Source organism: Amycolatopsis sp. NPDC051758 (assembly GCF_044453095.1).
Taxonomy (GTDB): domain Bacteria; phylum Actinomycetota; class Actinomycetes; order Mycobacteriales; family Pseudonocardiaceae; genus Amycolatopsis.
This window is the reverse complement of record NZ_JBITCJ010000009.1, coordinates 160,937-215,894: the sequence shown is the minus strand read 5'-3', so window position 1 is coordinate 215,894 and position 54,958 is coordinate 160,937. Positions and strand designations below refer to the sequence as shown.

Genomic DNA, 54,958 nt, shown 5'->3' with positions numbered 1-54,958 from the left:
CGGTCGAGCTTGGCCCGCACGTGGTGCGCCGCCGGATCGGCCGGGCCCGCCACGACGGGGAGCTCCGGCAGGCCCAGCTCGACCGGCAGGCGGGGCAACGATTCGGTGGTCATCTCATGAATGGTAGGTGAACACCGGGGCCCCGCCCACCGCTCAGTTGGCGTGCAGCATCGCGTTCAGCTCGACGCCGGAGCCGGTCCGCGCGACGACCTCGACCGCGCCGGTCGCGGAGTTGCGCCGGAAGACCGCGCCCGAGATGCCGTTGAGCTCGCGGGCCTTGACGACCTTGCCTTCGACGACGACCTTCGTGCCGGCCGTGACGTAGAGCCCGGCCTCGACGACCGTGTCGTCACCCAGGGAGATCCCGACCCCGCCGTTCGCGCCGATCAGGCAACGCTCGCCCAGCGAGATCGTCTCCTTGCCGCCGCCCGAGAGCGTGCCCATGATCGACGCGCCGCCGCCGACGTCCGAGCCGTCGCCGACGACCACACCGGCCGAGATCCGGCCCTCGACCATCGACGCGCCGAGCGTGCCGGCGTTGAAGTTCACGAAGCCCTCGTGCATCACGGTGGTGCCGCCGGCCAGGTGCGCGCCGAGCCGGACGCGGTCCGCGTCGCCGATCCGGACGCCGGCGGGCAGGACGTAGTCGACCATCCGCGGGAACTTGTCGACGCTGTAGACGGTCACCGGGCCGCGCGCCCGCAGCCGCAGCCGCGTCGCCTCGAAACCCTCGGCCGGGCACGGGCCGTGGTTGGTCCACACGACGTTCGCCAGCAGGCCGAACATGCCGTCGAGGCTCTGGCCGTGCGGGCGGACCAGCCGGTGGGAGAGCAGGTGCAGCCGCAGGTACATGTCGTGGGTGTCCGCGGGCGCGTCGGCGAGCTTGCCGATCGTGGTGCGGACGGCGATGACCTCGACCCCGCGGTCGGTGTCCGGGCCGAGCAGGCCGGCGGCGGCCTCACCGAGGAGCTCGGTGGCCTCCGCCGCGCTGAGGCGCTCGGTGCCGGCGGTGCCGCCGTCGGTCAGCTTGGGCTGCGGGTACCAGGTGTCGAGGACCGTCCCGTCGGTCGTGACGGTGGCCAGCCCGACGCCGCTGGCGCCGGTCGTTTCGGGGTTCGGGCTCTGCTCGCTCACGGCCCTCACCGTAGTGGAACGACGCCGGTCAGCCCGTCGTGGGCCGGGCGTCGACCTGCTTCTTCAGCCCCGAAAGGGCGGCGGCGACGTCGACCAGCGCCTGCGTGCAGGGCCCGCCTGCCTCCGGCACGGTGGTGCAGCCCGCGTTGCGGAAGGACTTCACCGCCCGCTCGAGCGCGTCGGCCTCGGTGACCAGCTGCGGGTCGTTGTCGCCGGCGCGCTTGCGGGCCGTGCCCGGCAGGTTGCCGATCTCCGTGACGTACTTCTCACAGCCCTTCGGCAGCTGGGTGCGCGGGCTCGCGTAGCACTGGTCGACGGTCAGCGCGGCCAGCTTGGTGGGCAGCGCGTCCGGGCCGGGCTCGCCGCCCTGCTTGGGCGTCGGTCCGGCCTCGTTCCCGCAGCCGGACAGGACGAGGACCAGCAACGCGCCGCCGACGGCGACCGGGAACCTAGACACAGGCCCACGGTAGCCCTGCCGGTAGCGTGCCGGTCATGAGCCTCGACCTGCACTCGGACCCCGTCGACCTCACCGCCGCGCTCGTGGACGTGTTCAGCGTCTCCGGCAGCGAAGCCGAGCTCGCGACGCTGGTGCAGGAGGCGCTGGAGAAGCAGGCGCCGCACCTCGAGGTCGTGCGCAACGGTGACGCGGTCCTCGCCCGGACGAACCTCGGGCGCGCGTCGCGGGTCGTGCTCGCCGGGCACCTGGACACCGTGCCGGAGAACGGCAATCTGCCTTCGCGGCGCGAAGGCGAGTTCCTGCACGGCCTGGGCACGGTCGACATGAAGGGCGGCGACGCGGTCTTCCTGCACCTCGCCGCGACGCTGCCGGAGCCGAAGCACGACATCACCTTCGTCTTCTACGACAACGAAGAGGTCGAAGCGGTCAAGAACGGCCTCGGCCGCATCGAGCGCGAGCTGCCGGAGTGGCTGGCCGGAGACCTGGCGATCGTCGGCGAGCCGTCGAACGGCGTGATCGAGGCCGGCTGCCAGGGCACCATGCGCGTCGAGCTGCGTTGTTCCGGGACGCGCGCACACACGGCGCGGGCGTGGATGGGGGAGAACGCGATCCACGCGCTGGCCGAGCCGCTGCGGCGGCTGGCGGAGTACACGCCGCGGGTGGTCGACATCGACGGGCTGACCTACCGCGAGGGCCTGCAGGCGACGGCGATCAGCGGCGGGGTCGCGGGCAACGTCGTCCCGGACGCGGCGGTGCTGACGGTCAACCACCGCTTCGCCCCGGACCGCGACGGCGCGGCGGCCGAGCGTCACCTGCGTGAGGTGTTCGACGGCTACGAACTGTCCGTTGTGGACCTTTCACCGGGCGCACTGCCGGGCCTGTCGGCCCCGGCGGCGGCCGAACTGGTGGCGGCGGCCGGCGGACGCGCGGCGGCGAAGCTGGGTTGGACGGACGTCGCGCGCTTCGCGGCGCTGGGCATGCCGGCGGTGAACTTCGGCCCGGGCGACCCGACGCTGGCGCACACCAAGCAGGAGAACGTCCGGACGGCGGAGATCGGCCAGGTCGCCGAGGTCCTCCGCAAGTTCCTGGCCTGACCGGACCAAGCGCCCCAATGTGGCCTTGGTTGCGTCACACGCACCGAAGGCCGCCTTGGGGCGTAGTGGCCGTCGTCACACTGGGGTCCACTGAGCTGCGGTGACACACTGTTGCCCGGGGTCACCGCAACTTTTCCCGTACGCGGGCCGTATCCACTGGTGAAGCCGCATGTTCGGGAGGACCCATGCCCAAAACCGCGAGACGGGCCGCGGCCGTCGCCGTGCTCGCCCTGGCGGTGATCGGCGCCGTGACGGCCTGTGAGCAGCAGCCTGTCGCCGCGCCCGCGGCCGGGCCCGTGGTCATGGCCATCGGGGAGGCCACTTCCGTCCCGCCGCCGCCCGAAGCGCGTGAGCCGGTGACGCAGGCCGCGCCCGTCGAGGTCGCCATCAGCTTCCCGCGGACCGGGTCGGGCCAGTGGATGTTCACCCCGGGCAACGCCGAAGTGGCCGGCACCGGTGGCCGGCTCATGCGGTACCGGATCGCGCTGGAGACCGACATCGACGGTGTCGGCCCCGCGGACTTCGCCAAGCAGATCCGCGGCATCCTCGGTGACCGGCGCGGCTGGACCGCCGGCGGCGAGTGGCGGCTGCAGCAGGTCGGGCCGGACGACAGCGCCGACTTCACGATCTACCTGGCCACCCCGGCCAGCCGCGACAAGCTCTGCGGCGGCACGCCGGACAGCTACACGTCCTGCCGCAACGGCAGCAACGTGGTGCTCAACGTCGCCCGGTGGGCCAACGCCGTCCCGAACTACGGCGCCTCGCTGGACGTCTACCGCCAGTACATGGTCACCCACGAGACCGGGCACCGGCTGGGTCACGGCCACGAGCTGTGCCCCGGCGCGGGCCGGCCGGCGCCGGTGATGGAGCAGCAGACGCTCGGGCTGCACGGCTGCGTTCCGAACCCGTGGCCGTTCCCGAACGGCCGCGAGTACGCGGGCCCGTCGGGCGAATACAACGACCCGATCCCGACGGGCACCTCGTAGGCGTCAGCGGCCCTGCAGGGACTTGACGTTGTTCCCGAACGTCCAGCCCTTCGAGCCGTCCCAGTTGATCGACCAGTCCATCAGGCCCTTGAGGCCGGAAACCGAGCGCCACGCCTGGGAAACCAGGCTCGGCGACATGTACCCGCCGCCCGCGCCGGGCTGGGCCGGCAGACCCGGGACCTGCTTGTCGTACGGCACGCGGATCGTGGTGCCCTGCACCACCAGGCCCTGGTTCAGGCACTGCGTCTGGACCGTGAAGCCCTGCACCGTCCCGGCCTGGTACGAATCGCCGGAGCAGCCGTACATCGAGCCGTTGTAGTACTGCATGTTCAGCCACCACAGCCGGCCGTTGTCCGCGTACTTCTTGATGATCGGCAGGTACGCGCCCCAGATCGAGCCGTACGTGATGCTGCCGCCGGTGACGTACGCGGTTTCGGGCGCCATCGTGAGCCCGAAGTTCGACGGCATCTGCGCGAGCACACCGTCGATGATCCGGATCAGGTTGGACTGCGACGCCGAGAGCGTCTTGATGTTCCCGCTGCCGGTGAGGCCGGTCTCGATGTCGATGTCGATCCCGTCGAAGTTGTACGCCTTCAGGATCGGCACGACCGTCGCGACGAACTTGTCGGCCACAGCGCTGGATGACAGGTCTATACCAGCGGCCGCGCCGCCGATCGACATCAGGAGCGTCGCGCCCGCGGCCTTCGCCGCGCACATCTCGGCAGGCGTGGACACCTTGACGCCGGCGTCCATCCCGTTCTCCCACAACACGGTCCCGTCGGACCGGATCACCGGGAAGGCGGCGTTGATGACGTTGTAACCGTGCTGGGCCATGCGGCTGTCGGTGATGGGCACCCAGCCCATCCCGGGGTGGACGCCGTTCGCGGCGCCGTCCCAGTTCTCCCAGTAGCCCTGGAGAACCTTGCCGGCGGGCCGGGATTTCACCGCGCACGTGTCGGCCGACACCGCCCCCTGCGCGGGGGCCGACACGAGCAGCGGGACGGCCAGCACCGCAGCCAGAAGGGTTCCGAACAAGCGGGTTCTGCGACCGGACATACCGGCTCCCATCGTCGTTGAGGGCGAACGCGGCGTGTCCGTCCACGATAGGGACACCGGGAAAGCACTGACTACCTACGAACGGGTGGTCTAGACAACCGGGGCGCTCCGGCGAGGAGCGCCCCGGTCGCGGCTCAGACGGTCAGCGTCCAGGAGGACAGGTAACCGGTGTCGGCCGGGCCGACGTCACGCAGCCGCAGCTGCCAGGCACCGTTCGCGGCCTCCGAAGAGGCGTTGACGGTGTAGGTGGTGTCGAGGTTCGGCGTCGAGTCGCTGCTGGAGTTCTTCAGCCGGTACGCCGTGCCGTCCGGGGCGACGAGGTCGAGGACCAGGTCACCGCGGTAGGTGTGGGTGATGTGCACCTCGACCTTGGTGGTGCCGGAGGCGTTGCGCGCGCAGCCGCCGACGGTCGCGGTGCTGTTCACCGCGGCACCCGGGTAGTCCGGGATGTCCAGCCGGGTCCCGTTGGTCACCGGCGCGCACGACGAAGTGCCGACGCCGAGCGAGAACGACGCCGTGTGGTCGACGCTCGCGCCGTCGGCCGTCACGGTGATCGGGAAGGTCCCGGTCGGGGTGCTCGACGACGTCGCGATGGTCAGCGTCGAGGAGCCGCCGGACTGCACGGTGGCCGGGCTGAACGACGCCGTCGCGCCCGCGGGCAGGCCCGAAGCCGACAGCGAGATCGACTGCGCGCTGCCGGACGTCGTCGCGGTGCTCACCGCGACCTGCAGCGACTGTCCGGGTTGGACGGTCCCGGCGGTCGGGTTCAGGTTCACCGAGAAGTCGTTGCCCTGGGTCGTGGCGACGGCCAGCTTCCACAGCGCGTACCCGATGGCGTCGGAGTTCTTCTCCAGCGGGGTGTCCGGGATGTTCGACGTCGTGTCGCACGCGCGGTGGTAGCAGTTGTCGAACGCCGCACCCGCGGTGCCGCCCCACTTCTGCGCCTGCGAAGAGCTCTTGATGTCGCCGGCGCCGGTGGCCAGGCCGCCGACCGGGATGCCCGCGCTCTTGAAGGACGCGTGGTCGGAGCGGCCGTCACCTTCGCTGTCACCCTCGGTCTGGATGCCGATCGAGGAGAAGTACTCGTCGAAGATCGCCTTGACCGAAGCGACGTCGTCGTAGACGAAGTAGCCCCAGTTCTTGGAGCCGATCATGTCGAAGTTGAGGTAGGTCTTGATCTTCGTGCGCTCGGCGCTGGGCAGGTTGTTGACGTAGTACTTCGAGCCGACCAGGCCGGACTCTTCGTCGGCCCACCAGCCGAAGCGGACACGCTTGGCCATCGCCGGGTTGGTGCGGGCCAGCGTCAGCGCGGTCTCGAGGATCGACGCGCTGCCGGAGCCGTTGTCGTTGATGCCGGGGCCGGCGCTCACGCTGTCGAGGTGCGCGCCGAGCATGATGACCTGGCTCGCGTCACCCTGCGGCCACTCCGCGATCAGGTTCTGCGACTGCCCGATGCAGCTGGTGCAGGTCTGCCGGGTCGTGGTGTACCCGGCCTGCTTCAGCAGGTTCTCCACATAGGACACCGACGCCGCGTAACCGCCGCCGCGCGGCGAGCGGGTGCCGCCGTTGTTGTTCGCGATGGTCTGCAGCTGGTTGAGGTGGGTCTTGATGTTGGCCAGCGAGATGTCCGGCGCGGCGAGCGCCGTGGCGGGCGCGGCGGTGGCCGCGGGCGCCGAGACGACGCCCAAAACGGCCGCCAGGGCGGTGACCCCGGCTCCGATTCTGGTCTTCCACTTCATGGCGGTGAGTTCCTTCGGTGGGGGTTGGGGGAGAACGGCCGTGAAGGCCGCACCGGGCTGGTGCGGCCTTCACGGGGTGGGGCGTGTTACACGGTCAACGTCCAGGAGGACAGGTAACCGGTGTCGGCGGGGCCGACGTCTCGGATGCGGAGCTGCCACGCGCCGTTCCCGGCTTCCGAAGAAGCGTTCACGGTGTAGGTGGTGTTGATGTTCGGCGTCGAGCTGCTGCTGGAGTTCTTCAGCCGGTAGGCGGTGCCGTCCGGCGCGACCAGGTCGAGGACCAGGTCACCGCTGTAGGTGTGGGTGATGTGCACCTCGACCTTGGTGGTCGACGACGCGTTGCGCGCGCAGCCGGCCACGGTGCTGGTGCTGCTGACCGCGGCACCCGGGTAGTCCGGGATGTTCAGCTGGGTCCCGTTCGTCACCGGGGCGCACGATGACGTGGTCCCGACGGTCAGCGAGTACTGCGCGGTGTGGTCGGTGCTGGCCCCGTCCGCGGTGATGGTGATCGGGAAGCTGCCGGTCGGGGTGGAAGACGTCGTCGTGATGGTCAGCGTCGAGGAGCCGCCCGACTGGACGGTCGCCGGGCTGAACGTCGCGGTCGCGCCGGCGGGCAGGCCCGAGGCGGACAGCGTGATCGACTGCGCCGCGCCGGAGGTGATCGCGGTGCTGACGGTGGTGGTCGCCGAGGCGCCCGGCTGCACGGAACCCGAAGCCGGGTTCAGCGCGACGGAGAAGTCCGGCCCGCCGCCGCTGCACGAGGTGGGCTCACCGGTCGCGGCGGTGACGGAGACGGCGTCCCACGCGGCCTTGGTGGTGTTGTACTCGGTGCAGCTGCCCGGGAAGAGCGCGATCGCGGCTTCGAGCGTCGCCTTGCGGGCGGCCTTGTGGTTCCACGACGAGGTCTTCTTCAGCAGGCCGTTGTAGAAGATCTTGCCGGCCTTCTGGATGCCGAGGCCGGTGACGCTGGAGCTGTTGCAGGTCGGGCTGGCCGGCTTGCCGCCACCCGGGTTCGAGCCCTCGGCGAGCAGGTAGAACCAGTGGTTCTGCGGGCCGGCCGCGGCGTGCACCTCGGTGCTCGGGATCGACGACGAGTAGCAGTTCGGGTCGCCGACCTTGGACGGCTGGTACATGTAGCGGATCGGGCCCTGGCCGACCAGGTTGACCCCCTCGCCGACCTCGTAGTCCGGCGTGTCCTTGGTGTTGTTCGCGTACGCCTCGGTCAGCGCGCCGAAGATGTCACCCGTCGACTCGTTCATGCCGCCGTTCTCGTTGCCGGAACCGGCACCGCCCGGGGTGAACTGGAAGATGCCGTGGCCGAACTCGTGGCCGACGACGTCCATCGAGGTGGCCTGGCGCTGGTTGTCCTGCGAGTGCCCGAAGTGGGTCGAGGAGCCGTTCCAGTAGGCGTTGACGTCGCTCAGGCCGACGGACGCCGGGTAGCCGGTGCCGCTGCCGTTGATGCCGTTGCGGCCCAGCCACTCGGCCAGCATCTTCCACTCGGTCTGGACGCCGTACAGCGTGTCGACGCAGGCGGTTTCGAGGTCCGTGCCGGAGCCGTTGCCCCACGCGTTGTCGGGGCCGCTGTAGACGGAACCGCCCTCGCGGCCGCAGCTGATGCCGGTGCGGCCCGGGTCGCGCATGGTGTACGTGCTGCCGGACTGCGTCGTGTCGATGGAGACGTTGCCGACGTAGTAGCTGTTGCCGGTGCCCGCGACGTTCACGGTGCCGGGCTGGGCCTGGGTCTTCGCGCCGGAGGCGAACGTCTTGACGTCGTCGCGCTTGTCGAGGACCGCGCCGGTCGCGGCGTCGACGAACACGTGCAGGTTGCTCGGCGCCGTGGCGGTGCGCCCGGCGACGACGACCTCGTAGGCCAGCTTCGGGCTCGCCCCGGCCAGCACCACCTTCTCCGGCGTGCTCACACTGTCCACAGTGGGCAGTTGAGCACGCGCGGTGGCGGCGGCCTTCGCGGCGTCGAGCGCGGCCTGCGTCCCGACGCTGATGGCGGCGGTCTCGGCGGCGCTCGTGCCGCGAACCCGCCCGGCGCCGTCGGCGACGACGACCGCGTCCCCGCCCACGACCCGCAGGCCCTGGTAGGTCCGCTGGTAGGCGCCGTAGAAGAGGCCACCACCACCGGCGGTCAGGCCGACTCGCTGGAACGATTCGGCCGGGCCCCGCTTGAGTGCGTCGAGACCGCTGGCGGCGGCCTGGTCGGCGGCACGCGCGGCGGTGGCTTCCGGTGCGGCGGGCTGTGCTGCTGCTGGTGCCGCGGTTGCCGGGGTCACCGGCAGCGCAAGCGTCATGGCGAGCCCGGCGGCGGCCGCCAAGCCCGTTCTGAACCCACGATGGGTCATCGAGGTCTTCCTTCCCTGAAGGCAGGAACGTGGTCCGGTAAGGGAAAAGGGGGACGTGTCCGGCGGGCTAACAGGAGGTATGCGTCCGGACGCATCTGAGTAAAGGATCAGCCGAACAGGCCGTCAATGCGCCGAACGGACCAACGCCGCGTTCCGGATTCGCGGGTCAATTCGTACAAAGGCCGCTGCAGCAGGGCATTCTCGGCGTTTCCCGCGGCGGAACGACTTTCGTAGGGATTGTCCCGGACACCCTCCGAACGCCGGAAGATCTCGATCAACGGGAATCGTTAGGTGTGCTCAGGAAAACGTTGTCGCAGCAGGATTAATCGGTTTCGGCGCCCAGCGCGATGAGCCCGTTGCGCAGCACGTCGGCCGCTTCGGCCTGCCGTCCGGTCTCACCCAGCAGCTCGCTCAACGGCCGCAGCGCCCGCACCAGCACCCCGCGTGCGCCCAGGCCGGTGGCCAGCTCGACCGCCGCCCGCAGGTCCTCCGCCGCACGCCGGGCGTCACCCCGGGCGCGGGCCAGGGACCCCTGCTGCAGCCGCAGCTCCGCGGCCAGCGCCGTGCCCGACACCACCGACGGGCGGACCTGGTCGAGCAGCGCACCCGCCGTCTCCAGCCGGCCCGCCGCCAGGTACTCCGCCGCCAGCTCGACCGTGATCGCCGGGACGTCGTCCGGCCACGCCGTCTCGCGGGCCGCGCCGAGGTCGGCCAGCGCGCCCTCGACGTCACCCGACCGGCCGCGGACCCGGGCCCTGGCCAGCAGGCAGTGCGCCATCGCCGGGTGCAGGGCCCGCTCCTGCATGAGGTCGTAGGCCGCGGCGACGGACGCGGCCGCGTCGGCGAAGCGGTCCGCCGCCAGGTGGCTGCGGCACACCTCGACGTGACTGCGGGTCAGCTCGGCCAGCACCGCCGGGCCGCCCCGGGTGAGCCGCAGCGCCGAATCGGCGTACTCGGCGGCCCGTTCGAGGTCACCCTGACGCAGGTGTCGCTCGGCGAGACACGCCCGCAGCGTCAGCAGCATCGACGGCTGCGGGTAACCGTCGCGCAGCAGCTCCGCGTGGCAGGTTTCCAGCAGGTGCAAGGAATACTGCGCCTCGCCCCAGCCGCTGAGCACCGCCGCGCGCAGCGGCACGACCATCGCCCGCACCGGTGGCGGCTCGCCCGACAACGTCGTCTCGGCCTCGGCGACGTACTTCGTGCGGATGTCGCCGCTCGAGTACCCGGCCAGCCACAGCAACGCGATCCCGGCCTGCCGCGGCCGTTCCAGCCGTTCGGCACTGCGCCGGATCCGCTGCATGCGGGGGATCGCGCGGCGGGCCTCGCCGGCCAGGAACCGTTCCGCCGTCTCGATCAGCTCGAGGTCCAGCTCGATCAGCTCCCGCGGGGAGCTGCCGCCGAGCAGCTCGTCCGGGTCGATGCCCAGCTGCCGCGCGAAGAACCGCAGCGCGTCACCCGACGGCGTCCGCGCGCCGGTCTCGACCGACGACACGTACGCCGCGGAGTACTGCGGTCCGGCGAGCTCACGCTGGGTGAGCCCGCGCTCGGTGCGGAGCTCACGCAGGCGCTCGCCGACGGTCTCGCCGCTCACGCTCACGCAGACGCCTTTCCACCGGGGCCGGATGTCCAAGGGTAAGCCGCGCGGTGGCGGAGGGCTCCCTCCGCCACCGCGCGGTGCGGGTTCAGCAGGCGCCGCCGTCACTCCACACGGCCCACGAGGTGGGCGCGCCGGGCTCGGCACCGGTCGAATACCACAGCGACGTCCACTTGTGACCGTTGTGGCCCACGACGTCGTTGGGCACGTAGGCCCGTGCGGAGTCCCACTCGCCGATCCCGTCGCAGCCGGTCGGCGGGGTGCCGGTGCCGACGGTGAGCGAGAACTGCGCGGTGTGGTCGGCGTCGGTGCCGTCACCGGTGACCGTCACCTGGCTGGTGCCCTCCGGCGTGGTCGCCGAGGTGGTGACGGTCAGCGTCGCGGTGCCGCCGGACTGGACGCTCGCCGGGCTGAAGGTCGCCTTGGCGCCTTCGGGCAGGCCGGTCGCCTGCAGCGCCACGGTCTGGGCGTTGCCCGAGGTGATCCGGGTGGTCACCGTCGTGGTCGCGGTCTGTCCGGGTTGGACGGACGCGGACGCCGGCGAGAGCGTCAGCGAGTAGTCGTTGCCGGCCGGCGGGGTGCCGGTGCAGGTCGGCTCACCGCTGACGGCGGCGACGCTCACCGCGTCCCACGCGGCCTTCGTCGCGTTGAACTCGGTGCAGCTGCCCGGGAAGAGCGCGATCGCGGCTTCGAGCGTCGCCTTGCGGGCGGCGCGGTGGTTCCACGACGACGTCTTCTTCAGCAGGCCGTTGTAGAAGATCTTGCCGGCCTTCTGGATGCCGATGCCGGTGACCGTGGAGTTGTTGCACGTCGGGCTGGCCGGCGAGGCGTTGCTGCCCTGGGAAAGCAGGTAGAACCAGTGGTTCTGCGGGCCGGCGGCGGCGTGCACCTCGGTGCTCGGGATCTGCGCCGAGTAGCAGTTCGGGTCGCCGATCTGGCTCGGGTTGTACATGTAGCGGATCGGGCCCTGGCCGACGAGGTTGACGCCCTCGCCGACGGTGAAGTCCGGGGTGTCCTTCGGGTTGTTGGCGTAGTACTCGGTCAGCGCGCCGAAGATGTCACCGGTGGACTCGTTGAGGCCGCCGTTCTCGTTGCCCGACCCGGCGCCGCCCGGGGTGGTCTGGAAGATCGCGTGCCCGTACTCGTGCCCGACGACGTCCATCGGGGTCGCCTGGCGGCGGTTGTCCTGCGAGTGCCCGAAGTGCGTCGAGGAGCCGTCCCAGTAGGCGTTGACGTCGTTGAGGCCGACACTCGCGCGGAACCCGCCGCCGGCGCCGTCGATGCCGTTGCGGCCCAGCCACTCGCTGAGCATCTTCCACTCGGTCTGGACGCTGTAGAGCGTGTCGACGCAGCCGGTTTCAAGGTCGGTGCCGGAGCCGTTGCCCCAGGTGTTGCTGCTCTTCGTGAAGATCGCGCCGCCCTCGCGGCCGCAGGCGATGCCGCGGCGGCCCGGGTCGGTCATCGAGTACGAGCTGCCGGAGCCGGACGTGTCGATGGAGACGGTCCCGGCGTAGTAGGAGTTGCCAGTGCCTGCTTCGCGCACGTCGTCACGGGTGTCGAGGACGGCGCCCGTCGTGCTGTCGACGAAGACGTGCAGCTTGGTCGGGTGGGCGCCGTTGTGGCCCGAGACGACGACCTCGTAGGCCAGCTTCGGAGCGTCTCCGGCGAGCACGACGAGCCTCGGCGCGGAGGTGCTGTCTACTGTGGACACCTTGGCTGCGGCGATCTTCGTCGCTTCGCCGGCCTTCAGGGTGGCCTGGGTCGGCACGGCGATCGGCGCGGTGTGCGCGGCTTCGGTGCCGTGGACGCGCCCGGCGCCGTCCGCGACGACGACCGCGTCCCCGCCGACCACCGGCAGGCCGTGGTAAGTGCGCTGGTAGGAGGCGTAGTAGAGCCCGCCGCCACCCGGGGTGACCCCGGTGCGGACGAAGGCCTCCCCGGCGCCCTTGGCGAGCTGGTCGGCGCCGCTGAGGGCGGCCTGATCGGCAGCTCGGGCGGCGAGCGCCGCGGGCGGGGTGGCGGCGGGAGGAGCGGCGGCGGCGGCCGGGATCGCCGGCGCCGCGAAGGTCAGGGCCAGGCCGGCGATCGCCGCCAGCCCTCGTGGGGATCTCATGGGGAACCTTTCCGGGGAACGCGGGGAGTGTGCCCGATGGAATAACTCCAGTTATTGCGCCGGACGCGTCCGAGTAAAGGTTCCGGTCGCCGGTCGGTCAATGGGCCGAACGGCCTAGCGGGGCACCACGAAGATCACGGCGTTCCGGCCAAAACCCCAGGAAGCGACGGCCGTGGCGACTGGTCTGAACCAATTCACCAACTTTGGTAGGAACTTGGCCCCACCCGGACCGCCACGCCCGCAGGTCCGCCGTACCTGGAGGGTCGGTTCACGTACCCAGGCGGTCGGCTCGCGTACCTGGACAGTCGGCTCACGAACCGACCCTCCAGGTACGTGAGCCGACCCTCTGGGTACGGGTTACGTGTCGGTGCCGGCGGCGGAGTCGAGGCCGCGGCGGTAGGCCTCGATCGCTTCGTCGAGATGACCACGTTGTCGGAGGACGTCGCCGAGGCGCAGGGACGTCGAGACCGCCGCGCCGTGCAGTGACGCCCGGGTCTGGATGTCCACGGCCTCGCGCAGCAGGTCGGTCGCCGTTTCCAGGTCGCCGCGCGACTGCGCGATCTGGCCCCGCAGCCCCGTCGCCTCGCCCAGGGACTCGACGTCCCGGGTCAGCAGCGGCCAGACCTCCGTGATCAGCGAAGCCGCTTCGGCGGGCGCGCCCTGCCGCAGCCGGACCTCGGCCAGCTCGACGGTCGCGCCCGCGACGCCCTCCTCCGAACCGATCGCCGCCAGCTGGTCGCGTGCCGACGTGAGTTCCGCGCGCGCTTCCTCGAGCCGGCCCAGCCGCCGTAGAAGGTATCCGCGGGCCCAGCGGCACCGGGCCGCGTCGCGGTCGAAACCCACCGACGCGAACAGCCGGCACGCCTCGGTCAGGTCCTGCTCGGCCCGGTCCGCGCGGCCGGTCGCCTGCCACACCTGCGACGCCTGCCGGTGGAACCGCGCGACGAAGTCCGGCCGCGACGCCGCCCGCGCGAGCCGTCGCCCGTCCTCGGCCGCGCGACGGGCCCGGTGCAGGCCGCCCATCTCCATCAGCGGGTGGATCAACGCGCTGAGCAGGCACAACTCGGCATCGGGGTCGGCCGGCCGCAAAGCCAGCTCCGCCTCCACCCGCGCGATCGCCGCGCCCGCGTCACCGGCCAGGTACCGGCAGCCGGACCAGCGGTGCACGATCATCGCCCGCAGCCACGGCGGCGCGGCCTCGGCGAGTTCCGACGCGTGTTCCAATGCCCGCTGCGCCCCTTCGACGTCGAAGAGCTGCCACTTCACCTCGGCCTGGCAGAACCGCGCGTAACACTCGACGTCGTCGAGGTGGTAGCCCGCGGCCTGCTTCGCCACGGACGCGAACTGGTCCGTCGCGGAAGCGACCCGGCCCTGTTCCAGGTCGCGGTAACCCTCGTCCAGCGACGCACGCAGCTTGTCGGCCACGCCCGGCGGACGGCCGAAGCGCAGCTCGTCGACGGTCAGGCCGAGCCGTTCCGCCAGGTAGGCCAGCATCTCCTCCGACGGCGGCCGGCTGCCGGTCTCGACCTTCGCCAGGAACCCGCGGTCGTAACCGGGCTCGGCCAGCTCGCGCTGCGTCCAGCCGCGGTCGGCGCGCAGCCGCCGGATCCGCGTGCCGAGCGGTTCGGCGGGGGCGCTGGTCATCTCCCCACGGTAAGTCATCGGCGCGGTGACCGCGGAAACGGACATATTGACGCCTGACGGCGGGCCGGATAGCGTTCTCCGCTAAATAGGAAACTTTCCTAACTAAGTGGAGCCGATCATGCGCCTGCTTCCCCTCGTGACGGCGGCCGCGCTCGCCGTGCCGCTCGCTGCCGCCCCGGCCGAGGCCGCCACCCCGGCGGAAGTGCGTGTCGACCAAGTCGGCTACGCGCTGGGCGAGGCGAAGCACGCGTACCTCCTCGGCGGCGCGCCCGGAACGTTCACCGTGGTCGACGACCACGGCCGGACCGTCCGCCAGGGCCGCATCGGCGCCGGTCTCGGCGGCTGGAACGACCGGTACACCAAGGTGTTCGACCTCGACCTGTCCACTGTGGATCGCCCGGGCACCTACCGGGTCAAGGCCGCGGGCGCGACGTCACCCCCGTTCCGGATCGACACCGCGAGCCGTCTCTTCCGGCCGCTCGTCGGCGCCACCACCGAGTTCTTCCAGGCCCAGCGCGACGGCCACGACGTCATCCCCGGGCGGCTGGACCGCAAGCCGTCACACCTGGCCGACCGCGCCGGGATCGTCTACGCCGAGCCGAAGTTCGCCGGTGAGGGCGGCGACGAAATCGTCGAACCGCTGAAGCCGCAGGGCGGCCCGGTCGACGTCGAAGGCGGCTGGGTCGACGCGGGCGACTTCGTGAAGTTCACGTCCAACACCGCGTACTCGCTGGCCGAGCTGGGGTTCGTGCTGCGCGACGACCCCGATCCGGTGCTGGCGAAGGAGGTCCGGTTCGGCCTCGACTGGCTCGACAAGATGTGGGACGGCAAGACCAAGACCCTCTACGCGCAGGTCGGCATCGGCACCGGCAGTGAAGAGTTCGGCTTCCTCGGTGACCACGACGTCTGGCGCAACCCGCAGGACGACGACGCGCTGAACGTCAAGCCCGGCGACCCCGCGTACTTCGTCAAGTACCGCCCGGTGTTCCCGGCCGCGCCCGCCGGCGCGCCGCTGTCGCCGAACCTCGCCGGCCGGGTCGCCGCCGCGTTCGCGCTCGGCGCGCAGGTCCAGGCGCACCGCGATCCGCGCCTGGCCCGGCACTACCTGGCCGAGGCCGCGGCCGTGTTCGCGCAGGCCAAGACGTCGGACGTCGGTGAGCTCGTGACGGCGTTCCCGCACGCCTACTACCCGGAGTCGTCCTGGGAGGACGACCTCGAACTCGGCGCGACGCAGCTCGCGCTGGCCGCGCGCAAGCTGGGAGATCCGCGCGCGAACGGTTGGGCTCGCGACGCCGCGAAGTGGGCGAAGGCGTACATCGGCAGCGGCGACACCAGCACGTTGAACCTCTACGACACCAGCGCGCTCGCCCACACCGACCTCGCCGGGCTGCTGCGCACCGGCGTCCCCGGAGCCGCGCTCGGCGTCCGCGAGCTGACCGCCGACCTGCGCCGTCAGCTCGACGCCGGTGTGGACAGCGCCAAGACGAGTCCATTCCGGACGGCCGTCGACGTCACCGACTTCGACGCCGCCAGCAAGAGCTTCGGCTTCGCTGCGACCGCGCGGCTCTACCAGCGTGTCACCGGCGACACCCGCTACGCCGCTTTCGGCGTGCAACAGCGGAACTTCACCCTCGGGGCGAACGCCTGGGGTGTGTCGCTCGTGGTCGGCGTCGGCAGCACGTCCCCGCAGTGCCCGCACCACCAGGCCGCGAACCTCGCCGGACCTTCGAAAGTGCTGTACGGCGCGGTCGTCAACGGCCCGAACGGCGCGGACAACTTCGCCGATCTGCCGTTCCCGGCGGGCGCGAAGGAATGCACCCGTCCGTATGAATCCTTCGACGGGCAAGGAAGTCGCTACGCCGACGACCTGAGTTCATGGCCCAGCAACGAGCCCGCAATCGACTTCACCTCCACGGCCCTCTTGGCATTTTCGCTGGCGGGCAGGTCGTAGCATGGCCGGGTGAGCGAACAGTCTGAATTTCCCGACGGCCAGTACCCCGAGCGTCCGGTCGAGCGCCAGAAGGGCCCGGTCGTGCTGCGTGGCGACCGCCGTGACCAGGGCAGCACGACCGACCAGCGGCTGCTCGACTCGCGCGGGCCCAGCGACTGGGTGCACACCGACCCGTGGCGCGTGCTGCGGATCCAGGCCGAGTTCGTCGAGGGGTTCGGCGCGCTCGCCGAGGTCCCGCGCGCGGTCACGGTGTTCGGCTCGGCGCGCACCAAGCGCGATCACCCGGAGTACGAGCTCGGCCGCAAGATCGGCGAGGCGCTGGCCAACGCCGGGTTCGCCGTGATGACCGGCGGCGGCCCGGGTGCGATGGAGGCGGTCAACCGCGGCGCGGCCGAGGCCGGCGGCTTCTCCGTGGGCCTCGGCATCGAGCTGCCGTTCGAGCAGGGCCTGAACCCGTGGGTCGATCTCGGCGTCAACTTCCGCTACTTCTTCGCCCGCAAGACGATGTTCATCAAGTATTCCCAGGCCTTCATCTGCCTGCCCGGCGGCTTCGGCACGCTCGACGAGCTGTTCGAGGCGCTGACGCTGGTGCAGACCAAGAAGGTCACGAAGTTCCCGGTGGTGCTGTTCGGCAGCGACTACTGGGGCGGGCTGTACGACTGGATCGCCAAGACCGTGCAGGGCGAGGGCAAGGTCAGCCCGCACGACCTCGACCTGCTGCACGTCACCGACGACATCGACGACGCCGTCCGTGTGGTGCAGGACTCGTACCAGGCGTGGGAGGACACCCACTGATGAGCCGGATCTGTGTTTTCTGCGGCTCGTCCATGGGCTTTTCGCCGCGCTACGCCGAGCAGGCGGCCGCGCTCGGCAAGCTGCTGGCCCAGCGCGGCATCGGCCTGGTCTACGGCGGTGCGAGCGTCGGCACGATGGGCGTCGTCGCCGATGCGGCCCTGGCCGCGGGCGGCGAGGTGATCGGCGTGATCCCGGAGGCGCTCTCTTCGGTCGAGATCTCGCACGCCGGGCTGTCGGAGCTGCACGTCGTGAAGGACATGCACGAGCGCAAGGCCAAGATGGCGGCCCTGTCCGACGGCTTCCTCGCGCTGCCCGGCGGCGCCGGGACGCTGGAGGAGCTGTTCGAGGTCTGGACGTGGGCCCAGCTCGGCCTGCACGGCAAGCCGATCGGCCTGGTCGACGTCGACGGCTACTACGAGCCGCTGATGAAGTTCGCCGACCACATGGTGACCGAGGGCTTCGTCAAGGAGGACTACCGGCAGCTGCTGATGACGGACGCGGACCCGGCGGCGCTGCTGGACAAGTTCGCGACGTACGAGCCGCCGGCCCCACCGAAGTGGGCGAAGGAGCCACCAGGCATCTGAGCGCCCCAATGTGGCCTTCGGTGCGTCTGACGCACCCAAGGCGGCCTTCGGTGCGTCAGACGCAACCAAGGCCACATTGGGGCGCTTGAAGCCGGCGGTCACGGACTAGCGGTCCGCGGCCACGCGCCCGGCCTCGGCGACCGCGGTGCTGGCCCGGACGAACGCGGCCACCGCGCGCGACCGTGTCCGGTCGGGCCAGGCCAGCAGGACCCCGGTCCGGGGCGCGTCGAGCACCGGCACGCACGCCACGTCCGCCCGGACGTGGCGCCGGGCCGACTCCGGGACCACCGCCACCACCTGGCCCAGCGCCACCAGCTGCAGCAGCTGACCGGGATCGCGCACCTCGGGACCGCGCACGTCGCTGCCGGGCCAGCGGGGGAACGGCTCGCCGTCGAGGTCGGCGAGGACCAGCGCCGCCCGGTCGGCCAGCCGGTGGCCGCGGGCGAGCATCGCCACCTGGTCCTGCTCCAGCAGCAGCTCGGTGTCGAACCCCGAGAGGTCGTCGTGCGGGGCGTGCAGGAACGCCAGGTCGACGCGGCCGTCGCGCAGCATCCGGGCCTGCTCGCCGATCCCGCCCACGACGACCTCGACCTCGACGGCGTCCGGGTCGGCGCGGTAGCCGGGGAGGATCCGGTCAAGCAGGCCCGCGTCGCCGTCGGGTTTCATCGCCACCAGCAGCCGCGGCTCCTCCTGCCCCGCGCGCTGCGCCCGGCGCACCGCGGCCTCGACCGCGTCGAGCGCTTTGTGGCTCTCCACAAGGAAAACCGCGCCCGCCGCTGTCAGCGTCACGCCGCGGCTTGTGCGCTCCAGCAGCGTGACGCCCATGCGCCGTTCGAGCTGCTGGATGGCGCGAGACAGCGGAGGCTGCGCCATGCCGAGGCGCTGCGCCGCGCGGCCGAAGTGCAGTTCCTCGGCGACGGCGACAAAATACGCGAGCTCCCGCGTCTCCATATCACCAGGGTATCGGCCGATGCGGCATCGGTGTTGGCCCGCGCGGGCGCCCCGCTGGTGTGCTGGAGCCATGAACGAAATCACTTTGGTCACCGGCGCGAACAAGGGCATCGGCCGCGAAATCGCCGCCGGGCTCGCCGCCCTCGGGCACACCGTCGTCATCGGCGCCCGCAGCGCCGAGCTCGGCGAGAAGGCCGCCGCGGAGCTGGGCGCCGAGTCGGTGGTGCTCGACGTGACCGACCCCGCGTCGGTCGCCGCGGCCGCCGGCGCCATCGAAGCCCGCCACGGCCGGCTCGACGTGCTGGTCAACAACGCGGCCATCAGCCGGCCGCCGGGCACGGACCTGTCGCACCAGAGCCCGAGCTCCGCCGACCTCGACACACTGCGAGCCATCTTCGAGACGAACTTCTTCGGCGTCGTCACGGTCACGAACACCCTGCTGCCCCTGCTACGCCGGTCGGCCGCGCCGCGCATCGTCAACGTCTCCAGCGGCGGCGCGTCGCTGGCGCGCAACGCCGACCCGGCCGCCGAACTGCCGATTTCGGCGGGTTACACCCCGTCGAAGACCGCGTTGACGGCGTTGACCCTGCAGTACGCGAGGGAGCTGCGTCCCGATGGGATCCTGGTCAACGCGGTCTGCCCCGGCTACTGCGCCACGGACCTCAACAACCACTCCGGCTTCCGCACGCCCGCTCAGGGTGCGGTGGCGGCGGTCCGGATGGCGACGATCCCGAAGGACGGCCCGACGGGCACCTTCGTCGACGACGAGGGCCCGGTGCCCTGGTGACCCGGGGCGGAAAGGCTCGATTCCCGAAGAACTGCCGACGTCGGCGAATTTAACCTGATCGGTTGTTTCGGATGCGAAATCGATCTTGAAGGGTTGTGCCGCGTTTGCCCGGCTGAGACGCTCGATCTCGAGTCAGGAGCGATCCTCGGCAGGGGGGAACCCAATGAAGAGATCTCTGCTCGCCATCGGCGCCGTGAGCGTTTTGCTGTTCGGAATGGCCGGCCCGGCCGCGGTCGCGGCGCCGGCATCGGATCACTCCGGTTCTTCGAAGGCCAGGCCGGCCGGATGGCCCAGCGACTGTCGCGACGAGGTGATGAACCAGTACCAGACCGGTGCTTATTGCCGGCACACGAATGGTGGTTTCTACCAGGCGATCGCCGTCTGCAAGTTCAAGGACACCGGTAAGACCGGCCTGTTCTACGGCACCTGGGAAGGGCGCGGGGCGCCGTCGTACGCCTATTGCCAGGGCTACTCGTACGTGGATTCCTCGGGTATCAACACAACACCCACACCGCCGTGACGAACCATCGGAGGAATGGCATGAGCAAGCGGATCGCGCATTTTCTCACCGTCGCGGTGGTGGCGGCGGCGCTCTTCACCGTCAGTCCCGGTGGCGCCGTCGCCGCTCCGGCCGGCTGGCCGGAGAGCTGCTGGGACGGCCCGTCCAAGGTCGGCAACGGGTGGATGGCCAAGTGTGACGCCGGCACCGGCAAGTACCAGGCCGTCGTCTTCTGCCAGGTGATCTTGGGCGGTCAGAAGCTCGTCCGCCAGGGCGGGTGGACCCACGCCGGCACCTGGGCCACCGCCTTCTGCCCGGGTGGGACGAACCGCACCAGCGGCGGGATCAACTCGTCTCCCGACCCGTGATCAGGCGACACCCTCGCTCGGGCGCTTGTGGTAGGTGTCCACGTACTCCTGGCCGGAGATCTCCAGGATCTGGTACATCACCTCGTCGGTGACGGACCGGCGGATCGCCGGCGAGTAGTCCTGGCCTTCGTAGCGTGAGAAGTCCAGCGGCTTGCCGAACGTGATGGTGATCTTCGCCGGCCGCGGGATGCGCTTCCCGGCGGGCTGGAGGTGCTCGGTGCCGGTCAGCGCGACCGGCACCACCTTCGCGCCCGTCGCCAGGGCCAGCGCCGCGACGCCGGTGTGGCCGCGGTGCAGCCGGCCGTCCAGGGAGCGGGTGCCCTCGGGGTAGATCGCGAAGACGCCGCCCGCGTCGAGCACCTTGCGGGCCGCCTCCAGCGCGGCGAGCCCGGCCTGGGCGTTGCCGCGTTCGACCGGGATGTACCCGAGCCCGCCGACGAACCCGGCCATCAGCTTGCCCTTCACGCCCTTGCCGGTGAAGTACTCCGCCTTGCCGAGGAACTTGACCTGCCGGGGCGTCGCGAAGGTGATGACGCCGGTGTCGAGCGCGGCGCGGTGGTTGGCCGCCAGGAGCACCGGGCCGGCCGCCGGCACGTTCTCGACACCACGCACCTCGGGCCGGTACACCGCCCTGGCCAGCGGCCCCAGCACGAACCGGACAAGCAGCGCGATCAAGTGGTCCTCCTCCTCGGGTGCGGTCACCCCAGCATGGCACGATCGTTACTCGTGAGTTGGTTCGAGCGGCGTACGTGGCAGGAACCCGGTTGGACGCCCGAGGACATCGTGACCGCGAAGGGTGACCGGACGGTTTCGGTCGTGCTACCGGCGCTGGACGAAGAGCGGACCGTCGGTGCCGTCGTCGCGTCGGTGCGGCCGCTCGTCGGCAGTGTCGTCGACGAGCTGATCGTCATGGATTCGGGTTCCACCGACACCACGGTCCAAACGGCCGAAGCCGCCGGCGCGCGGGTGGTCCGCCGTGAGGACGTCCTGCCGGACCTGCCGCCGGTGCCCGGCAAGGGTGAGGTGCTGTGGCGCTCGCTGGCCGCGACCAGCGGCGACTTCGTCGTCTTCCTCGACTCGGACCTCGTCGATCCGGACCCGGCGTTCGTGCCGTCGCTGCTCGGCCCGCTGGTCACCGAGCCGGGAGTGCACCTGGTCAAGGGCTTCTACCGCCGTCCGCTGCGGCTGGAGAGCACCGGCGGCGGCCGGGTCACCGAGCTGCTCGCCCGGCCGGTGCTCTCGGCGCTGCGCCCGTCGCTCGGCGGCCTGATCCAGCCCCTCGGCGGTGAGTACGCGGGCACGCGCGAGTTCCTCGAAACGGTGCCGTTCGCCGCCGGGTACGGCGTCGAGATCGGGCTGCTGCTCGACGCCGAGGCGCGGTACGGCCTCGACGGGCTCGCGCAGGTCAACCTCGGCGTCCGCAAGCACCGGAACCGCTCGCTCCTTCAGCTGGGCGTGATGTCCCGGCAGATCCTCGGCACCGCGCTGGCGCGCTGCGGCGTCCCGGCGACGGACGCGCCGCTGACCCAGTTCGTGCAGGTCGACGAGGAGTGGCTCCCCGACGTCACGGACGTCCGGGTCGCCGACCGGCCGCCGCTGCGGGAAGTGCTCGCCCGTCCTCCAGCGTGAGCACCTGGTCGAAGCCGTCGAGGTGCTCGGGGCGGTGGGTGACGAGGACAACGGTGCCCTTCGCCTTCGCGAGGACGTTGCCCAGGACGGCGTCGCCGTGCGCGAGGTCGAGGCCCTCGACCGGCTCGTCGAGCACCAGGACGGCGGGCGCCGCCAGCACCGCACGGGCCAGCACCAGCCGCTGGCGTTGACCGCCGGAGAGCGAGCCGCCGTCCGGCCCGGTGTCGCGGTCGAGGCCGAGGTCGAAGCCGGCGGTCCGGCACGCTTCTGTGAGCTCCTCGTCCGTCGCGTCCGGCTTGGCGATCAGCAGGTTCTCGTGGACGGTCGTGTGGAAGACGTGGGCGTCGGCTTCGGCGCCCGCGATGGTCTTCGAGAGGTCGGCGTACTCGGTGAGGGGGTGGCCGTCGAGGAGCACCCGGCCTTCGGTGGGGGTTTCGAGGCCGAGGAGGAGCCGCAGGAGGGTCGTCTTGCCGGCGCCGCTGGGGCCGAGGATCCCGACTCGCTTGCCCGGCGTCAGGTCGAGGTTGATGCCCTGGAGGGCGGGCGCGCGGCCCGGGTGCCGCACACCGGCGTTCTCCAGCCGGAAGTGTCCACTGTGGGCGGTGCGGAAGCCTTCTCTCGGCACGGGTTCGTCGAGAACGGCTTTCACGCGGGCCGCCGACGCGCGGATTTCGGGGACGCGGCGAGCGGCGCCGATCAGCGGGAGGACAACCTCGAACGTCGTCAAGGCGGCCAGGGTGAGGGCGGCGGTCCACGGCACCGAGGCGTGGCTGCCGCTCCCGCTCAGCAGCGCGACGGCGACGGTGGTCAGCAGCTGGACGAGCACTCCGGCGGCGGTGACCAGGGCGGTCTTGGTGCCGGTGGCGCGTTCGCTCGCGGCGAGGCCGTCGACGACCCGGGTGGCTCGGCCGCGGTGTTCTTCCAGCGCGCCCGCGGCGACGAGCTCGCGGTGGCCGGTGACCAGCTCGACGGCGCGTTCGGCCAGCTCAGCGCGTTTTGGCGCGTTGTCGGCGGCTTCGCGCGCGGTGACCCGGATGACCAGCCACGGCAGGAGGCCGCCCGCGAGGAGCAGCCCGGCCGCGAGCGCGGCGGCGGCCCCGAGGGACGCGGTCGCGGTGACGGCGACGGCAGTGGCGCCGACGATCCCGGCGACGGCGATGGGCAGCCCCCACCGCAGGACGGCGTCCTGCAGAGCGTCCACATCGGACACGAGCCGCGTGACGAGATCACCACCGGAGTAGCGGGACCCGGGCGCGAGGGCCTGGTAGACGCGGGTGCGGAGGGTGCCGAGCCACCGCAGGATGACCTCGTGCCCGGCCAGCCGCTCGGCGTACCGGAGGCCGCCCCGGAGAAGAGCGAGGGTCCGGACGGCAACGATGGCCACGGTGAGCGCGGCAAGCGGCGGCCGTTCGGCGGCGCGGAGGAGCAGCCAGGCGGCGGTGGCCATGAGGGCCAGCGCGGCGAGTTCGGCGCCGGCGCCCAGGAGGGCGGCGCGAAGGAGCCGGAGAAAATCCCTTGTGGACACGCCCCAAGACCGCAGGCCAGCCCCCGCCCTTCCCGGGGGGCGTCCCCGATCCCATCGTACCGGCGCCGAGCTGCAAAACTCGGCCGCTCGGCGATCTGTGGACAACTGCCCACCTGTGGACAGGAAACTTGACAAGCGCCTCATGCCGCCACCTCCGCGCAAACCCGCCCGCCCCGCAGCTCCACCACTCGCTCCGCCAGCGAAACCATCGCCGGCCGGTGCGCGACCAGCACCGCCGTCCGCTTGGGCAGCAGCCGCCGGGTTGCCGACAGCACCGTCGCCTCCGTGCGGGAATCCAGCCGGGCCGTCGGCTCGTCCAGCAGCACCAATCCCGCTGACGTGCGGGCCAACGCCCGCGCCAGCCCCACCCGCTGCCGCTGCCCGGCCGACAGCCCTTCGCCCAGCTCGCCCACCGAAGTGTCGAACCCGGAGGGCAACCCCGCCGCCACCGAGTCCAACGCCGCGGCCCGGGCCGCGGCCGCAAAATCGGAGCCGAAAGCGATGTTCGACCCCAGCGACCCCCGGAACAACGTCGGCCGCTGGGGCACCCACGCGACATCAGCCAGCCACGACGCCGGCGAAAGCGAGCGCAGGTCCACACCGTCAACCAGGACCCGTCCCGAAGTCGGCGTCACGAACCCCAACAGCACCGACAACAACGTGCTCTTCCCGGACCCGCTCGGCCCCACCAAAGCGATCCGCGAACCGGCGGGCACCAAAAGATCCACTTCGGACAGCGCAGGAACTCCGTCGTAGGAAACCGAAACCCGCTCCAAGGCCAGCGAAGGCGCGCCCCGACGTCGACAAAGCGCCCCGGAGCGGGGAGCGACCACCGGCACGGCAAGCGCCTCCCGCAACGCCGTCAGACCCTCCGCCGCCGCATGGAACTTCGCGCCCGCCGCGCGCAGCGGCAGGTACGCCTCCGGTGCCAGGATCAGGATCAGCAGAGCCGTCCGCGCATCAAGGCCGCCGGATAGCAGCCGGAAGCCGATGGGGACCGCCACCAGGGCGACCGACAACGTCGCCACCAGTTCCAGCACGAGAGAAGACAAAAAAGCCACCCGCAGCGTCTTCATGGTCGCGTCGGCATGGGCCGACGCCATCGCGCGAACCGTCGAAGCCTGGGCCGCCGCCCGGCCGAACACCTTCAACGTCCCGAGCCCGCGGACCACGTCGAGGAAGTGCCCTCCCAGGCGCAGAAGCAGATCCCACTGGGTGCGCGCCGCCGTGTGCTTGCCGACGAGGATCGCGAACACCGGGATCAGCGGCAGCGTCACCGTGACGACGATCGCCGACGTCAGGTCCGTCGTGAACAGCCGCACGATCACCGCGACCGGCACCACCACCGACACGACCAGCGACGGCAGGTACCCGGTCAGGTAGCTGTCCGTCGCGTCGACCCCGCGCGTGATCTGCGTCGCGACAACGCCGGCGCGGTCCGAAGTGGAGCCGAGCAGCCGCGCACGCAGGCCGCCGCGAACCGCCGCGGCGTACCGTCCACTGAGGACGCCGTGCGCCAGCGACAGGACGACCCGCGCGGCGATGGCCACGACCAGGAACGCCGAGAGACCGCCGCCGGTCAGCAGGGTGGCCAGACCTTCGGCCTGGACCAGCACCGACAACGCGGTGAGCACTCCGAGCGCGGCCAGCACGACCAGGTACCGCCGGAGTCCGGGCAGAGCAGGCACCACGTCCCCCTAGAAGTGCAGCAGCGAGCGCTGGTCGACGGGATGCCGGTGCGCGCGCCAGGTCAGCCACTGCACCACCAGCAACAGGAGCACCGACGGCGGCGCGAACCAGCCCAGCACCGCCAACGTCCCCGGCGCGGTCGCCGCTTGGTCGACGCTCATCGTGTACCCCGGGGAAACGAGCACCGCCGGGAACCGCAGCGTGCCGACGAGCAACGCGGGGCAGGCCGCGAGCACCATCGAACCCACCAGTGCGAGCCGGTGCCGCCGAGCCGCCAGGCCCAGGCGAGCCACGGCAAAAGCGGCGAACGCCAGCACGGTCACCACGATGCCCAGCACCGTGACGCCGTCCAGCGCGAAGGCACCCCACACCGTCGCGATCACGAGGAACGCGAGAACCGGCGCGGAGAACGCGCGAGCCAGCCGCACCGCGCGGCCGGTCAGCTCGGCCGGCGCCCGGACGGCGAGGAACAGCGCCCCCTGCAGGCAGAACAGCGCGACGAACCCGAGGCCCCACAGCACGGCGTACGGCGTGAACAGCGCCAGGACGTCCCCGGACGGCGAGCCGTCGGCCCGCAGCGGCAGCCCGACCAGCAGGTTGCCGAGGAACAGCCCCCACGACAGCGCCGTCACCAGCGCGCCGCCGACGATGCCCGCGGTCCAGGCGCCGCGCCGCGCGTTCGGGCGGCGGCTGCGCAGCTGCATCGACGCGGTGAACGTGACCAGGCCGAGCAGCAGCGTCACGACCAGGACGTACGCCCCGGCGAACACCTTGCCCTCCAGGTGCGGGAACGCGCCGAACAGCAGCCCGACCGCGGCCACCAGCCACACCTCGTTGGCCAGGAAGAACGGCCCGAGCGCGCCGAGCGTCTGCCGTCGTTTCCGTTCGTCGGCCTCGAACCCGGGCAGCAGCATGCCGACGCCGTAGTCGTACCCCGCCAGCGCGAAGTACCCGCAGGTCAGCAGGCCCAGCACGCACCACCAGATGGTCACCATCGGTCAGACTCCGCTCAGGACGGGCAGCTCGGCGGGCTCGTCGACCGGCTCCGGGCCGCGCTTGGCGACCCGCGCCATCAGCACCCAGTCGGCGACCGCGAGCGCGGCGAACAGCAGTGAGAAGGCGATGAAGGAGAACAGGATCTGGCCGGCGGGGACGTCCGCGATCGCGTCCGCGGTGCGCAGCTTCCCCCAGACCAGCCACGGCTGACGGCCGATCTCGCGCACCAGCCAGCCGAGGATCGCGGCCACGAACGGCAGCGGGATCGCCGCGACCATCAGGTAGTGCAGGAACCGGGCCTTGGTGATCCAGTTCCGGAACAGCAGCACCCCGCCGAGGAGCGCGCAGAGGAACATGACGAACCCGAGCATGATCATCAGGCCCAGCGGCAGCCCGACCCCGCCGTCCTCGAGCTTGTCCGGCTGGTACATCCGCAGCTCGCCGAACTGCGCGAAGCCCTGCTGGATGACCAGGAACGAGCCGATCAGCGACGCCACCACGCCGGCCCGCATCGACCGGCGGAAGAACTCGACCTCGGTGGTGCGCTTGAGGAAGTGCCAGGCGCTGACGCCGACGACGAAGAACCCGCCGGTCAGGATCGCCGCGCCGATCACGTGCGGCAGCGACGCCGCCAGCGCGGGGTTCGAGAACAGCGCGCCGAAGTCGTCGAGGTGCAGCGTGCCGCCTTCGAGCCGGCTGCCGACCGGGTTCTGCAGGAACGAGTTGGCCAGCATGATGAACAGCGCCGACGCGTACGCGGTCAGCGTGACCAGCCAGATCAGCGTCAGGTGCAGCCACTTGTCGAGCCGTCCGAAGCCGAAGATCCACAGGCCGAGGAAGGTCGACTCGAGGAAGAACGCGACCAGCGTCTCAATGGCCAGCGGGGCGCCGAAGACATCTCCGGCGAAAGCGGAAAGACCGGTCCAGGTCAGCCCGAACTGGAATTCCATCACGATTCCGGTGACGATCCCCAGTGCGTAATTGATCACGTACAGCCGGCCCCAGAAGCGCGTCATCCGCAGCAGCTCGGGCTTGCCGCCGAGCGTCCAGCGTGTCTGCATCACGGCCACCAGCGTGACCAACCCCAGTGTGAGCAGCACGAACAAGAAGTGGAACGAAGTCGTCGTCGCGAACTGGAGTCTCGCGACCGGGAGTGCGTCCATGCCGAGCGACTATATACGTAGTCTGGCTACATGTAGGCACCAAATCCATGAGATCCGGGTCATCTCCGGGAAATCCCCGGGTGTCACCGATGTGTCCGGGCAATAGCCTTCCCGGGGTGGGCATGCGTAGACTGCATACCTATGAAGGCGGACACCTTGCGCGGGCACCTCGACGCGTTGCTGCTGGCGGTGCTCGACGGCCGCAAGCTCCACGGCTACGCGATCATCGAGGCGCTCCAGCTGCGCAGCGACGGCGCGCTCGACCTGCCCACCGGCACCGTCTACCCGGCGCTGCGCCGGCTCGAGCGGGCCGGCTGGCTGGCCAGCGAGTGGGACGTCGTGTCCGGCCGCAAGCGCCGGACCTACCGCCTCACCCGCTCCGGCGAGCAGGCCCTGGCCGCCGAGCGCACGGAGTGGCGGGAGTTCACCACGGTCATCGGGGGAGTACTGGGCGCATGATCGACGAGTACCTGGGGGATCTGGACCGCAGGCTGCACGGCTGCGGGCGCTTCAAGGCCGACCTGCTGGGGGAGGCCCGCGACGGCCTGCACGACGCCGCCGACGCCTACCGCGCGGGCGGCTGGACCGACGAGGACGCCGAGCGCCGTGCGGTCGCCGACTTCGGCCCGGCCGCCGTCGTCGCCCGCGACTACCAGGCCGAGCTCGGCATGCTCAGCGGCGTCCGCACACTCTGGAAGCTCGTCATCGGCGTCCCGGCGATGCAGATCGCGTGGGACTACGCCCGGATCCTCACCTTCGGCGAGTGGACGAGGATCTCGACGCCGACACCCGAGTGGTACAAGGTCGTCACGCACGTGACCCACGGCGCGGTGTTCGTCGTGCCGGTGATCGGCGTGCTCGCGCTGCTCGGCATCCGCTGGCTGAGCCGGCGCCTGGACGGCACCGGCCTCGCCCGGTTCTGCGGCATCCTCATCGCGCTCGCGGTGGGCGTGAACCTCGCGTCGGTCGGGTTGCTGATCAGCACGACCGGGTTCGTGGACGCGTCGAGGCTGTTCCTGAGCGTCCCGTGCGCCTTGCTGATGGTCGCCTGGGTGCTGCTTTCGCTGCGGCTCGTCGTGCTCGCGAGACGATCCTGGGGCGGGTATGCCACGATCGTCGCGTGACGACCGCGCTGATCTACCTCGTAGTCATGCTGCTGGTGGCCGCCGTGGTGTTCCTGCTGGCCGCCGTGGTCTTCGGCCGGGGTGAGGAGCTCGCCCCGCTGCCGCCGGGCAGCTCGCCGACGCGGCTGCCCGCGGAGGACATCACCGGCGCGGACCTGAACGAGGTCCGCTTCCAGCTGGTGCTGCGCGGCTACAAGATGTCCGAAGTGGACTGGGTGATGCGCCGCCTCGGCGTCGAGCTCGACGAGCTGCGCAGCCGGGTCGCCGAGCTGGAGCAGCGCGAACAAGAGCGGGAGAGCTCGCCCGAAGGCGCCCAGTGACGGACCTGATCCTGTCGGTCGACGTCCGCGCGCCGGCCGGGACGACCTGGCTCGCGCTGACGGACTGGACGCGCCAGGGCGAGTGGATGCTCGGCACCGAGGTCGAGGTCGTCGAGGGCAACGGCCGCAGTGTCGGGTCGCGGCTCGCGGCGTTCACCGGCGTGGCCGGCATCGGCTTCACGGACAAGATGGAGATCACCAGCTGGGAGCCGCCGGTGCGGTGCGCGGTCCGGCACCTCGGCAGTGTTGTCCAGGGCACCGGGGTGTTCCAGGTGGTGCCCAAGGGCGCGACGCGCTCGACGTTCGTCTGGGCCGAGCACCTGCGGCTGCCGTTCGGGCCGCTGGGCCGGCTGGGCTGGCCGGTGGTGAAACCGGCGTTCGCGCTGGGGGTGCGCCAGTCGCTGCGGCGGTTCGCGCGGTTCGCGGAGGACTATTCGGTGGGTGGGGATGAGTGAGCTTCTCGGCGCCGACGGCGTCGCGCGGTGCAGCTGGGGCAATTCGACCCCGGACTACGTCGACTACCACGATGAGGAGTGGGGCACGCCGCTCCACGGGCAGGACGAGCTGTACGAGCGGCTGTGCCTCGAGTCGTTCCAGTCGGGGCTTTCGTGGATCACGATCCTGCGCAAGCGCGAAGGCTTCCGGAAGGCGTTCAAGCAGTTCAAGCCCACGAGAGTGGCGAAGTTCGGTGACGCCGACGTCGAGCGGCTGATGCAGGACGCGTCGATCGTGCGGAACCGGGCGAAGATCCTGGCCGCGATCACCAACGCGAAGGCGATCGCGGTGCTGGACGAGCCATTGGACGACCTGCTGTGGTCGTTCGCGCCTGCGTCGCACAAGCGGCCCGCGTCGATGGCGGACGTCCCGGCGATCACCGACGAGTCCAAGGCGATGGCCAAGGAGCTGAAGAAGCGCGGCTTCGTGTTCCTCGGCCCGACGACGTGCTACGCGCTGATGCAGGCCACCGGCATGGTCGACGACCACGTGGAAGGCTGCTTCCGGGCCGGCTGACCCGGAAGCAGCCCCGCGCCTACTTGCCCTGGAAGTTGGGCTTGCGCTTGCCGACGAAGGCCTCGACGGCCTCGCTGTGGTCGGCGGTCGCGCCGAGCGCGGTCTGGGCGGCGTCCTCGGCGTCGAGTGCCTCCTCGAACGTCGACTGCGCGGCCAGGTTCAGCACACCCTTGATCTTCGCGTAGGCGACGGTCGGGCCGGCCGCCAGCTTCGCCGCGACCTTCTGGGCGCGCGCCGGCAGCTCCTCGTCCGGCACGACCTCGCCGACCAGGCCGAGCCGCAGCGCCTCGGCCGCGTCGACGGTCCGGGCCAGCAGCATCAGCTCGGCGGCGCGGCCGTAACCGACCAGCCGCTGCAACGTCCACGACGCGCCCGAGTCCGGGCCGAGCCCGACGTTCGCGAAGGCCATCAGGAACGACGACGACTCGGCGGCGATCCGCAGGTCACTGGCGTAGGCGAAGGCCGCCCCGGCCCCGGCCGCGGTGCCGTTGACCGCGGCGATCACCGGCTTCTCCATGGACACGATCGCCTGGACGATCGGGTTGTAGTGCTCCTTCACCGTGTGTAGCGGAGCGGGGTCACCCGCTTGCAGCAGTCCCACGTGTTCCTTCAAATCCTGGCCGGCGCAGAACGCCTTGCCGGACCCGGTCAGCACGACCGCGCGGACGGTTTCGTCGTCCGCCGCCTCGCGCAGCGCCGCGAGCAGTGCTTCCTTCAGCTCCACGGTCAGCGAGTTGTACGCCTGCGGCCGGTTGAGGGTGAGGGTGCGCACCCCGTCGGCGTCGGCGATCAGCAGGACGTCGGATGTGGTCACGTCTTCTCCTTGCGCGGAATCATCGGTCGACCGACAGTCTCACACCCCTCGCGGGCCGCATACCAGCACCGATACGGCGGCAAAAGATCGGTCCGCTGATGCGCCTGGCCGCTGATGAGGGACAATGGACACCAGACCCGGCTGGCTTTCACGCGAGCGCGATCCGGGCGCGCCGGTTGAGACGGAGGGAGCACGCTATGGCGGCCATGAAGCCCCGGACCGGAGATGGTCCCCTCGAAGTGACTAAGGAGGGACGGGGCCTCGTGATGCGCGTACCGCTCGAAGGTGGCGGTCGACTCGTCGTCGAACTCTCCGCGGAAGAAGCGAAGGACCTCGGCGCTGCGTTGCAGGAGGTCACTGGCTGAGCCGGCCCCCCAGAACCGTCCTTCCGTCGCACCCCGGTCTCCCCTCGGAGGCCGGGGTCGCGGTTCCTCTGCGCCCGAAGGTTGCTCACTGTGCGTAATCCGCTACCCCCCGTTCCGACTAGTCTCGTCGACATCGAGGTCGCCGGCGACCTCCGTCGCGGCGCCCCGACGGTCCGGCTCGTGGCCGCGCCCGCGGAGGACGTCGAGACCGAGCCCTTGGAGATCGGCGGCGTCCGGATCACCGGCAAGGCGGGCGACGTGCAGACGGTGCCGGGTGACGGCCCCCGCTGGGTCGCGGGGCTGGGCGACGGTGAGCCGAAGCAGTACCGCAAGACCGGCGCGGCGCTGGCCCGCGCGGTGAACGCGACGCTGGCCGACGACGTCGCCGACGGCGGCAAGGCGTTCCGCGCGGTGCAGCTGGTGCTGCCCGAAGAGGCTTCCGGCGAGCACGTCACCGAGCTGGCACTGGGTCTGCTGCTCGGCGGCTACCGGTACAAGGTGTCCGGTGAGGACCCTTCGCCGTCCGTCCGGACGGTCCGGCTCGTCGCCGAGGACCGCGCGATCTCGTCGTACAGCGCGCTTGTGGCGCGCGCGACGGTGCTGGCCGCGTCGACGGCGCTGACCCGCGACCTCGCGAACATGCCGTCCAACGTCAAGAGCCCGGCCTGGCTCGCGGACACCGCGGCCCGGGTCGCCGGCCCGGGCGTCGAGGTGGCGATCCGGGACGAGAAGTGGCTCACGGCGCAGGGTTTCGGCGGTGTCCTGGCCGTCGGCGGCGGTTCGTCGCGGCCGCCGCGGCTGATCGAAATGACGTACAAGCCGTCGGGGGCGGCGAAGCACCTGCTGCTGGTGGGCAAGGGCATCACGTTCGACACGGGCGGCCTGTCCATCAAGCCGGCCGACGGCATGCACCTGATGCGCACGGACATGGCGGGCGGCGCGGCGGTGATCGCGGCGATCCGCGGCATCGCGGCCCTGGGCCTGCCGGTGCGGGTGACGGCCCTGGTGCCGGCCGCGGAGAACCACGTGTCCGGCTCGTCGTACCGGCCCGGCGACATCGTCCGCCACTACGGCGGCAAGACGACCGAGGTCGCGAACACGGACGCGGAAGGCCGCATGGTCCTGGCCGACGCGCTGGTGTACGGAATCCGCCGGTTCGCCCCGGACCTCGTGGTGGACGCGGCCACGTTGACCGGCGCGATGAAGGTGTCGCTGGGTCTGCGCACGGGCGGCCTGTTCGCTTCGGAAGACTCGCTGGCGGCTTCGGTCGTCGCGGCGGGTTCGCGGGTGGGCGAGGCCTGGTGGCGCATGCCCCTGGTGGAGGACTACGCGGAGAACGTCCGCGGCGAGTTCGGCGACGTCCGCCAGACCCCGGCGGGTCCGGGCAGCATCACGGCGGCATTGTTCCTGCGGGAGTTCACTTCGGGGTTGCCGTGGGCGCACCTGGACATCGCGGGGCCGGCGCGGTCGGAGAAGAACTACGACGAGGTGGTTCCGGGGGCGACGGGTTTTGCGGCCCGGACGTTGGTGGAGCTGGCCGCTTCGCTGGCCTGAGCTTCAAGCGCCCCAATGTGGCCTTGGTTGCGTCTGACGCACCGAAGGCCGCCTTGGTTGCGTGTGACGCACCGAAGGCCGCCTTGGGTGCGTCTGACGCACCGAAGGCCACCTTGGGGCGCTAGCTGCCCGCCGTGGTCAGGACGTGGTCGCGGAACCCCATGACCGCCGGCGTCATCGGCTCTTCCGCCCGCCACACCAGCCCGATCGTCCGGAACGGCGGTGGTGACAACGGCACCTCCGCCACCCCCGCCGGGCTCCCCGGCCCGAACCGTGGCAGCAACGCCACCCCCAGCCCCGCCGCCACCAACCCCCGCACCGTGTCCGACTCCTGGCCCTCGAACGCGATCCGCGGTGTGAAGCCCGCCGCCGCGCAGAGTTCGTCCGTCAGCGTCCGCACGCCGTAACCCTGCTCCAGCAGCACGAACTCCTCCGAAGCCAGCTCCGCCACCCGCACCGAGCGCCGCTCCGCGAGGTGGTGGCCTGCCGGGACCGACAGCAGGATCTCCTCGTCGACCAGGCCCGCCGAAGTCAGAGACGAAGTGTCGGAAGGCAGCGGAGCCAGCAGCGCCAGGTCCAGCTCGCCGCCCGCGAGCCGGTCGAGCATGTCCTGCCGGGACCCCTGGACCAGCGTGAACCGCACCCCCGGGTGCCGCGCCCGGTGCCCGCGCAGCAGTGAAGGCACCAGCGACCGCCCGAGCAGGTGCAGGAACCCCAGCACAACGTGCCCCGACTCCGGCGCCACCTCTTCGCGCGCCAGCCGGACGCCCGTGTCCACCGCCGCCAAGCCGCGCTCGGCCGCTTCGGCCAGCAGCTCCGCCGCGCGCGTGAGGCGGATGCCGCGGCCGTCCGGGACCGTCAGCGGCGCCCCCAGCGCGTCGGCCAGTGCCGCGAGCCGGCGGCTCACCGTCGGCTGCGGCACGCCGAGCAGCTCGGCCGCGCGTGTGACGTTTCTCGTCTCGCGCAGGGCGGCGAGCAGTGGCAGGTGCGGCGCCACCTGCGCCGACAGCGAGTCATACGTCACCGCATCAATGATGCCAGGTCAGTGCATTAGACGTATTGATTAGCCTTGCTTACTTTCGGGACGTGACCACCACCCGCCGAGTCAAGACCGCCGTCGCCGCGGCCGGGATCTCCTCCTTCGCCCTGCTCTACGCCCCGCAGCCGGTGCTGCCGCAGCTCGCCGCGCAGTACCACCTCGACCCCGGCGGCGCGGCGCTCGCGGTCAGCGTCGCGACCGGCGCGCTCGCCATCGCGGTCCTGCCCATCGCCGCGCTGTCCGAAGTGGTCGGCCGGCGGCCGGTGATCCTGACGTCGGTGATTGCGTCGGTCGTGTTCGGCCTGCTGCTGCCGCTGATGCCGACCTACCCGGCGCTGCTCGTCCTGCGCGCCCTCCAAGGTGTCGCGATCGCCGGCTTCCCCGGGGTCGCGGCCGCCTACCTGGCCGAACGGCTCGGGCGCGCGGGGGTTGCCGCGGCCGTCGGCGCGATGATCGCCGGCAACACCGTCGGCGGCATGCTCGGCCGGCTGGCCAGCGGGTTCACCGCCGGGCCGCTCGGCTGGCGCGGCGCGCTGTTCGTCGTCGCGGGAGCGGGTGCGGTGTGCTCGGCGATCACCGTCGTGACGCTCCCGCCGGGCACCCATCCTCGCGGGAACGCGCAGCTCAAGGCGGTCGCGACCGGCCTGGTCACGGCGTTGCGCAAGCCGGTGCTGCTGGCGCAGTACGCCGTCGCGCTGCTCGCGATGGGCTCGTTCGTCGCCCTCTACAACGCCGCCGGGTTCCGGTTGACCGGGCATCCGCTGGACCTGTCACCGGCGATCGCGTCGCTGGTGTTCCTGGCCTACGCGACCGGCTCGGTGTCGTCCGCCGCGGCCGGCCGGCTGGTGGCGCGGGTCGGCCGCCGCCGCGCGGTGATCGGCTCGCTGCTGCTGATGGCGGCCGGGACCGCGTTGACGCTGCCCGACTCGCTGCCGCTGGTCATCGCCGGTTTCCTGGTCCTGACCTGCGCGTTCTTCGCGGCACACGCGGTCGCCAACGGCTGGGCGGCGGCCGACGCCCCCGAGGACGCGCGCGGCCAGGTCGGCGGCATGTACACGGCGACGTACTACCTGGGCAGCAGCGTCGGCGGCGCGGCCGGCGCGTACGTCTACGGGCACGCGGGCTGGCCGTGGCTGATCGCGGTGGTCGCGATCTGGCTCCTGCTGGCGGCGGCCGCGGTCGGCGTGGGCACGGCGCCGGCCCGGCAGGTGCGAGGCGAACTGGCGAACGCCGGCTGAGGTGCGGCTGAGTTGGAGCAGCGGCGGCGGGTTGTCTACAGCCCGGCGACCTTGTGGACAGGTGCTCAAATCGCCGCGGCGACCAGCAGTCCGCCGCCGACCGGGAGCAACGCCGGGACCAGCCGCTCGTCCTCGCGGAACGCCCGCGCCACCTCGCGCAGGGCCAGCGTCTCCGGGTCGCGGTGGGACGGGTCGATCACACGCCCGCCGGCCAGCACGTTGTGGAACGCGATGATCCCGCCGCGGCGCAGCAGCGACACGCCCAGCTCGTAACAACCCGGGTACTCGACGTGCGCGGAGTCGACGAACACCAGGTCGTACCCGCCCGGCGTCAGCCGCTGCAGGACGTCCAGGGCGCGGCCGACGATCAGCCGGGTCCGGCCCGGCGCGTAGCCCGCCTCGCGGAACGTCACGCGCGCGGCCCGCTGGTACTCCGGTTCGACGTCGATCGAGGTCAGGATGCCTTCGGGGGCCATCCCGCGCAGCAGGCTCAGCCCGCTGACCCCGGCACCCGTGCCGACCTCGACGACGGCCTTCGCGCGCAGCGTCGCGGCCAGGAAGCGCAGCGTCGCGCCCGCACCCGCGCTGAGCGGGGCGCAGCCCAGGTCCTCGGCCCGTGCCCGCGCCGAAGTCAGCACCTCGTCGTCGGGCAGGTACCCGTCGACGAACCCGGAATCGGCCGGTGCGGCCGCAGGGGTGGGCGTGTTCACGCACGGAGGTTAGCGTTGGTTGTCGATAAATCCTCGCAGGCTCCCTGGTAAGCACCCGGGAAGAAGTTCTCAGCCTGCTCTCAGTCCAGTCTCACTAGAACCATAAGGAGTCCGGAGAGACTGAAATCCGAGCACACGGGGAACACCGTGGCCACAGCCCGCGTTGGGTGGAGCAGACAGGAGAAACAAGATGGAGGTGCCTGCTCCCGCGATGCAGAACGCCGTTGCCGATAACGACGCCGACGCGGCTCAGCCCGTGTCCCTGGACGAGGCGGTCTGGACGCCACCGTCCTGGGACGAGGTCGTCCGCGAACACGGTGACCGGGTCTACCGGCTCGCCTACCGCCTGACCGGCAACACCCACGACGCCGAGGACCTGACGCAGGAGACCTTCATCCGGGTCTTCCGCTCGCTGGCGTCCTACAAGCCCGGCACGTTCGAGGGCTGGCTGCACCGGATCACCACCAACCTGTTCCTGGACATGGCCCGCCGTCGCTCGCGCGTGCGGATGGAAGGCCTGCCGGACGACACCGACCGCATCGTGGGCGACGACCCGAGCCCCGAGCAGGTCTACTCGGACACCCACCTCGACCCGGATCTGCAGGCCGCGCTCGACGAGCTGCCGCCGGAGTTCCGCGCCGCCGTGGTGCTGTGTGACGTCGAAGGCCTGTCGTACGAGGAGATCGGCGCGACACTCGGTGTCAAGCTGGGCACCGTCCGCAGCCGGATCCACCGCGGCCGGCAGGCGCTGCGCGCTTCGCTCGAGCGTCGGCGCACTTACGCTCCGAAGTCTGCGAAGGTCTCGGTATGACCGCACCGCGAGGCTGGGGACTCCCCGAGTCGCATCTGATGCCCGACGCCGTGGTCGCGTTCGTCGACGGCGAGCTGTCGCACGGCCCCCGCGACCGCGCTGCGTCGCACATCACCCGCTGCGCCGCGTGCGCGGCCGAGGTGCGTGCCCAGCGGCAGACCGTCGAGGCGATCCGTCACGCGGGCGCGCCGTCGATGTCGGCGGGGTTCCTGGCGAGCCTGCAGTCCATCCCGGAGCACACCGAGCTGCCCAGCAGCCCGGACAACCTGGCGATCACCGCCGACGGCCAGCTGGTCGCGGTCCAGCGTCCCGACCGGGTCGCCGGCCTGCGTGACTCGGGCGTCCTGGGCGGCGTGGCGCCGCTCGGCTCGTCGGCCCCGCTGGGCCAGTCCCCGAACGTCCTCGGCGGCGGCCGCCTCAAGCGCCGCGCGGCCCAGGGCGCGGGCGTGGTGGTCTCGGGCCTGGTGCTGAGCGCACTGGCCCTGGTGGGCACCAGCGCGGACGGCGGTGACGGCAACCCGGAGACGGGCGGCGGCCTGCAGCCGGCGAACCTGCCGGCCCAGATGGCCGTGCCGCAGCCGATGGTCCCGGCGCCGACGTCGACACCGGTGAGTTCGCCGGCGATCGCGGTGCCGGCCGGTATCCGCTGAGTCTTGTTCCCTTCGAAGGCCGTCATGAGGGTTTCCTCGTGGCGGCCTTCGGCATTGTCCCGGTTGCCGGGTTCCCGCCACGCAAGAAACAGCCATTTCACCGGCGTACCGGCAGACTCGGAGCACTGGGCTTGGGTATCGTCACGCCCAGCCACCTGATCTTCAGCACCGGGGAATGATGACCGAGCCGAACGTGAATCCCGAGCAGCCCGGCGCGCGTGATGCCGACCGGCTGGGCCCGCGGCCGCTGGCGCGGCCGGCCGTCGATCCGGCGCAGGCTGCCGTGTTCGGCCGGCCGAGCGGTGTCGACGGGGCGTTCGACAAGCTCTACAGCCCCCAGAAGTCCAACGGCGTCAGTCTTGCGCCGCCCGCGCCCGAGTCGCTCGCCGAGGCGTTCCGTCGGCCGCCCGGGGCCGAGGGTGTGCTGCTCGAACGTCCTCGTGAGGCCACCGGGGAACCGCAGGACACCGACCCGCCGCTGTGGAACAGCACCGCCGACCCGTGGCGCGATCCGGGGGCCGGCGCCGTGCTCGCCGGCCCCGCGATGCCCGCCGAGGACGAGGAAAAGCCCGCCAAACGCCCACCCGGTGCGCTGCTGAGCCTGCCCGAGGTGCTGTTCGGCCGCCGGGTGCAGCCGAAGGCGCTCGTGCTGCTCGGTGTGGTCGCGCTGCTCGTCGGCGCGGCCGGGGGGTTCGTCGGCTGGTGGGTCGGCGACACCGGCACCGAGCTCACCGGCTCCGCCACGATCTCCGAAGCCGAGGCCGCCAAGGAACGCCCGGCCGGCTCGGTCGCCGAGATCGCCAAGCGCGTCGCCCCGGCCGTCGTCTCGCTCGAGGTCTTCAAGCCCGGCGCCGAGTCCGGCGAGCAGGGCTCCGGCGTGATGATCGACCCGCAGGGCTACATCCTCACCAACGAGCACGTGATCGCTTCCGCCGCCGCGGACGCCGGTGTCAAGGTCACCGCGATCTTCGTCGACGGCACCCGCACCGAGGCCAAGCTGGTCGGCGCCGACCAGAAGACCGACCTCGCCGTGGTGAAGGTCAACGTCACCAACCCGACCGTGCTGCAGGTCGGCAAGTCGTCGGACCTGCAGGTCGGCGACACCGTGATGGCGATCGGCTCGCCGCTGGCGCTGCAGAACTCGGTGACCGCCGGGATCGTCAGCGCGCTGAACCGGCCGATCACCGCGGGCGGGGACAGCGGCGCCGCGCCGGTCACCTACGAAGCCATCCAGACCGACGCCGCGATCAACCACGGCAACTCGGGCGGCGCGCTCGTCGACGCCACCGGCGCGCTGGTCGGCATCAACTCGTCGATCCGCTCGTCCAGCGCGGACGGCGGCAGCATCGGCATCGGCTTCGCCATCCCGAGCGACTACGCGATCAAGATCGCGAAGGCGCTGATCAAGGACGGCAAGGTCCAGCACGCCGACATCGGCATCAACGCGTCCTCGACGGTCGCCGGCTCCTCCACGATGGGCGCACAGGTGAAGAACGTCGCACCCGGCGGCCCGGCCGCCAACGCGGGCATCAAGGAGGGCGACGTGATCACGAAGATCGGCAACCGGCTGGTCCGCGACTCCGCCGAGCTGACGGTCGCGGTCCGCGCGCACGACGTCGGCGAAGTGGTCCCGGTGTCCTTGGCGCGAGACGGCGCGAGCTTCGTCGTCGACGTAACCCTGGCTTCCGACTGAGTTCCGACGTTCGGCCTGCCGGAGTGTGGCCGGTGACGAGTACGCTGAGCACGTAGGTTCCGAGCGGAGGTTGACGGTGTTCGACAGTGTCGGATGGGGGGAAATCCTCGTCCTCATCATCGCCGGTCTCTTCATCCTCGGCCCGGAACGGCTTCCCGAAGCGGCGTCCTGGATGGCGAAGAGCGTGAAGAAGGTCCGCGACTTCGCGACGGGCGCAAAAGAGCAACTCCGCGAGGAGATGGGCCCGGAGTTCGACCAGCTGCGCAAGCCGCTGGAAGACCTGCGCGGCCTGCGCAACTTCGACCCGAAGCGCGTGGTGACCCAGCACCTCTTCGACGGCGACTCCGACCCGCTGGGCTTCAAGGGCATCACGAACGGCAGCCCGAACCTGAGCGGTACCAACGGGACGAACGGGACCAACGGCTCGAACGGTTACACCGTCGGCCAAACCCAGCAGTCCCAGCCGGAGCCGCTCAAGCCGGGCGAGCGCCCGCCGATCGACCCGGACGCCACGTAAGACTTCGTAAAACGTCGAAGGCCGCCTCGAACCCGAGGCGGCCTTCGACGTTTTACCGGCTCAGCGGCCCGCGGGGGTCACGTTCAGCATCATCCCGGCCAGCCCGCGCGCCCGGACCGTCAGCTTCTTCGCCGCTTCCTTCAGCACGAGAGACGCCGGCGAATCAGGCGAAGTCAGCACCAGGGGCGTGCCCGCGTCACCCTGCTCGCGCAGCTGCGGGTCCAGCGGCACCTGACCGAGCAGCGGCACGTCGGAGCCGATCGACTTCGTCAGCGAGTCGGCCACCGTCTGGCCGCCACCGGAACCGAAGATCTCCAGGCGGGAACCGTCTTCCTGCTCCAGCCACGACATGTTCTCGATGACCCCGGCGACGCGCTGACGCGTCTGCAGCGCGATCGCCCCGGCCCGCTCGGCCACCTCGGCCGCGGCCTGCTGGGGCGTCGTCACCACCAGGATCTCCGCGTTCGGGATCAGCTGCGCGACCGAGATCGCGATGTCGCCGGTGCCCGGCGGGAGGTCCAGCAGCAGGATGTCGAGGTCGCCCCAGAAGACGTCGGCCAGGAACTGCTGCAGCGCGCGGTGCAGCATCGGGCCGCGCCAGACCACCGGGGTGTTGCCCGGGGTGAACATGCCGATCGAGATCACCTTCACGCCGTGCGCCTGCGGCGGCATGATCATCGTGTCGACCTTGGTCGGCTTCTCGCGCGCGCCCAGCATGCGGGGGATCGAGTGGCCGTAGATGTCCGCGTCCACCACGCCGACCGACAGCCCGCGCTGGGCCATCGCCACGGCCAGGTTCACCGTGACCGACGACTTGCCGACCCCGCCCTTGCCGGACGCGACGCAGTACACCCGCGTCATCGAGCCCGGCTGCGCGAACGGGATCACCGGCTCGTCGGCGTCACCGCGCAGCGATTTGCGCAGGTTGGAGCGCTGCTCGTCGCTCATCACGTCCAGCTCGACCTTGACGTCGGCCACGCCGGGGAGCTTCGACACCGCCTCGCGGGTGTCGTTGGTCAGCGTCGCCTTCAGCGGACAGCCGGCCACCGTCAGGTAGATCCCGACCGTCACGACGCCGTCCGGACCGACCACGACGTCCTTGACCATCCCGAGGTCGGTGATGGGTTTCCGGATCTCGGGGTCTTGCACGCTCTTCAGCGCGCTGCGGACGTCGTCGACGCTGGGGAGCTGCTGGGTGCTGGTCACCCACCCCATGTTACGAGCCGGTAGGAGTGCGGTTCGGTTTGGCCTTCCTGGGCTGGACGTCCAGGTCCTCCCGCAGCCGGTCCAGCTCGCTGCGCAGGTAGTCCCGCGTCGCCACCTCGCCGATCGCCAGCCGCAGCGCCGCCAGCTCCCGGGCCAGGTACTCCGTGTCGGCTTTCGTCTGCAGGGCCCGGTTCCGGTCCTCCTCCAGGGAGACGCGGTCGCGGTCGTCCTGCCGGTTCTGCGCCAGCAGGATCAGCGGCGCCGCGTACGCCGCCTGCGTCGAAAACGCCAGGTTGAGCAGGATGAACGGGTACGGGTCCCACTGCAGCGACACCGCCGTGATGTTCAGCACCACCCAGACGACGACGAGCAGCGTCTGCCAGAACAGGTACTTCCCGGTGCCGAGGAACCGCGCCAGCCGCTCGGAGAGCCGGCCGAAGGTGTCGGGGTCGATGTTCAGCCTGAACCGGTTCTGGCCGCGGGGCTGGTCGAGCCGCCGTCCCGAAGTCAGCTCAGGCACGGTCTTCCTCCAAGGTGTCGTGCAGGCCGGTTTCGCGCCAGTCTTCCGGCAGCAGGTGGTCGAGCACGTCGTCGACGGTCACCGCGCCGATCAGGTGGTCTTCGGTGTCGACGACCGGGCCGCAGGTCAGGTTGTAGGCCGCGAAGTACCGCGTGACCTCGGCCAGCGAGGCGCCCGGCTGCAGCGGCGGGAGCCCGGTGTCCACGGCGCTCGCCACCAGCTCGGCGGGCGGCTCCCGGAGCAGCCGCTGGAAGTGGACGACGCCGACGTAGCGCCCGGTCGGCGTCGCGGTCGGCGGGCGGCAGACGAACACCATGCTGGCCAGCGCGGGCGGCAGCTCGGCGTTGCGGATGTGCGCCAGCGCCTCGGCGATCGTCGTGTCCGGGGTGAGCACCACCGGCTCGGGTGTCATCAGGCCGCCCGCGGTGTCGGACGAGTACTCCAGCAGCCGCCTGACCGGCGCGGACTCCTCCGGCTCCATCAGCTCCAGCAGCCGGCTCTGCTCGGCCGGGGCCAGCTCGGCCAGCAGGTCGGCGGCGTCGTCGGGGTTCATCGCCTCGAGGACGTCGGCCGCGCGCTCCTCGGCCAGGTAGGCGAGCAGCTCCTTCTGGTCGTCGTCGGGCAGCTCCTCGATGACGTCGGCGAGGCGCTCGTCGTCCATCGCGTCGGCGACCTCGTGGCGCCGCTTGAGCGGCAGGTCGCGCACGGTCGCGGCGATGTCGGCCGGGCGCATGGTGTCGAACAGCACGAGCAGCTGCCCGGCGCCCTGGGGCTGCCGGGAGAGGTCGGTGAGGCCGAGCCCGGCGACGTCGGCCCAGGGCAGCACCTGCATCGTCGCGCGACGGCGGCCCAGCCCGACCCGCCGCTCCCGGATGGCGAGCTTGGCCAGCACCCAGTCGCGGGTGCGGGTCGGCTCCATGCCGGCGTCGACCACCGTGATCCGCGTTTCGGACCCGGCGAGCGTGGCGTGCGCGTCGAGCAGCTGGCCGAGCACCAGGACCTCGTTGGGGCGCTGGTTGAACTGGCGCATGTTGACCGAGCCGGTGGCGAGCGTGACGGCGGTCGGCTCGATCGAGGTGACCCGCAGCATCGGCACGAAGACCCGCCGCCGCGTGGTCAGCTCGACGACCAGGCCGAGGATCCGCGGCGGGAGGGCGTCCAGGCGCAGCCCGGCGACCAGGTCGCGGACCCGGCCGATGGATTCGCCGTCCGGGCCGAACACCGGCAACCCGGACAGCTGAGCTGCGAAAACCCTGTTGACCCCGGCCATGCCGCTGACACTATCGGCTGGCCGCCCAGGTAGCGATTTCCGGCACGGTGACGAACGCCGGGTCGTCGCTGTCCGCTTCGAACTCTTCGAGGTCTTCGAGCATCCAGATCCAGTTCTGGACGGCACGCACGAGCGTCCAGGCGCGGGCCTTCTCGGCGTCCAGGTCCAGGGACGCGACGATCAGCGCCATCCGTTCGTCCAGTGTGGACTCGGTGAAGCGGTTCCAGAACAACGGGATCACGCCCCACTCGAGGTCGCCGGACAGCGGCTTGGGGTCGATGACCAGCCACGGCTCGCGGGTGCCGGCGAGGACGTTCTGGAAGTGCAGATCTTCGTTCACCAGAAGTTCGCCCGCCGACGGCCCGAGCTCGCGGCAGATCGTGACGGCGTCGTCGACGAGCCGCCGCTCGAACGGCTCGCCGAGCTCCGCCCACCGCCTGGGGAGTTCCTCGGCCAGCTCTTCGGCTTCGGCGCGCACGCTGCGCGTCAACGACGGCGGCGCGGGCACGGCGAGGCGTTGTGCCAGCTCGCCGAGAACGGGGACGGCTTCGCGCAGCGGGAGGTCGTCGAGGGTGCGTCCGGCGTCGAGCCGTTCCAGCAGCAGGACGCCGTCTTCGGGCGCGGAGTCCAGCAGCAGCACCGCACCCCGACCGGCCCATGTGGACAGTGCGAGCGGCTCGTCGGCGGATTCTTCGTCGCGCCAGCCCAGTTTCAGCACGACGGGCGTGCCGTCGGCGAGCCGCGCGGGCTGCACGACGCCGACGTAGCCGTGCATCGCCGCACCCTCGAACGTCAGGCCCCACTTGCGGGCGTACCCGGCGGCGAGCGCCGGCAGGGCGGCGAGCCAGGGGACGGCTTCGGGGCCGAGCACCCGCGGGGCCCGGCCGGCGAACAGCGGCGGGACGAGGAGGTCGTTCACCACCCCAGCCTGGCCGCCGTGTCCAGCGCATTTCGTCCCGGTCCGCACCGGCGTACGCTGGGATTTCAGGGGAACACAACCCCGGGAGCTGCCATGGTGGTGGAGATTCTCAGCGCCGTCGTCGTCGCGGGCGGCGCCTGGTTCGCGGCGAGCGTGCGTGTGGTGAAGCAGTACGAACGCGGGCTCGTCTTCCGGTTCGGCCGGGTGCGGCCGCAGGTGCGGGAGCCGGGGCTGGCGATGCTCGTCCCGTTCGTGGACCACCTGCAGAAGGTCAACATGCAGATCATCACGATGCCGGTGCCCGCCCAGGACGGCATCACCCGCGACAACGTCACCGTCCGGGTCGACGCGGTCGTCTACTTCAAGGTGATCGATCCGGTGGTCGCCGCGGTCAACGTGCAGGACTACCGGGCCGCGGTCGGCCAGGTCGCGCAGACGTCGCTGCGCTCGATCATCGGCAAGAGCGAGCTCGACGACCTGCTGTCGAACCGCGAGCACCTCAACGAGGGCCTGGAGCTGATGATCGACAGCCCGGCCCTCGACTGGGGCATCCACATCGACAAGGTCGAGATCAAGGACGTCGCGCTGCCGGAGGCGATGAAGCGCTCGATGTCGCGGCAGGCCGAGGCAGAGCGGGAACGGCGCGCGCGCGTCATCTCCGCCGATGGTGAGCTGCAGGCGTCGCACAAGCTCGCGCAGGCCGCGGCGACGATGGCCGACACGCCGTCGGCGATGCAGCTGCGGTTGCTGGAGACGGTGGTCCAGGTGTCGTCGGAGAAGAACTCGACGCTGATCCTGCCGTTCCCGGTGGAGCTGCTTCGCTTCCTCGACGCGCACACGCCGAAGCAGCAGGCCGCGGCCCCCGTCCCGGCAGCGCCCGTGGCCACGGCGCCGGAACCCGAAGCGGTGGAAGCGAAACCGGAGGCGAACGGGCACGTCACGCCGGCGCCACGCGCCCCGGGCGACGCGGCGCTGCCGACGGCCGACTAACTGTCCAGCTGGCCGTTCACACCCAGGATGATGATGGTGGTGAAGAACCCGACCCACAGCGCGATCACGACGTAACCGACGATCACGGCGGCCGTGGCCAGCCCGCGGCCGCCCGCTTCGCCGCGGTTGGTCTTGCTCAGCGCGATGTGGCCCATGATCAGCCCGGCGAGCGCGGTGATGCCGGAGCAGAAGCCGAGGATCGAGCAGACCAGCGCGCCGATCGCCAGCGCGTTGTCCTGTTTGCGCGGCGGCAGGCCGTACCCGGGCTGGCCGAAGGGCGCCGGCGGCCCGTAGGCCTGGCCGTACGCGGGCGGGTACGCCGACGGGTAGGCCTGCTGGTACGTCGGCTGCTGGAACCCGGGCTGCGGGTACACCGGCTGCGGCTGGCCCGGCGTCGCGTACGGCGTCCCGGGGATGTGCGCGGCGGGCGTCTCGAACGAGCCGGCCGGCAGCGGGCCGGGCTGCTCGGCGGCGACCGTGGTGTCACCGGCGCCGGTGTCGGCGACCGTGGTGCCGGCCGCGCCCGTGTCCGCGATCGTCGTGTCGGAGACGGTCGTGTCGGAGACCGTGGTGGCCGGCTCGGCGATGGCCGGCGGGTCGTAGGTCTCCGGTGTGTAGGACGGCGCCTCCGCGGGTGGCGGCGGTTCGTACGACACGGTCGGATCGGCGGCCGGACGGTCCTTGTCCCCGGACGGGTCGGTCATGACGGGTCCCCTCGGTGCGTGCAGGGCCCCAACGTTAGCCGCTCGCCGGCGGCCGCCGGGGGGAGATCCACCCGGCGGGGCGTGAGCGCCCTCATAGCAGGGCCGCGCGATTCGGGTCATACTCACCGGTAACCCAGCGCCGGGAGCCGGCGCGCGTCTCCAGGAAGGGAGCCGTGATGGCCCGCCTCGCCCAGACCGCCGGCCTGTCCGACGTGCAGTCGGAGATCCTCGCGACCGTCCGCCAGTTCGTGGACAAGGAGGTCATCCCGCACGCGCAGGAGCTCGAGCACTCCGACACCTACCCGGCGGACATCGTCGAGGGCATGAAGGAGATGGGCCTGTTCGGGATCACCATCCCGGAGGAGTACGGCGGGCTCGGCGAGTCGCTGCTGACCTACGCGCTCGTCGTCGAGGAGATCGCCCGCGGCTGGATGAGCGTGTCCGGCGTGATCAACACGCACTTCATCGTGGCGCACATGATCGCCCGCCACGGCACGGAGGCGCAGAAGCAGCACTTCCTGCCGCGGATGGCCACCGGCGAGGTCCGCGGCTCGTTCTCGATGTCGGAGCCGGACCTCGGCTCGGACGTCGCCGCGATCAAGACCAAGGCCAAGAAGACCGGCGACGGCTACGTCATCGACGGCGCGAAGATGTGGCTGACGAACGGCGGCTCGTCGAACCTCATCGCGCTGCTGGTGAAGACCGACGAAGGCGCCGAGAAGGCCCACCAGAACCTGACGACGTTCCTGGTCGAGAAGCCCGAGGGCTTCGGCGAGGTGTCACCCGGGCTCACGATCCCGGGCAAGATCGACAAGATGGGCTACAAGGGCGTCGACACCACCGAAGCGGTGTTCGACGGCTACCGGATCGGCGCGGACATGGTCCTCGGCGAGGCGCCCGGCAAGGGCTTCGCGTACATGATGGACGGTGTCGAGGTCGGCCGCGTGAATGTCGCGGCGCGGGCGTGCGGCATCGCGATCCGCGCGTTCGAGCTGGCGGTGGAGTACGCCCAGCAGCGCAAGACGTTCGGCAAGGCGATCGCCGAGCACCAGGCCGTCGCGTTCAAGCTGGCCGAGATGGCGACCAAGGTCGAGGCGGCGCACCTGATGATGGTGAACGCGGCCCGGCTCAAGGACTCGGGCGAGCGCAACGACGTCGAAGCCGGGATGGCGAAGCTGATCGCGTCCGAATACTGCGCGGAGGTCACGCAGGACTCGTTCCGCATCCACGGCGGTTACGGGTACTCCAAGGAGTACGAGATCGAGCGGCTCATGCGCGAGGCGCCGTTCCTGCTGATCGGCGAAGGCACCAGCGAGATCCAGAAGACGATCATCAGCCGCGGCCTGCTGCGCGAGTACAAGTCCCGGTCCTGAGGTCCGGACGCACAATTGTCGCTGTGTCGACAATTGTGCGTCCGGCCTTTCGGGGTAAGCGGCTCGCACGGTCCGGGCGTTCTTGACAAGATGGACGCCCAGGACCCACGAGTGCGCAGGTGATGATGGTGAGTAGTCCCTTTGGCGGGGGCCGGGCGCCCGGTGGTCTGCCGCGGCTGCCGACCCCGCCGACCGGCTGGCCGATCGGGTCGTACGCGACCTACGGCGAGGCGCAGCAGGCGGTCGACTTCCTCGCGGACAGCGAGTTCTCCGTCAGCGACGTCACGATCGTCGGTGTCGACCTGATGCTCGTCGAGCGCGTGATCGGGAAGCTCAGCTGGGGCCGGGTGCTCGGCACCGGCGCGGTTTCCGGCGCCTGGTTCGGCCTGTTCGCCGGGCTGCTGCTGGGCCTGTTCGTCAACCAGGGCTTCGCGCTGCAGCTGCTCACCGGGCTCGTGCTGGGTGTGCTGTCCGGCCTGATGTTCGCGGCGATCGGGTACAGCATGTCGCGGGGGCGGCGGGACTTCTCCTCGGCGAGCCAGCTGGTCGCCGGCCGGTACGACGTCCTGTGCCAGCCGCGCTCGGCCGAGCAGGCCCGCGAACTGCTCGCCAAGCTGGCCCTCAAACCGCCGTCCGCCAACCCCTAGGAAACCCCACCCCTAGCAGGGAAGAATCACAGTTCAGTCTGCAGTGGGCTGAATCGTTACCGATACTGCTTGCGGGGTGTGATCGCCCGGCATAAGTTGTCCGACACCAGTCGGGCGGCCTCGCCCAACCACCGCGGCCGTCCGAGCACTAGCACGTCGGGGTGCTGGCGCGGTTCGCCTCATCGCGTCGCGGTGCCCACCGGGCACCGCGGTAACCGGCGTGCACGCGGGTGAGGAGGCCTGATGGGGAAGAGGATCGGCGCGGGCAAACGAGGACGTTCGCCCGGCCGTGCCGCGGTCCTGCTGGGGGCAGGGGCTTTGGTGACCGGCATGCTGGCCGGTTGCGGTTCGGGTGGCGGACTGAAGATCAACGTCTACTACGCGCCTGAAGACAGCTTCCAGAAAGTCGTCGACAACTGCAACCAGGCGGCGGGCGGCCGCTACGAAATCGTCTACAACAAGCTGCAGCGCGGGTCGGACGACCAGCGGCTGCAGATGGCCAGGCGGCTCGCCGCGGGTGACACCGCGATGGACGTCCTGGGGCTCGACGTGACCTGGGTTTCGGAGTTCGCCGAAGCCGGGTGGATCGACGAGTGGAAGGACCAGAACAAGGCCGCGGCCTCCGAAGGCGTCCTGGACGGGCCGCTGGAAACGGCGACCTACAACGGGAAGCTCTACGCGGCCCCGAAGAACACGAACATCCAGCTGCTCTGGTACGACGACCGGATCACCCCGACCCCACCCAAGACGTGGGACGAGATGATCCAGAAGTCGAAGGAGCTGAAGGCGCAGGGCAAGCCGTACAGCATCGTCTTCACCGGCGCGCAGTACGAAGGTCTCGTCGTCTTCTACAACACGCTGGTCGAGTCCATGGGCGGGCACATCCTGTCCGACGACGGCAAGTCCGTGGTGATGGACGACGGTGCGGTCAAGGCGCTGGCGCTGCTGAAGCAGATCACGAATTCGGGGATCACCGACGCGTCGCTGACCAACTCGAAGGAGGACGACGTCCGGCAGACGTTCCAGCGCGGTGACGCCGCGTTCGAACTGAACTGGCCGTTCGTCTACGCCTCCTACGCGAAGGACAAGGCGTCGGACGTCCAGCACATGAAGTGGGCCGTCTACCCCGAAGCGGTGCCCGGCACGCCGGCCAAGACCACCATCGGCGGGTACGACCTCGCGGTCAGCTCGTTGTCGGCGCACAAGCCCGAGGCGTACGAAGCGGCGTTGTGCCTGAGGAGCGCGGAGAATCAGAAGTTCTCGGCGATCAACGACGGTGTGCCGCCGACCATCGAATCGGTGTACCAAAACGACACACCGCTCGACCCGTCCAAGCCGGCGGGTGACGACAACCCGAACATGGCGATCAAGTACCCGATGCGCGACTCCATCCTGGACGCGCTGAAGGACGCCGCCGTGCGGCCGCTGACCCCGGCGTACCAGAACATGTCGACGGTGATGTCGAAGGTCCTGTCACCGCCGGCCGAAATCGATCCGAAGGCCACCGCGGACAAGCTGCGCGAGCAGCTCAACGACGCGCTCCAGTCGAAGGGAGTGATCCCGTGACCGTTCAGGACTCCACCCCGGCCGACACCGCCGGGGCCACGGTCGCCGAGGAGGCGACGTCGGGCAAGAAGGGCAAACCGGCGCTCTCCGAAGGGAAGAAGGCCGAGCGGAAGCTCGGACTCTGGTTGTGCGCACCCGCGTTCGTCGTGATGATCGCCGTCACCGGCTACCCGATCGTCTACTCGATCTGGCTGTCGCTGCAGCGGTACGACCTGCGGTTCCCCGCACAGCAGGAGTTCGTCGGCTTCGACAACTACGGGGCCGTGCTGTCCAATTCGTACTGGTGGACGGCGTTCGGCACCACGATGTTCCTGACCGTGGTGTCGGTGGCGATCGAGTTCGTCCTCGGCATGGCGCTGGCGCTGGTGATGCACCGGACGCTGGTCGGGCGCGGTCTCGTCCGGACGGTCGCCCTGATCCCGTACGGCATCGTCACGGTCGTCGCGGCGTTCTCGTGGTACTACGCGTGGACGCCGAAGACCGGCTACCTGGCGAACTGGCTCGCCGCCGACGGCGCGCCGCTCACCGACCAGTGGCCGTCGCTGTTCATCATCATCGGCGCCGAGGTGTGGAAGACCACGCCGTTCATGGCGCTGCTGCTGATGGCCGGCCTGGCGCTGGTGCCGGACGACCTGCTCAAGGCCGCGGCGATGGACGGCGCGAACGGCTGGCAGCGGTTCACCAAGGTCATGCTGCCGGTGATGAAGCCGGCGATCCTGGTGGCGCTGCTGTTCCGCACGCTCGACGCGTTCCGGATCTTCGACAACATCTACGTCCTCACCGGCGGCGCGCAGGACACCGGGTCGGTGTCCATGCAGACCTACGACAACCTGGTCAAGGGGCTCAACCTCGGAATCGGGTCGACGATGGCGGTGCTGATCTTCATCACGGTGGCGATCATCGCCTTCATCTTCATCAAGGTGTTCGGCACGGCCGCACCGGGTTCGGACACTGGGGGTAAGCGCTGATGGTGATGGGAACCGTCACGACGGGCCGCAAAGTTCGCTGGGGCCTCGTCGACATCCTCGTGCTGGTGTTCGCGCTGGTGCCGGTGCTCTGGGTGGTTTCGCTGTCGTTCAAGACCAAGGACACGCTGACCGACGGGTACTTCATCCCGCAGTCGTGGACCTGGCAGAACTACGCGGACATCTTCCAGACGTCGGAGTTCCTGCTGGCACTGGTCAACTCGATCGGCATCGCGATCATCTCCACGGTGATCGCGGTGGTGCTGGGCACGATGGCCGCCTACGCCATCGCCCGGCTGGAGTTCCCCGGCAAGCAGCTGCTCGTCGGGCTCTCCCTGCTGATCGCGATGTTCCCGCAGGTGTCGCTGGTGACGCCGCTGTTCAACATCGAGCGGAACCTGGCGCTGTTCGACACGTGGCCGGGGCTGATCCTGCCCTACATCACGTTCGCGCTGCCGCTGTCGATCTACACGCTGTCGGCGTTCTTCCGGGAAATCCCGTGGGAGCTGGAAAAGGCGGCCAAGATGGACGGCGCGACGCCGGCCCAGGCGTTCCGGAAGGTGATCGCGCCGCTGGCCGCGCCGGGTGTGTTCACCACCGCGATCCTGGTGTTCATCTTCTGCTGGAACGACTTCCTGTTCGCCATCTCGCTGACGTCGACCACGGCGTCGCGCACGGTGCCGGCGGCGCTGTCGTTCTTCACCGGGTCCTCGCAGTTCGAGGACCCGACCGGGCAGGTGAGCGCGGCCGCGGTCGTGATCACCATCCCGATCATTGTGTTCGTGTTGTTCTTCCAGCGTCGCATCGTGGCGGGGCTGACCTCCGGTGCGGTGAAGGGGTAGTCATGGCAGAAATCGTCCTCGACAAGGTGTCGAAGAAGTACCCCGACGGCGCGCTCGCGGTGTCCGAAGTGGACATCACCATCGGCGACGGCGAGTTCCTCGTGCTGGTCGGGCCGTCCGGGTGCGGCAAGTCGACCATGCTGAACATGGTGGCGGGCCTGGAGGACATCTCCTCCGGCGAGCTGCGCATCGACGGCCAGCGCGTCAACGAGAAGGCCCCGAAGGACCGGGACATCGCGATGGTGTTCCAGTCCTACGCGCTCTACCCGCACATGAGCGTGCGAGAGAACATGGCCTTCCCGTTGCGACTGGCCAAGGTCGACGACAAGACGGTGCGGGCGAAGGTGGAGGAAGCGGCGACGATCCTCGACCTGACCGCGCACCTGGACCGCAAGCCGGCCAACCTCTCCGGTGGCCAGCGGCAGCGCGTGGCGATGGGCCGGGCGATCGTCCGGAACCCGAAGGCGTTCCTGATGGACGAACCACTGTCCAACCTGGACGCCAAGCTCCGCGGCCAGATGCGGACGTCGGTGTCGAAGATCCAGAAGCAGCTCGGCACGACCACGCTGTACGTCACGCACGACCAGACCGAGGCCATGACCCTGGGCGACCGGGTCGTGGTGCTGCGCGGCGGTTTTGTGCAGCAGATCGGCGCCCCGCAGTTCCTCTACGACAACCCGGCGAACCTGTTCGTCGCGGGGTTCATCGGCTCGCCGTCGATGAACTTCGTGCCGGCCACGCTGGAGAACAACGAGCTGCGCAGCCCGCTGGGCAGCACTCCGCTCACCGACCGGATCCGCCGCCTGGTGGAGAAGGCGGACGCGCCCCGCGAGGTGCTCGTCGGCATCCGGCCGGAGCACTTCGAGGACGCGGCGCTCGTCGAAGCGGGCCAGAAGACCGGCGGCGGCACCTTCACCGCGCACATCGACGTGCTCGAGTCGATGGGTTCGGAGAAGTACGCGCACTTCACGCTGGAAGGTGAGTCGGCGACGTCCGCCGAGCTCGCCGAGCTGGCCGCGGACAGCGGTTCGGCCGACGTCCCGGGTTCGGAGTCGCAGATCGTGGCCCGGCTCTCGGCGGAGTCGTCCGCGAGGGAGAACGCCGACCTCGAGGTCTGGTTCGACGCGGACAAGGTCAAGCTCTTCGACCCGTCCAACGGCAAGAACCTCACCTACGAGGACTGAGTTAGCGTGCCGTTAAGGCCACCTTGCGGGCGTCAGACGCCCGCAAGGTGGCCTTAACGGCATTTCAGGCCTTCGGCAGCTTCGGGAGGATCGTCGCGGCTGCGGTGCGGGCCAGGGCGCAGGTGGCGTCGTTCGCCGTGCCCGCCGTCTCCACCACGCTGATTTCCGCCAGCTCGCGGCGGCCGGGCAGGCCGGGTGCCGGCTGGGTGCTGTCGACCAGGCAGAACGCGCCCGCGACGCGGAGCCGGGCTTCGCGCCCGCCCACCTGCTCGACCGAGGTGACCGGGAACATCGGCTCGACCGTCTCCACCGTCAGCTTGAAGCTGACCTTCCCGCGGATGCAGCTGTGCCCGGACAGCCCGGTCGTCGGCCGGGTGCCGGCGCCCGCGACGGCGTCGAGCTCGTTGGTGTCGAGCATCGCGCACGGCAGCAGCAGACCCCACGACCGCTCGGGGAACTTCAGCCGGCCGACCTTGTTGCCGGTGATCGCCGCGAGCGCCGACCCGACGGCCGTGTCCGCGACCCCGCAGCGTTCGGCCTGTTCGTTGCCGGTGTCGGTGACCGACAGGTCGAGCCGGTTCCCGTCGGCGAAGGTGATGGCGCGCGTGCAGGCGCTGCGGTCGTTGAACATCGACTGCTGGACCGAGACGCCCTCCGGCACCGGTCCGGCGTAGGTGTAGGGCTTGATGTTCGGGTCGGAGTCGAAGGCCAGCGGCCCCACGAGGATCGTCCGCGGGCCGGCGACGGCCTGGCAGCTCTCGAACGTCGGGGAGACGACCGCGCCGGGCGCGACCTCGGGCACGTCGAGCAGGCTGCAGTAGTCGACGGTGCCGAAGTCGCCGAGCGCCGCCGCGGCAGTCAGCGGGGTGGGCCCGGAGGTCGGCTCGGGGGCGGCCTGGGTGCTGGCGCAGCCGACCGTGAGGAGGGCGCAGAGCATCACAACGGCCAAGCATTTCGAACGCGGGTACACGGGGCGTAAGTATCACCACATCGGGGCCGAAAAGCAGCCCTGACGGGGACATCTCTCACTATTTTCTGTGCCACGGCGTAGGAACGTGCAGGTCACTGCATTTCCGGCGTGGCAACAGCGGATTCCGCAGGCCCCTGAACGTTTTTCGCCTTTGCCGTCCCCTAAGGGAGCGATCCTTCGTGCGAGCGATGCGGAACGGGGTACTCCAGTGGTGAAGTAGGGACAAGACGAAGTTCGAGGAAAGGGAAAGACGATGAGCGCACCGGTCACCCGACGGCTCGCCCGCCCGCGCCACGGCCGCATGATCGGCGGAGTTTGCGCAGGTCTCGCGGAGCGGTACGGCATGAAGCCCGGCACTGTGCGGCTGCTGGCCGTGCTGTCCTGCCTGCTGCCCGGGCCGCAGTTCGTGGCCTACATCGTGATGTGGGCGGTCATCCCGTCGGAGTGACGGCGGTGAGGAAGCCTCGCCAGGCAGAGGCGTCGACGGCGAGGGTGGGGCCGCCGGGATCCTTGGAGTCCCGGACGGCCACGGCGGGGGAGACGAAGGCCACCTCGACACACGCGGTGTTTTCGCCGCCGCTGTAGCTGCTCTTGCGCCACGCGAAGGCGACTTCCACGCAGGCAGTGTTCTCGCCTTGGCTGTAGCTGCTCTTGCGCCACCCCGGGTTCAGGATCACAGTTCCACCTCATGCGCTCAGCAGGTCGGCGAGCTGCAGAGCGAGATCGCGTGACTCGCTTTCGCCGAGAGCCATCTTACTCAGCTTGCCGAACTGGCGGATGAGCTCCGCGACCTGAGTCTGCTTCACCAGCTGCAGGTTGCCGCCCGCGTGGTCCACGTAGCCGAGGTCGCTGATGGTGTCCTCCGGAAAGCGCAGCACCGAGAACGCGCCGCGAAGCCCCGGGTGCACTCCGATCCCGGCCGGCAGGAGCTGCACCTGCACATTGTCGAGCTCGGAGAGCTCGACAATGTGCAGCAACTGCGCCACGAGGGCGCTCTGCTTCGCGATGCGCCGGTGCAGAGCCACCTCATCGATGACCGTATGGAGCTTGAGCGGCTCTTCGCAGTGAAGCCGCTTCGCGCGGTGCATCCGCACGTTGAGGTTCCGGTTGCGCTCCCGTGTTCCGCTCCCGGCGAAGAAGGCGGCTGCGTAATCCTCGGTCTGCAGCAAGCCGGGCACCGATGCCAGCTCGAAGTTGCGGACCGAAACCGCCTCCGCCTCGAGCGCCGGGTAGCTGTTGACCGACACCCCTTCGATCCGGTTCTGGTTGGGCCGCCGCGCCTCGCGGGCGATCTCGACCAGGTCCACCAGATCGTCCTCGGGCACCCGGTACAGCTCCGCCATCGCCCGCGCGTGCAGCGGGTGGATGGCCCCCTGCCCCTTCTCCAGCCGCGACAGCGTGCTCTTCGAAATGTCGAGGTCGCCGCCGGCCTGCTCAAGCGTCAGCCCGGCCTTCTCCCGCCAGGCCTTCAGCTCCCGGCCCAGCTGCAACCGCCTGATCGCCGGAACGCTGTAGTACGCCACCCGCACCTCCCCGTCGCCATGATCGCGCGGGCAGCAGTGTCCGGGCGGGAGGGCGGCGCCGGGATCCCGCGCCGATCACCCCATCAGGGGCGCCAGCAGGACATCGCCTCGTCGATCTCGTGCTCGTCGAGCGGCGGGTGGGGCAGCGCCGACGGCTCGCCGGGCTGGGCGCGGAGCCCGTCGAGCAGCATGGCGAGGGAACGCCGCCAGAGGTCCGGGTCCACCGCGCAGGTGAACTCCACCACCGAACCGACCATCATGTGCACCAGCGCCATGTCCGAAGGGGCGAAGTCCGGTCGCAACCCACCGGCCGCTTGAGCCCGCTCGATCAGCTGTGTGATCAACGGCACCATGCGGGCTTTCTCTTCGGCGACGTGCTTGTGGCCGAACTTGTTGGACAGCATGATCTCGCGCAGCCCGCGGTCGGAGGAGTGCAGCTCGGCCGCCTGCCACGTGAAGTCGACAAACGCCTGCCACGCGTCGTCGGCCTTCAGCGCCTCGACGGCGAGGTCGCCGATTTCTTCCATCCGCTCGGCGAACATGGCCTCGACCAGGTGTTCCTTGCTGGGGAACCGGCGGTAGACCGTGCCGACGCCGAGGCCGGCGTGGTGGGCGATGTCGTCCAGCGTGGCTTCGAGGCCGCGCTGGCCGAACACTTCGCGGGCCGACGCGAGGATGCGACGGCGGTTGATTTCAGCGTCACGTCGCAGCGGCCGCGCCGGTGCGGCGGGACCAGCGTCCCGTGCCATGCCGTCCAGTCTAGCGCCTCAAGTAGAGGCACCATCTCCGGTTTCTGTGTACCTTGGGTCGCGTAAGGGGAGATACCTACTCCACATAGCGCCTTGATCACTTTCTGTGAGGACACCCCATGACCGAGTCCACGCTCGCCGTCGCGCCGTCGGGGGACGCGCGCGCCGCCGAGAACCCCCATCACGCCAGACGCTGGCTGATCCTGGTGATGATCGGCATCGCGCAGCTGATGGTCGTGCTGGACGCGACCGTCGTGAACATCGCGCTGCCGTCCGCCCAGCTCGACCTGGGCTTCTCCAACGACGCCCGGCAGTGGGTCGTCACGGCGTACGCGCTCGCGTTCGGCAGCCTGCTGCTGCTCGGCGGGCGGCTCGCGGACGTCTTCGGCCGCAAGAACGCCCTGCTCGTCGGCCTCGCCGGGTTCGCCGCGGTGTCCGCCATCGGCGGCGCGGCGACCAACATCGAAATGCTGCTGATCGCCCGCGCGGCCCAGGGTGTGTTCGGCGCGCTGCTCGCGCCGGCCGCGCTTTCCCTGCTGACCACGACGTTCACCGACCCGAAGGAGCGCGGCCGCG

General features: G+C 70.7%; 58 protein-coding genes (2 of these 58 cut by a window edge). 30 read left to right on the top strand and 28 right to left on the bottom strand.

The genetic code is table 11. The features are described from left to right. The 3 genes in view from ACIA5G_RS36665 to ACIA5G_RS36655 are tightly spaced (at most 40 nt apart) and all read right to left on the bottom strand, a layout consistent with a single transcriptional unit that may run on beyond the window. Positions 1–113, bottom strand: the 5' end (the start) of a protein-coding gene (locus tag ACIA5G_RS36665) for a CHAD domain-containing protein (protein WP_395931739.1). Its footprint begins 826 nt before the window's first position; the window shows 113 of its 939 coding nt (coding positions 1–113); its start codon is at positions 111–113; the stop codon falls past the left edge of the window. Between the two features lie 40 nt (positions 114–153). Further along, complete coding sequence (gene dapD, locus ACIA5G_RS36660) at positions 154–1,134, bottom strand: 2,3,4,5-tetrahydropyridine-2,6-dicarboxylate N-succinyltransferase (protein WP_395931737.1); 981 nt, start codon at positions 1,132–1,134, stop codon at positions 154–156. A 28-nt stretch (positions 1,135–1,162) separates the two neighbouring features. Continuing rightward, positions 1,163–1,591, bottom strand: a complete 429-nt coding sequence (locus ACIA5G_RS36655) for a hypothetical protein (protein WP_395931735.1) — start codon at positions 1,589–1,591, stop codon at positions 1,163–1,165. 35 nt (positions 1,592–1,626) lie between these two features. Between ACIA5G_RS36655 and dapE the strand changes: the two genes are divergently transcribed. Continuing rightward, positions 1,627–2,685: a succinyl-diaminopimelate desuccinylase gene (gene dapE / locus ACIA5G_RS36650; RefSeq protein WP_395931733.1), complete on the top strand. Its 1,059-nt coding sequence runs from the start codon at positions 1,627–1,629 to the stop codon at positions 2,683–2,685. A gap of 185 nt (positions 2,686–2,870) precedes the next feature. Next, the gene (locus ACIA5G_RS36645; RefSeq protein WP_395931731.1) at positions 2,871–3,671 is read left to right on the top strand and encodes a DUF3152 domain-containing protein; all 801 of its coding nucleotides are present in this window, start codon (positions 2,871–2,873) and stop codon (positions 3,669–3,671) included. Between the two features lie 3 nt (positions 3,672–3,674). Here the strand turns inward: ACIA5G_RS36645 and ACIA5G_RS36640 are convergent, their stop codons facing one another. The 7 genes from ACIA5G_RS36640 to ACIA5G_RS36610 all read right to left on the bottom strand — a co-directional run bounded on the left by ACIA5G_RS36640 (position 3,675) and on the right by ACIA5G_RS36610 (position 14,171). Beyond that, positions 3,675–4,727 carry a chitinase gene (locus ACIA5G_RS36640; RefSeq protein WP_395931729.1) on the bottom strand — a complete coding sequence of 351 codons (1,053 nt, stop codon included), beginning with the start codon at positions 4,725–4,727 and terminating at the stop codon, positions 3,675–3,677. Between the two features lie 134 nt (positions 4,728–4,861). Further along, complete coding sequence (locus tag ACIA5G_RS36635) at positions 4,862–6,466, bottom strand: M28 family peptidase (protein ID WP_395931727.1); 1,605 nt, start codon at positions 6,464–6,466, stop codon at positions 4,862–4,864. A gap of 86 nt (positions 6,467–6,552) precedes the next feature. Further along, positions 6,553–8,820 carry a M4 family metallopeptidase gene (locus tag ACIA5G_RS36630; RefSeq protein WP_395931725.1) on the bottom strand — a complete coding sequence of 756 codons (2,268 nt, stop codon included), beginning with the start codon at positions 8,818–8,820 and terminating at the stop codon, positions 6,553–6,555. 107 nt (positions 8,821–8,927) lie between these two features. Then, positions 8,928–9,098: a hypothetical protein gene (locus ACIA5G_RS36625; RefSeq protein ID WP_395931723.1), complete on the bottom strand. Its 171-nt coding sequence runs from the start codon at positions 9,096–9,098 to the stop codon at positions 8,928–8,930. Between the two features lie 44 nt (positions 9,099–9,142). After that, positions 9,143–10,417 (bottom strand): helix-turn-helix domain-containing protein, encoded by a 1,275-nt coding sequence (locus ACIA5G_RS36620; protein WP_395931721.1) that lies wholly within the window; start codon positions 10,415–10,417, stop codon positions 9,143–9,145. Positions 10,418–10,502: 85 nt separating this feature from the next. Continuing rightward, on the bottom strand, positions 10,503–12,527 hold the full coding sequence (locus ACIA5G_RS36615) for a M4 family metallopeptidase (protein WP_395931719.1): 2,025 nt from the start codon (positions 12,525–12,527) through the stop codon (positions 10,503–10,505). Positions 12,528–12,884: 357 nt separating this feature from the next. Further along, a complete protein-coding gene (locus tag ACIA5G_RS36610) occupies positions 12,885–14,171 on the bottom strand; it encodes a helix-turn-helix domain-containing protein (RefSeq protein WP_395931717.1) in 1,287 nt (428 codons plus the stop codon). Between the two features lie 118 nt (positions 14,172–14,289). Here ACIA5G_RS36610 and ACIA5G_RS36605 point away from each other — a divergent pair, with 118 nt between their 5' ends. Genes ACIA5G_RS36605 through ACIA5G_RS36595 form a run of 3 tightly spaced genes read left to right on the top strand, consistent with a single transcriptional unit; the run spans position 14,290 to position 17,501 of the window. Beyond that, a complete protein-coding gene (locus ACIA5G_RS36605) occupies positions 14,290–16,122 on the top strand; it encodes a glycoside hydrolase family 9 protein (RefSeq protein ID WP_395931715.1) in 1,833 nt (610 codons plus the stop codon). Between the two features lie 9 nt (positions 16,123–16,131). Next, on the top strand, positions 16,132–16,917 hold the full coding sequence (locus ACIA5G_RS36600; protein ID WP_395931713.1) for a TIGR00730 family Rossman fold protein: 786 nt from the start codon (positions 16,132–16,134) through the stop codon (positions 16,915–16,917). Continuing rightward, the gene (locus ACIA5G_RS36595) at positions 16,917–17,501 is read left to right on the top strand and encodes a TIGR00730 family Rossman fold protein (RefSeq protein ID WP_395931711.1); all 585 of its coding nucleotides are present in this window, start codon (positions 16,917–16,919) and stop codon (positions 17,499–17,501) included. Before ACIA5G_RS36600 ends, ACIA5G_RS36595 begins: the two co-directional genes overlap by 1 nt. Positions 17,502–17,606: 105 nt before the next feature. On the opposite strand, the gene ACIA5G_RS36590 is transcribed toward ACIA5G_RS36595, so the two are convergent. Further along, a complete protein-coding gene (locus ACIA5G_RS36590) occupies positions 17,607–18,452 on the bottom strand; it encodes a LysR family transcriptional regulator (RefSeq protein WP_395931709.1) in 846 nt (281 codons plus the stop codon). Positions 18,453–18,522: 70 nt separating this feature from the next. Here ACIA5G_RS36590 and ACIA5G_RS36585 point away from each other — a divergent pair, with 70 nt between their 5' ends. From ACIA5G_RS36585 to ACIA5G_RS36575, 3 genes are all read left to right on the top strand, one after another. Then, positions 18,523–19,239 (top strand): SDR family NAD(P)-dependent oxidoreductase, encoded by a 717-nt coding sequence (locus tag ACIA5G_RS36585; RefSeq protein WP_395931707.1) that lies wholly within the window; start codon positions 18,523–18,525, stop codon positions 19,237–19,239. A 193-nt stretch (positions 19,240–19,432) separates the two neighbouring features. Further along, entirely contained in the window at positions 19,433–19,759 is a 327-nt protein-coding gene (locus ACIA5G_RS36580; RefSeq protein ID WP_395931705.1) for a hypothetical protein, read from the top strand. A gap of 20 nt (positions 19,760–19,779) precedes the next feature. Then, a complete protein-coding gene (locus ACIA5G_RS36575) occupies positions 19,780–20,106 on the top strand; it encodes a hypothetical protein (protein ID WP_395931703.1) in 327 nt (108 codons plus the stop codon). Here ACIA5G_RS36575 and ACIA5G_RS36570 read toward each other — a convergent pair whose 3' ends face one another. Beyond that, positions 20,107–20,781, bottom strand: coding sequence for a lysophospholipid acyltransferase family protein (locus tag ACIA5G_RS36570; RefSeq protein ID WP_395932274.1), 675 nt, complete (start codon positions 20,779–20,781; stop codon positions 20,107–20,109). A 51-nt stretch (positions 20,782–20,832) separates the two neighbouring features. On the opposite strand from ACIA5G_RS36570, the gene ACIA5G_RS36565 reads away from it, so the two are divergent. Further along, a complete protein-coding gene (locus ACIA5G_RS36565) occupies positions 20,833–21,735 on the top strand; it encodes a glucosyl-3-phosphoglycerate synthase (protein WP_395931701.1) in 903 nt (300 codons plus the stop codon). On the opposite strand, the gene cydC is transcribed toward ACIA5G_RS36565, so the two are convergent. From cydC to ACIA5G_RS36545, 4 genes are all read right to left on the bottom strand, one after another. Further along, complete coding sequence (gene cydC / locus ACIA5G_RS36560) at positions 21,671–23,260, bottom strand: thiol reductant ABC exporter subunit CydC (RefSeq protein ID WP_395931699.1); 1,590 nt, start codon at positions 23,258–23,260, stop codon at positions 21,671–21,673. The genes ACIA5G_RS36565 and cydC overlap by 65 nt on opposite strands. Positions 23,261–23,400: 140 nt before the next feature. Next, positions 23,401–24,948: a thiol reductant ABC exporter subunit CydD gene (gene cydD, locus ACIA5G_RS36555; RefSeq protein WP_395931697.1), complete on the bottom strand. Its 1,548-nt coding sequence runs from the start codon at positions 24,946–24,948 to the stop codon at positions 23,401–23,403. A 9-nt stretch (positions 24,949–24,957) separates the two neighbouring features. Beyond that, entirely contained in the window at positions 24,958–25,944 is a 987-nt protein-coding gene (gene cydB / locus ACIA5G_RS36550) for a cytochrome d ubiquinol oxidase subunit II (protein ID WP_395931695.1), read from the bottom strand. A gap of 3 nt (positions 25,945–25,947) precedes the next feature. Beyond that, positions 25,948–27,108, bottom strand: a complete 1,161-nt coding sequence (locus ACIA5G_RS36545; protein WP_395931693.1) for a cytochrome ubiquinol oxidase subunit I — start codon at positions 27,106–27,108, stop codon at positions 25,948–25,950. A 141-nt stretch (positions 27,109–27,249) separates the two neighbouring features. Here ACIA5G_RS36545 and ACIA5G_RS36540 point away from each other — a divergent pair, with 141 nt between their 5' ends. From ACIA5G_RS36540 to ACIA5G_RS36520, 5 genes are read left to right on the top strand one after another with little or no spacing between them, the layout of a single operon-like run. Next, a complete protein-coding gene (locus ACIA5G_RS36540) occupies positions 27,250–27,567 on the top strand; it encodes a helix-turn-helix transcriptional regulator (protein ID WP_003086561.1) in 318 nt (105 codons plus the stop codon). Further along, on the top strand, positions 27,564–28,232 hold the full coding sequence (locus ACIA5G_RS36535; RefSeq protein ID WP_395931691.1) for a permease prefix domain 1-containing protein: 669 nt from the start codon (positions 27,564–27,566) through the stop codon (positions 28,230–28,232). Before ACIA5G_RS36540 ends, ACIA5G_RS36535 begins: the two co-directional genes overlap by 4 nt. Further along, on the top strand, positions 28,229–28,552 hold the full coding sequence (locus ACIA5G_RS36530) for a DivIVA domain-containing protein (protein WP_395931689.1): 324 nt from the start codon (positions 28,229–28,231) through the stop codon (positions 28,550–28,552). Before ACIA5G_RS36535 ends, ACIA5G_RS36530 begins: the two co-directional genes overlap by 4 nt. Further along, entirely contained in the window at positions 28,549–29,007 is a 459-nt protein-coding gene (locus tag ACIA5G_RS36525; protein ID WP_395931687.1) for an SRPBCC family protein, read from the top strand. Before ACIA5G_RS36530 ends, ACIA5G_RS36525 begins: the two co-directional genes overlap by 4 nt. After that, positions 29,000–29,563 carry a DNA-3-methyladenine glycosylase I gene (locus tag ACIA5G_RS36520; RefSeq protein WP_395931685.1) on the top strand — a complete coding sequence of 188 codons (564 nt, stop codon included), beginning with the start codon at positions 29,000–29,002 and terminating at the stop codon, positions 29,561–29,563. The genes ACIA5G_RS36525 and ACIA5G_RS36520 overlap by 8 nt, the downstream gene beginning before the upstream one ends. 19 nt (positions 29,564–29,582) lie before the next feature. Here the strand turns inward: ACIA5G_RS36520 and ACIA5G_RS36515 are convergent, their stop codons facing one another. Next, positions 29,583–30,377 carry an enoyl-CoA hydratase-related protein gene (locus tag ACIA5G_RS36515; RefSeq protein WP_395931683.1) on the bottom strand — a complete coding sequence of 265 codons (795 nt, stop codon included), beginning with the start codon at positions 30,375–30,377 and terminating at the stop codon, positions 29,583–29,585. A gap of 197 nt (positions 30,378–30,574) precedes the next feature. Between ACIA5G_RS36515 and ACIA5G_RS36510 the strand changes: the two genes are divergently transcribed. Further along, positions 30,575–30,742: a DUF3117 domain-containing protein gene (locus ACIA5G_RS36510; protein ID WP_005155393.1), complete on the top strand. Its 168-nt coding sequence runs from the start codon at positions 30,575–30,577 to the stop codon at positions 30,740–30,742. A gap of 90 nt (positions 30,743–30,832) precedes the next feature. Next, entirely contained in the window at positions 30,833–32,296 is a 1,464-nt protein-coding gene (locus ACIA5G_RS36505) for a leucyl aminopeptidase family protein (protein WP_395931681.1), read from the top strand. 121 nt (positions 32,297–32,417) lie between these two features. Here the strand turns inward: ACIA5G_RS36505 and ACIA5G_RS36500 are convergent, their stop codons facing one another. Further along, a complete protein-coding gene (locus tag ACIA5G_RS36500) occupies positions 32,418–33,320 on the bottom strand; it encodes a LysR family transcriptional regulator (protein WP_395931679.1) in 903 nt (300 codons plus the stop codon). A gap of 62 nt (positions 33,321–33,382) precedes the next feature. Between ACIA5G_RS36500 and ACIA5G_RS36495 the strand changes: the two genes are divergently transcribed. Continuing rightward, a complete protein-coding gene (locus tag ACIA5G_RS36495; protein ID WP_395931677.1) occupies positions 33,383–34,573 on the top strand; it encodes an MFS transporter in 1,191 nt (396 codons plus the stop codon). Between the two features lie 65 nt (positions 34,574–34,638). On the opposite strand, the gene ACIA5G_RS36490 is transcribed toward ACIA5G_RS36495, so the two are convergent. After that, positions 34,639–35,283 (bottom strand): O-methyltransferase, encoded by a 645-nt coding sequence (locus ACIA5G_RS36490; protein ID WP_395931675.1) that lies wholly within the window; start codon positions 35,281–35,283, stop codon positions 34,639–34,641. A gap of 211 nt (positions 35,284–35,494) precedes the next feature. On the opposite strand from ACIA5G_RS36490, the gene sigE reads away from it, so the two are divergent. From sigE to tatB, 4 genes are all read left to right on the top strand, one after another. Beyond that, complete coding sequence (gene sigE, locus ACIA5G_RS36485) at positions 35,495–36,094, top strand: RNA polymerase sigma factor SigE (RefSeq protein WP_395932272.1); 600 nt, start codon at positions 35,495–35,497, stop codon at positions 36,092–36,094. Next, complete coding sequence (locus tag ACIA5G_RS36480) at positions 36,091–36,744, top strand: anti-sigma factor family protein (protein ID WP_395931673.1); 654 nt, start codon at positions 36,091–36,093, stop codon at positions 36,742–36,744. The genes sigE and ACIA5G_RS36480 overlap by 4 nt, the downstream gene beginning before the upstream one ends. A 175-nt stretch (positions 36,745–36,919) precedes the next feature. Beyond that, entirely contained in the window at positions 36,920–38,437 is a 1,518-nt protein-coding gene (locus tag ACIA5G_RS36475) for a trypsin-like peptidase domain-containing protein (RefSeq protein ID WP_395931671.1), read from the top strand. Positions 38,438–38,513: 76 nt separating this feature from the next. Further along, positions 38,514–38,954 carry a Sec-independent protein translocase protein TatB gene (tatB, locus tag ACIA5G_RS36470; protein ID WP_395931669.1) on the top strand — a complete coding sequence of 147 codons (441 nt, stop codon included), beginning with the start codon at positions 38,514–38,516 and terminating at the stop codon, positions 38,952–38,954. A 60-nt stretch (positions 38,955–39,014) separates the two neighbouring features. Here tatB and ACIA5G_RS36465 read toward each other — a convergent pair whose 3' ends face one another. The 4 genes from ACIA5G_RS36465 to ACIA5G_RS36450 are packed head-to-tail and all read right to left on the bottom strand — an operon-like array spanning position 39,015 to position 42,869. Next, positions 39,015–40,160 (bottom strand): Mrp/NBP35 family ATP-binding protein, encoded by a 1,146-nt coding sequence (locus ACIA5G_RS36465; protein WP_395931667.1) that lies wholly within the window; start codon positions 40,158–40,160, stop codon positions 39,015–39,017. Positions 40,161–40,170: 10 nt separating this feature from the next. Continuing rightward, entirely contained in the window at positions 40,171–40,680 is a 510-nt protein-coding gene (locus ACIA5G_RS36460) for a DUF1003 domain-containing protein (RefSeq protein WP_395931665.1), read from the bottom strand. Further along, the gene (locus ACIA5G_RS36455) at positions 40,673–41,950 is read right to left on the bottom strand and encodes a magnesium transporter MgtE N-terminal domain-containing protein (protein WP_395931663.1); all 1,278 of its coding nucleotides are present in this window, start codon (positions 41,948–41,950) and stop codon (positions 40,673–40,675) included. The genes ACIA5G_RS36460 and ACIA5G_RS36455 overlap by 8 nt, the downstream gene beginning before the upstream one ends. Before the next feature lie 10 nt (positions 41,951–41,960). Continuing rightward, entirely contained in the window at positions 41,961–42,869 is a 909-nt protein-coding gene (locus ACIA5G_RS36450; protein ID WP_395931661.1) for an aminoglycoside phosphotransferase family protein, read from the bottom strand. A gap of 93 nt (positions 42,870–42,962) precedes the next feature. Here ACIA5G_RS36450 and ACIA5G_RS36445 point away from each other — a divergent pair, with 93 nt between their 5' ends. Beyond that, positions 42,963–43,859, top strand: a complete 897-nt coding sequence (locus ACIA5G_RS36445) for a slipin family protein (RefSeq protein ID WP_395931659.1) — start codon at positions 42,963–42,965, stop codon at positions 43,857–43,859. Here the strand turns inward: ACIA5G_RS36445 and ACIA5G_RS36440 are convergent. Further along, on the bottom strand, positions 43,856–44,563 hold the full coding sequence (locus ACIA5G_RS36440; protein ID WP_395931657.1) for a DUF4190 domain-containing protein: 708 nt from the start codon (positions 44,561–44,563) through the stop codon (positions 43,856–43,858). The two genes, ACIA5G_RS36445 and ACIA5G_RS36440, sit on opposite strands and share 4 nt — an antisense overlap. A 176-nt stretch (positions 44,564–44,739) precedes the next feature. On the opposite strand from ACIA5G_RS36440, the gene ACIA5G_RS36435 reads away from it, so the two are divergent. The 6 genes from ACIA5G_RS36435 (at position 44,740) to ACIA5G_RS36410 (ending at position 51,140) form a co-directional block, all read left to right on the top strand. Beyond that, a complete protein-coding gene (locus ACIA5G_RS36435; protein WP_395931655.1) occupies positions 44,740–45,936 on the top strand; it encodes an acyl-CoA dehydrogenase family protein in 1,197 nt (398 codons plus the stop codon). Between the two features lie 122 nt (positions 45,937–46,058). Further along, on the top strand, positions 46,059–46,583 hold the full coding sequence (locus ACIA5G_RS36430; RefSeq protein WP_395932270.1) for a general stress protein: 525 nt from the start codon (positions 46,059–46,061) through the stop codon (positions 46,581–46,583). A 243-nt stretch (positions 46,584–46,826) separates the two neighbouring features. After that, a complete protein-coding gene (locus tag ACIA5G_RS36425) occupies positions 46,827–48,149 on the top strand; it encodes an ABC transporter substrate-binding protein (protein ID WP_395931653.1) in 1,323 nt (440 codons plus the stop codon). Then, on the top strand, positions 48,146–49,117 hold the full coding sequence (locus ACIA5G_RS36420) for a carbohydrate ABC transporter permease (protein WP_395931651.1): 972 nt from the start codon (positions 48,146–48,148) through the stop codon (positions 49,115–49,117). Before ACIA5G_RS36425 ends, ACIA5G_RS36420 begins: the two co-directional genes overlap by 4 nt. Beyond that, on the top strand, positions 49,117–49,956 hold the full coding sequence (locus ACIA5G_RS36415; protein ID WP_323334521.1) for a carbohydrate ABC transporter permease: 840 nt from the start codon (positions 49,117–49,119) through the stop codon (positions 49,954–49,956). Before ACIA5G_RS36420 ends, ACIA5G_RS36415 begins: the two co-directional genes overlap by 1 nt. A gap of 2 nt (positions 49,957–49,958) precedes the next feature. Then, on the top strand, positions 49,959–51,140 hold the full coding sequence (locus tag ACIA5G_RS36410) for an ABC transporter ATP-binding protein (RefSeq protein WP_395931649.1): 1,182 nt from the start codon (positions 49,959–49,961) through the stop codon (positions 51,138–51,140). A 64-nt stretch (positions 51,141–51,204) separates the two neighbouring features. Here ACIA5G_RS36410 and ACIA5G_RS36405 read toward each other — a convergent pair whose 3' ends face one another. Then, a complete protein-coding gene (locus ACIA5G_RS36405) occupies positions 51,205–52,077 on the bottom strand; it encodes a hypothetical protein (RefSeq protein WP_395931647.1) in 873 nt (290 codons plus the stop codon). A 286-nt stretch (positions 52,078–52,363) separates the two neighbouring features. Between ACIA5G_RS36405 and ACIA5G_RS36400 the strand changes: the two genes are divergently transcribed. Then, positions 52,364–52,558: a PspC domain-containing protein gene (locus tag ACIA5G_RS36400; protein WP_395931645.1), complete on the top strand. Its 195-nt coding sequence runs from the start codon at positions 52,364–52,366 to the stop codon at positions 52,556–52,558. Here ACIA5G_RS36400 and ACIA5G_RS36395 read toward each other — a convergent pair. The 3 genes from ACIA5G_RS36395 to ACIA5G_RS36385 form a co-directional block, all read right to left on the bottom strand. After that, positions 52,542–52,787, bottom strand: a complete 246-nt coding sequence (locus ACIA5G_RS36395) for a DUF397 domain-containing protein (protein WP_395931643.1) — start codon at positions 52,785–52,787, stop codon at positions 52,542–52,544. The genes ACIA5G_RS36400 and ACIA5G_RS36395 overlap by 17 nt on opposite strands. A 9-nt stretch (positions 52,788–52,796) precedes the next feature. Then, the gene (locus ACIA5G_RS36390) at positions 52,797–53,633 is read right to left on the bottom strand and encodes a helix-turn-helix domain-containing protein (RefSeq protein ID WP_395931641.1); all 837 of its coding nucleotides are present in this window, start codon (positions 53,631–53,633) and stop codon (positions 52,797–52,799) included. An 83-nt stretch (positions 53,634–53,716) separates the two neighbouring features. Next, positions 53,717–54,382 (bottom strand): TetR/AcrR family transcriptional regulator, encoded by a 666-nt coding sequence (locus ACIA5G_RS36385; RefSeq protein WP_395931639.1) that lies wholly within the window; start codon positions 54,380–54,382, stop codon positions 53,717–53,719. Positions 54,383–54,501: 119 nt separating this feature from the next. Here ACIA5G_RS36385 and ACIA5G_RS36380 point away from each other — a divergent pair, with 119 nt between their 5' ends. Beyond that, positions 54,502–54,958, top strand: the start of a protein-coding gene (locus ACIA5G_RS36380) for an MFS transporter (RefSeq protein WP_395931637.1). The gene runs 1,043 nt beyond the window's last position; only the first 457 of its 1,500 coding nucleotides appear in the window; its start codon is at positions 54,502–54,504; the stop codon falls past the right edge of the window.

Coding starts and splice junctions, on each gene's coding strand:
- dapE (WP_395931733.1), top strand. CDS start 1,627: ATGAGCCTCGACCTGCACTCGGACCCCGTCGACCTCACCGCCGCGCTC.
- ACIA5G_RS36645 (WP_395931731.1), top strand. CDS start 2,871: ATGCCCAAAACCGCGAGACGGGCCGCGGCCGTCGCCGTGCTCGCCCTG.
- ACIA5G_RS36640 (WP_395931729.1), bottom strand. CDS start 4,727: ATGTCCGGTCGCAGAACCCGCTTGTTCGGAACCCTTCTGGCTGCGGTG.
- ACIA5G_RS36635 (WP_395931727.1), bottom strand. CDS start 6,466: ATGAAGTGGAAGACCAGAATCGGAGCCGGGGTCACCGCCCTGGCGGCC.
- ACIA5G_RS36630 (WP_395931725.1), bottom strand. CDS start 8,820: ATGACCCATCGTGGGTTCAGAACGGGCTTGGCGGCCGCCGCCGGGCTC.
- ACIA5G_RS36615 (WP_395931719.1), bottom strand. CDS start 12,527: ATGAGATCCCCACGAGGGCTGGCGGCGATCGCCGGCCTGGCCCTGACC.
- ACIA5G_RS36610 (WP_395931717.1), bottom strand. CDS start 14,171: ATGACCAGCGCCCCCGCCGAACCGCTCGGCACGCGGATCCGGCGGCTG.
- ACIA5G_RS36605 (WP_395931715.1), top strand. CDS start 14,290: ATGCGCCTGCTTCCCCTCGTGACGGCGGCCGCGCTCGCCGTGCCGCTC.
- ACIA5G_RS36595 (WP_395931711.1), top strand. CDS start 16,917: ATGAGCCGGATCTGTGTTTTCTGCGGCTCGTCCATGGGCTTTTCGCCG.
- ACIA5G_RS36590 (WP_395931709.1), bottom strand. CDS start 18,452: ATGGAGACGCGGGAGCTCGCGTATTTTGTCGCCGTCGCCGAGGAACTG.
- ACIA5G_RS36585 (WP_395931707.1), top strand. CDS start 18,523: ATGAACGAAATCACTTTGGTCACCGGCGCGAACAAGGGCATCGGCCGC.
- ACIA5G_RS36575 (WP_395931703.1), top strand. CDS start 19,780: ATGAGCAAGCGGATCGCGCATTTTCTCACCGTCGCGGTGGTGGCGGCG.
- cydB (WP_395931695.1), bottom strand. CDS start 25,944: ATGGTGACCATCTGGTGGTGCGTGCTGGGCCTGCTGACCTGCGGGTAC.
- ACIA5G_RS36545 (WP_395931693.1), bottom strand. CDS start 27,108: ATGGACGCACTCCCGGTCGCGAGACTCCAGTTCGCGACGACGACTTCG.
- ACIA5G_RS36540 (WP_003086561.1), top strand. CDS start 27,250: ATGAAGGCGGACACCTTGCGCGGGCACCTCGACGCGTTGCTGCTGGCG.
- ACIA5G_RS36535 (WP_395931691.1), top strand. CDS start 27,564: ATGATCGACGAGTACCTGGGGGATCTGGACCGCAGGCTGCACGGCTGC.
- ACIA5G_RS36520 (WP_395931685.1), top strand. CDS start 29,000: ATGAGTGAGCTTCTCGGCGCCGACGGCGTCGCGCGGTGCAGCTGGGGC.
- ACIA5G_RS36510 (WP_005155393.1), top strand. CDS start 30,575: ATGGCGGCCATGAAGCCCCGGACCGGAGATGGTCCCCTCGAAGTGACT.
- sigE (WP_395932272.1), top strand. CDS start 35,495: ATGCAGAACGCCGTTGCCGATAACGACGCCGACGCGGCTCAGCCCGTG.
- ACIA5G_RS36480 (WP_395931673.1), top strand. CDS start 36,091: ATGACCGCACCGCGAGGCTGGGGACTCCCCGAGTCGCATCTGATGCCC.
- ACIA5G_RS36475 (WP_395931671.1), top strand. CDS start 36,920: ATGATGACCGAGCCGAACGTGAATCCCGAGCAGCCCGGCGCGCGTGAT.
- ACIA5G_RS36455 (WP_395931663.1), bottom strand. CDS start 41,950: ATGGCCGGGGTCAACAGGGTTTTCGCAGCTCAGCTGTCCGGGTTGCCG.
- ACIA5G_RS36445 (WP_395931659.1), top strand. CDS start 42,963: ATGGTGGTGGAGATTCTCAGCGCCGTCGTCGTCGCGGGCGGCGCCTGG.
- ACIA5G_RS36440 (WP_395931657.1), bottom strand. CDS start 44,563: ATGACCGACCCGTCCGGGGACAAGGACCGTCCGGCCGCCGATCCGACC.
- ACIA5G_RS36435 (WP_395931655.1), top strand. CDS start 44,740: ATGGCCCGCCTCGCCCAGACCGCCGGCCTGTCCGACGTGCAGTCGGAG.
- ACIA5G_RS36430 (WP_395932270.1), top strand. CDS start 46,059: ATGATGGTGAGTAGTCCCTTTGGCGGGGGCCGGGCGCCCGGTGGTCTG.
- ACIA5G_RS36425 (WP_395931653.1), top strand. CDS start 46,827: ATGGGGAAGAGGATCGGCGCGGGCAAACGAGGACGTTCGCCCGGCCGT.
- ACIA5G_RS36415 (WP_323334521.1), top strand. CDS start 49,117: ATGGTGATGGGAACCGTCACGACGGGCCGCAAAGTTCGCTGGGGCCTC.
- ACIA5G_RS36410 (WP_395931649.1), top strand. CDS start 49,959: ATGGCAGAAATCGTCCTCGACAAGGTGTCGAAGAAGTACCCCGACGGC.
- ACIA5G_RS36405 (WP_395931647.1), bottom strand. CDS start 52,077: ATGCTCTGCGCCCTCCTCACGGTCGGCTGCGCCAGCACCCAGGCCGCC.
- ACIA5G_RS36400 (WP_395931645.1), top strand. CDS start 52,364: ATGAGCGCACCGGTCACCCGACGGCTCGCCCGCCCGCGCCACGGCCGC.
- ACIA5G_RS36385 (WP_395931639.1), bottom strand. CDS start 54,382: ATGGCACGGGACGCTGGTCCCGCCGCACCGGCGCGGCCGCTGCGACGT.